We start from the raw sequence: 57,671 nt of genomic DNA, 5'->3' as shown, positions 1-57,671 counted from the left end.
CATGCCGTTGTCCCGCCCGGTCTCGACGCGCGCGGTCTCGACGCGCCGACCGCCCTGCGCGGTCGTTGAAGCTGTTCCGGTCCAGCGGTAGCACCCTGGACCCGGTGAAGACCAGCGACGCCGTGACCGGCGGGCCGCCGAGCGGCTTCCAAGACAGCGTGACCTGCCGTACGACGTGCACCACTCCCCCAAGGAAGTCCACGTCATCCACACCCCACGTCGTCCACAGCCAGGCCGAGGACCTCGATCTGACGCGGGCCGCATACGGCTGTCTCCCCGGAAGACCCCCAGGGTCCACACAACGACCCCGGGGAAACGCGACCCATGAGCCACTAAACTGCCGCGGTGTCGCCGCGCGGCACGGCAACTGGCCGCAGACGAACGGGGGATGAGACATGGCAAGCGGGGGATGGGGGCCGGGTCCGAGATCGGGGCAACCCGGCGGCAACGGACCGGGCGGCCAGGCCTGGGGTCCTCCCGGGCCGCCGGCCAACAACCCCTACGGGCCACCGCCTGCCGGCGATCCCTACGGTCCGCCCGCGCCGCACCCGTATCCACCTCAGAACCCGTACCCCTACGGCCGGCCGGCCCCGACGCCCGCTCGTCCGCAGCGACGCCGCAGCCGCCTGTGGTTCCTCTCTCTCCCGTTCCTCGTCAGCCTCCTCCTCCGCTCGGCGCACCGCGCCGCTACCCGCCTCTTCGTTCAGGAGGGCGACGGCCGGATCGAGGACCGCACCGTGGACCGCGTCCAGGTCGCCCGCACGGTGCTCGGCGTCGTCGCCGCCCTCGCGCTGGTCCTGGTCTACGGCGTGGATGCCGACCGCTGGGAGAACGCGGCGACCGAAGGCGTCGCCAACATGATCATCACCCCGGTTCTGCTGCTCTGCACCGGTCCGCTGGTCATCCTCGGCTTCATCCTCTACGCACCCTCGCACCTGCGCCCGCATCTGCGCTCCCGGCTCCATGCACCGCTCAAGGCGGTCGGCTGGTACCTGCTGACGGTGCTCGTCATCGCCGGTGTCCTGTACACGACCTCCCAGGTCGCCGTCGGGGACAGGAAGGACTGGTTCGTCTATGTGATGCTCCTCCTGTCGCTGGCCGTGATGGTGTGGGGTTTCCCCTTCTTCCTCCTGGCGTCGCTGTACTCCGCCCGCAGTGCCTTCAACACCGCCCACGTCCACCCGATGCTGCCGCCCGTGCTCACCGGAGTGCTGGTGTGGGTGCTCGTGGTCTTCAACCTGATCGACAGTGGCATGCCGGAGGGCCCGCCGGTCTTCCAGTTCTGCTCCCTGCTGGGCGGGCCGCTGTCGGTGACCGCCGTGTCTCTGTGGGAGCTGCGACGGATGCGGACCCGGTTCGGGGTCACCGTCCGCGGCGGAGCAGGTCCGGCCGCCTCCGGCATCCGATAGAGAGCTCGGGGATCCGGGAACTCCCGCTCGTTGTGACTGTGGTGGGCCCGGTGCTGTGCACACGAGGGACCACTTCGGACGGTACGCCCGGAGCCGGGCGCAGGGGTGGGAGGCGTGGTTGTGAAAGATCTTGTCGCTGGCGCACGGTCGAGATCCGGGGACGAGGACACCGACGACGGAATGACGGGCGAGGGCCGACGGAAGACGCGCTCCTTCTGGAAGGAGCTGCCGATCCTCCTAGGCATCGCGTTGCTGCTCGCGCTGGTCATCAAGACGTTCTTCGTGCAGGCATTCTCGATCCCGTCCGACTCCATGCAGAACACACTGCAGGCCGGCGACCGCGTGCTGGTCGACAAGCTGACGCCGTGGTTCGGGTCCGAGCCACAGCGCGGGGAGGTCGTGGTCTTCCACGACCCGGGCGGCTGGCTCCCTGGGAAGGCCGAGGAGCCGAACGCGGTGCAGAAGGTTCTCAGCTTCGTCGGCCTGATGCCGTCGGCGGACGAGAAGGACCTGATCAAGCGGGTGATCGCGATTGGCGGCGACACCGTGGAATGCTCGGGGAGCGGCCCTGTGAAGGTCAACGGGAAGGCGCTGGACGAACCGTACATCTACCCCGGCAACACCCCTTGCGGTGACAAGCCGTTCGGGCCGGTCAAGGTGCCCAGCGGGAAGATCTGGGTGATGGGTGACCATCGCCAGGACTCTTCGGACTCCCGGTACCACCAGAACCTGCCCGGCGGTGGCACCGTCGACGAGGACCAAGTCATCGGCCGGGCTTTCGTCGTCGCATGGCCGGTCGGCCGGTGGGCGACGCTGCCGGCGTCGCCGTAGCGAGCCACGTCGTCCATCGAGACGTCAGCCCCCGTGCCCCCTGCGTGCCCGACCGGGCGGCGCGCAGGGGAACCACGTCGACCGCCTGCGCGACCGCGTGCGGGAGACCCGGCCCGTCACTCCTCGCGGCCGGTATCCAGCCGGTGGGCGAGGTCGTGGGCGGTGGCGCTGGTGAGGTCGCCGACGAAGGCCCCGACGATTTCGAGACGGCCGCCGGTGATCGAGGAGGTCACGGAGGGGTTGCCCCAGAGCTTGCCGTCGATGACGACGGCGAATTCGTTGCGCGGGAACGGGGCCTCGGCGATGGAGCCGGTGAGGGCGGCGAACCGGGTCCGGTCGGCGGAGCCGAGGGTCACCTCGACGTTCCAGGTGCCGTCGCCTGCGCTTTTGCCGGCCTTCGCGGAGGCGACTCGGACGTCGGTCATGCCCCTGGCCCGGTCGGTGCGGATACAGAACGCCGGGTGGCTCGCGCTCGCGTGCACGGTGTAGCCGCCGCTGCCCGGGGCGCAGGCGTGCTCCGTGGAAGAGGTGACCGGCAGGATGGACATCAGGGCCGCCTCCTCGGTGTTCCCCGTGCCCCCCACGGCGGGCTGAACTTCGTGCGCGTGCCGGCTCGCACCGTCCGCGACGGCCACCCAGGCGGTGGCGACCACGGCGGCCGCGGCGATGCCGGCCCCGGCCCGGGCCAGCCGCTGCCGCCGCCGGGCGACGTGCAAGGCACCGTCGGCCAGGCCGACCAGATAGGGACCGGCGGCATCACCGCCGCTCTCCCGGACCTGGGCGTGCAGGGTGTCGTGCAACAACGTTTCGTGCAGCGGGTGTTCGGTCGAGTCGTTCATGCGATGACGCCCCTTCCGGAGGCAGTGGAAGAGGCGGCGGCCGACGGCCCCGCTGCGGCCAAGGTGGTGCGCAGGGAGAGGAGGGCCTTGTGGGTCTGGCTGCGGACCGTCCCCTGGGCGACGCCCAGAATCGCGGCGATCTCGGAGTCCGGCCGGTCCTCGAAATAGCGCAGCACGATCACCGCACGCTGGCGCTTGGGCAGCCGCCGCAGCGCGGCCATGATGTCCTGCCGCTGGACCACGGTGTCGGCCCAGTCGGCGGTCTGCGCGGACGGCTGCTCCGGCAGGGTGTCGGTGACCGTCTCCCGACCCCAGCTGAGCAGTCGGAAGCGGTCCACCTGGGCGTGGTAGAGCGCCCGGCGCACATAGATCTCCGGCTGCTGCCGGTCGCGCAGGTGCGACCAACGCCGAGCGGTGGAGGCAAGCGCGGTCTGGAGCAGGTCACGGCCCTGCTCCCAGTCCCCGGTCAGCAGGTAGGCCGTCTGCAGCAGCGATCTCGACCGCGCCGCCACAAACTCGCGGAACTGGCGTTCCTCGTCGGCGTTCATGGATGGTGCCCTCCCTCGTTCCCCCGTAAAGACGGGTACGGAAAGGGATTCGACTGCCCTACAGGTCAGGCTTTTTCGACCACGACGCTTTGGCCTGCCGTACCGGTGATGGCCCTGTGGCCAGGGCCGGCCGACCGCCGCGGCGCCGACGGGCCCCGCGTCCCGACGTCCTGATCCGTGTATCTGAGCCGCCGTCCGGCCGGCCGCGGTGCCCGCGCCCGGCCGGACCGGCGTTCCGGGTGGTCAGGTCATCCGGTCGGCAGATGCACGCTGCCGTACAAGGTCCAGTGATCCGAGTTCCCCGTGGTCGCGGAGACTGTGCAGTCGGAGATGGGTGCGTTCTTGGGCGAGAAGATGTAGTCCAGCTTCCTGGTGGGATGCCCGTCGACCCCGTTGGCCGTCGGCTTGCCGGTGCGCAACGCATCCGGGTCGCCCGACTGCCCGCACTCCTGATACCTGTCGTAGACCACGTTCAGTGCCGTGCTCGGGCCCCCGTGCTCCTTATCGGCTTCGGGATACGGCGGAACGAGGTTGAAGTCGCCCCCGAAGACGACCCGGTAGCCCCGGTCCTCGTACGTCCTGGTGATCTCGACGATCTTCTGTGCCTGCTTGATGCGGTTCGTTCCGTCGGGATCGTCGTCCTTGTAGCCCGAGCTGAGGTGCGCCGAGCAGGCGGCGAGGGCCTGGGCCGGCATGACGGCACAGACGGCCGTGCGCTTCTCGTACGACGGGGAGGGCAGGTCGTAGCGCTTGTACCAGGTGTTGGTGTCCGGGACGGCTATGGCCACACCGTAGGCGCCGCGGTCGGCGACGGGCTGGCCGTTCTTGTCGGTGACGGAACACTGCTTCTGGACCAGTGGCCCGCTGTCCCCCTGCTGGTGAATGGGCGCGAACCGGACATCCCAGCCGCGCCCGGTACCGCCCTCCAGGACGGGCTTCTCCAGCATCCACTCGACGCGCTTGGCGTGCTTCTCGCAGAACTCCTGGAAGAAGATCACGTCCGGCATCTCGTTGTTGCCCGGATTGCGCAGCCGGGCCTGGATCCCGTCGGTCAGCTCCTCGTAGCCGGCCAGTCCGCCGCTCCACGTGCACTGCTTGGCGTTCGCGCAGACATTCCAGGTCATCACGTCGACCTTGTCGGCAGGTGCCGCGACGACGGCCGGCGGCACCTCCCACTCGTCGGCCGATCCCTCCTCGTTCGCGACGGGCTCCAGGACGAACTTCTCCCAGGAGCCGATCTTCGATGCGCGGGAACGCAGCAGTCCGTCGCCCGACGCGCTGAGGTCGGCGGACACGTACTTCACCGTCGTGTCCGTCTCTGCTTCCTTCGCCCCGAGGGCCACCACGACGGAGCCCTGCGGGGATCCGGACGGCGGAGCGTCGCTCAGGTACTCCGGGTAGAACTGCTGCCACTGCCCCAGCCGGGCACCACGTGCACGGAGCATCCCCGTCCGCGGGTCGGCGTCCGAGAACTCCGAGGACGCGAAGAGGCCTGTGGCAATGAACCGCATGCCGATCGTGTTGGCGGCGTGATTGGTGTGAAGCGTGAAAAGTTCCCACTTCTTCGGAGCGCTGCCCTGCGCCCGCAGGCTCCACTCAAGCTTTTCGTCGGTCTCGTTCATGCCGACGGACACGTACTTACCGGTCACTACGGTCTTGAGCGCCCACTTCTGACCTGCCGACTTGCTGACGGCATCGGCGTCCTCGGAGATCTCCGACGCACTGGCCGGCATGACCGTCAGTGCGTTGACCCCTGCCAGCAGAGCGCACAGCGCTGCCAGCAGTCCGATGAAACGACGCATGATTCCCCCTCCTTGATCGTGCGCAACGATGTGCGACCGGGAGGGGGCGGCGCGCCGGAGAAGTCACGGATGCGGCTGCACGTACGGCAACCGGGCGTCAGGCGGATTTCTCGGCCTGAGGTCGTGTCCCGGCTCCTCGACATCGGTCACGGGGATCCCGCCCCAAGTCCATCTCCACGGCCGTCAGTTGATCATACCGATGCCGATCCGTCGGACGCGAAGAACCGACGGGCGCAGGTCCGAGGCTGCGTTCGCGCCCGTGCCCGAATCATGGTCGGAATGCGACGGACCGTTCGGCTCCATTGCCGCACTCCACGGCTGCGCCATCGCTCGATACGTGTTGGTATGGAGCGGTGGGCCCCGCCCCGAGCAGGCGCGGTCGTGCCCGGTAGTCAGGTCTTGATTCGGTCACTCATCCGCGGAGGATACGCACATGACCTCCGACCCCGACTCGGTCGTGGAATCTGGGCAGGAATCGGTGGTCATCGCCAGCTTCGACGGACACCGAGACGCCGAACGCATGCTGGCATCGCTCGGGCGGGCTTTTCGAAGGAAGGCCCGCAAGGGCGGAACGACCGCTGTCGTCATCAGAGGCAACACCGACGGATCACTGAAGGTGACACAGTCTCGCGTGATGACAGCCAACGATCTCACTTACGCCCTGATGTCTGTCTCGCTCGCATGGACGGTCGGACTCATGGGACTCCGGTCGATCTTGAAGGGGGCCAAGGGCGAGGCCCACGCCGCGCACGTGCGTCAAGGACACCTACGGGCGGATGCCCACCAAGCCCACCAGATCCTCGACGAAGCCGGCAGCGACGCGGCCATCACGCTGGTCCGTTGCAAGGACCGAGAGACGCGGCACCTGGTCGTCGCAGCCGCCGCCGACCGCGCAGGACGAAGCTGGGACGGCTCGCTCCAGGACTTTCTCGGCGCCCTCGATCCCGGAAGCACTCACGACTGGGTTCGCGCCGCCCTCGGCGAGCCCCCTGGCGGTACCGAGCGAGTGGATGAAGCCGGCGATCCGTGACTCGCGTGCGGGGCCAGTGGCCCCGCACGCGGGCCAGTGGCCCCGCACGACCTCTACGCGGCCACCTGGGCCACGGCCGCACGCCCCAGGGTGAAGACCCGGGCCGCCTCCGCGATCCGGCGGCCGAGGTGCTCGGCGGTCGCGATGTCGGCCTTGTGGACGGCCTCGGGACCCTCGTCGACGTTGGTCTGGGCGGCGGCGCCGGCGAAGACGCCGAGGCGGTTGAGGTCGTGCTCGGAGCCGTCGCTGTTGTTCCAGCCGGGGTGCAGACCGAGGTTGACCCAGTTCATGCCGTGCTGCGCGGCGAGGATCTGGAAGAACTGGAGGGTGTGCAGCTTGTCGCCGCTCTTGGAACCGGAGTTGGTGAAGCCGGCGGCGAGCTTGTCCTTCCAGTCCTGCCCGAACCATCGCTTCGAGGACGCCTCGGCGAAGACATGGAAGGCACCGGACGCGGTGCCCATGTAGGTCGGCGAACCGAAGACGACGGCGTCCGAGGCGTCGAGCTGCTCCCACTGCGCGTCGGTGATCTCGTCGACCTTGATCAGGTGCACCTGGGCACCGGCCTCGAGCGCACCGGAGCGCACGGCCTCCGCGAGCACCGCGGTGTGGCCGTAGCCGGAGTGGTAGGCGATGGAGACAACAGGGGTCGTCACGGTACGTACTCCTCAAGGGACGGAAACGGGGGTAGCGACGTATGCGCTGCTCACCGGAGATACCGAAAGGAAAGCACTAACCAGAAGTTAGCGCAACCTCCCAGGTAACGCTGTGCCTGAGTATGCTGTTCGCATGGAATCCCCCGCGCAGACCACGGAGCGCGCCGCCCGCGACGAGAACACCGCGTGCGTCGGCGGCAAGGACCTCGCGTACAACGTGTTCGCCCGCAGTTGCCCCTCCCGGGGCACGCTGGAGCACGTCACCGGTCGCTGGGGCTCGCTCACACTGGGAGCGCTGTACGACGGCACGTTCCGGTTCAACGAACTGCGCCGCCGGGTCGACGGCGTCAGCGAGAAGATGCTCTCCCAGACCCTGCACGCGCTGGAGCGCGACGGTCTGGTCCACCGCGACGCACAGCCCACGAACCCGCCGCGCGTCGACTACACCCTCACGCCGCTCGGCCGCGAGGTCGCCGAGCGGCTGCGGACCCTCATCTCGTTCGTCGAGGGCCACATGGACGACGTGCTGGAGGCCCGGGGGCGCTACGACGAGACGCGCGAGGTCTAAGGAAAACGGGACTCCCGCAGCGCCCGGGGTCAGGCTCCCGGGCGGGGTGCCCGCTGGCAGCGCGGGCAGAAGTAGCTGGAGCGGTTCATCCAGGCCCGTCGGCGCATCGGCGTCCCGCAGCGGCGGCAGGGCTCGCCCTCGCGCCCGTACGCGTCGAGCGAGCGGTCGAAGTAGCCCGACTCACCGTTGACGTTGACGTACAGGCTGTCGAAACTCGTGCCGCCCGCGGAGAGCGCGTCGTTCATGACGTCGCGGACGTGGCCGAGGAGCTCGGCGGTGCGCGGCCGGGTCATGGTCCCGGCCGGGCGTTCGTAGTGCAGCTTGGAGCGCCAGAGCGCCTCGTCCGCGTAGATGTTCCCGACACCGCTGATCAGCGACTGGTCGAGCAGCGCGCGTTTGATCGTCGTACGGCGGGCCCGCAGGGCCGTGTGGAACGCGGCGTCGTCGAAGAGGGGGTCGAGCGGGTCGCGGGCGATGTGCGCGATGACGTCGGGAAGACCGTCCGGGGTGTTCTCGTGCAGGGACAGCCCGCCGAAGGTGCGCTGGTCGACGAAGCGCAGCTCGGTGCCCAGGGCGTCCTCGAAACGGACCCGGATACGCAGGTGCTTCTCCTCCGTGGCGCCCTCCGGCTGCACGAGGAGCTGGCCGCTCATACCGAGGTGCGCGAGCACGGAGTACGGGGAGTCGTCGAGCGGCAGCCACAGGTACTTGCCGCGGCGCATCGCCGCACCGATCCGCTGCCCGGCCAGCGACTTCGCGAAGCCGTCCGGTCCCGCCAAGTGCCGCCGCACGGCCCGCGGATGGCGCACCTCGACGGTCTTCACGACCCGGCCGGTGACCCAGCGCTCCAAGCCCCGCCGCACGACTTCGACCTCGGGCAACTCGGGCACGGGACTCCTCCGGAGGGGCTGGCTGAGGGGCGATGCCGGAAGGGTACATCGCTCGAAGAGGGCTCTGCGGCCGAGGAGTTCGGCCCCTCCCCGCGTTCGGTCCGGTCCCGCCCGGCGGGCGGCAACGCGCGGACCCCGCCGCGGCGCGCGTGCGCTGCGGCGGGGTCCGGTACCGCGGTACTTCGGGTGAAGGATTCAGGCCGTGGCCGTGTCGGTGGTCGGCGTCGAGGGGGTGTCGGCGGTCCCCTCGACGTCCTGAGCCGCCTGCTGGGCGGCACGAGCCGCCTGTTCGGCGGCCTGGGCCGACTTCGCGCGTTCGTCCGCGGCCGAGCGGATGGCACGCCACGCGGACTCCGCGGCCTGCTGCTCAGCCTCCTTCTTGCTGCGGCCGGTGCCGGTGCCGTACGAGACGCCTCCGACGCGGGCGGCAGCAGTAAAGGTCTTCTCGTGGTCCGGTCCGGTCTCCGAGACCAGGTACTCGGGTACTCCGAGCCCCTCGGTCGCCGTGAGTTCCTGGAGACTGGTCTTCCAGTCCAGGCCGGCACCCAGATTCGAGGACTTCTCGATCAACGGGTCGAAGAGCCGGTGGACGAGTTCGCCCGCCGCTTCCAGACCCTGGTCGAGATAGACGGCGCCGATCACCGCTTCAAGGGTGTCGGCGAGGATGGACGCCTTGTCCCGGCCTCCCGTGCCTTCCTCGCCCCGGCCGAGCCGGATGAAGGAGCCGAGTTCGAGGCCGCGGCCCACTTCCGCCAACGCACGAGAATTGACCACCGCGGCCCGCAACTTGGCCAGCTGGCCCTCGGGCAGGTCGGGGTGGGTGCGGTACAGCGTGTCCGTGACCACGAGGCCCAGTACGGAGTCCCCGAGGAACTCCAGACGCTCGTTGGTCGGCAGACCGCCGTTCTCGTACGCGTAGGAACGATGGGTCAGCGCACGCACCAGAAGGGCGGACTCGAGCTTGTAGCCGAGCCGCCCTTCCAGAAGCGTGTGGGACGAGGCTGTGTTGTCCGCCTTTTTCTTGGCGTTTGTATCCGCCTTGGCGTCAGACATCAGACCTCTCACCAGCCGCTCAGACCTCGAGGACCTGGCGCTTGTTATAGGTGCCGCAAGCCGGGCACGCGATGTGCTGCAGCTTGGGCTCGTGGCAGCGCTCGCACGCAACCAGGGTGGGGACCGCAGCCTTCCACTGCGACCGGCGGTGGCGCGTGTTGCTGCGCGACATCTTCCGCTTCGGAACAGCCACGGCTACTTCTCCTGCTTCTCGTCGGCGTGCGCTGATGGAAGCGCGCCGCCGCTCATCTCGTCCTTCTCGCCATCTTCGAGTGAACCGGCGAGTCCCTGCAGTGCCGCCCAACGGATGTCGACGGCGTCATGGTGGTGGTCCGGGTCGTCCGCGAGCCGGGCTCCGCACTGGGAGCACAGGCCGGGGCAGTCGTCCTGGCACACCGGCTGCATCGGCAGTGAAAGCACCACCGCATCACGCAGCACGGGTTCGAGGTCGAACAAGCCGTCCTCGAGAAAGAGAGTGTCCTCGTCTTCCTCGGCGTCGTCGACCGGCTCCGCCTTGGGGCGGCCCCGGTCGTCGGCGTCAGGGTACGAGAACATCTCCTGGAAATCCGCTTCGAGCACCTGCTCAAGCGGCTCCAGACACCTTACGCACTCCCCCTTGGCCGATGCACGGGCGGTGCCTGTGACAAGCACCCCTTCCATGACCGACTCCAGACGGAGTTCAAGCTCCACCGGGGCGCCTTCCGGCACTCCGATGACACCCTGGATACCGAGATCCCTCGGGGCGTCGATCGTGCGGGTCAGGCGCTGGAGCGCGCCAGGACGCCGCCCCAGCTCGTGTGTGTCGAACACGAGAGGATTGCGGTGGTCGAGGCGGGCGTTCAGAGCCATTCCTGCTTTCGATCTTCGAACTCAAGGGACGCCACCCTCGGTCTCCCTCGGGCAGCGCTGATCGCGGACGTACACGCGACCGAAGAGCCAGGATACTGGACCTTTCGCTCACGGCCCAATCCGGTGCGCGCCCCCGGTCCCGCCCGCGGATGCGCGCCCCTCCTGACCCCGTGGTCAGTGGCCGCCGCGCCCCTGCTCGTACGCCCTCAGCTGCTCCGCGCTGATCATGCTGGTGTCGAAGAGGCTGGTCTCGTCGAGCGACTGCGCCTGCTGGTCCATGGCGTGGGCCTGCTGCTGGGCGTAGGCCTGCTGCTGGTTCTGGTCGTACGCCGGCTGCTGGTCGTAACCCTGCTGCTGATAGGCGGCGTACGGGTCGGCCTGCTGGTAGCCGTACGGGTCGGCCTGCTGCTGGGCGTACTGCTGCTGATAGCCGTACGGATCGGCCTGCTGCTGGTAGGCGTACGCCTCCTGCTGCTGCCCGTAGGACGGCTGAGGGGCCGCCTCCGGGGTCTGGGCGGGCTGCTCCGGGGTGTCTGAGAGCTCCGCGAGGCCGGCCAGGTAGTCGGAGTCGCTGGTGTGCATGCCGGGCGTTCCGTCGTCCCCGAACGCGCTCAGGTCGCCGAGGTCGTCGCTGGCGATCCGGCCGTGCAGCTTCTGCCGGCCGCGGCCGACGGCCTCCAGGGTCTTGGCGAGCACGGCCTCGAAGGCGCCGAGCTTGACGTCGACGTATTCGTCGGCGTTGCGGCGCAGGGTCTCCGGGTCGTGGCTGCGCTCGGGGGCGTCCTCGTCCTCGTACCCCTGCTCGTCGACGCCGGGGCCGGTGCCGAGGAGCTTCTCGCGGCCGCGGCCGACGGAGCCGAGGGTCTTGGTGAGGACGACCTCGAAGTTGGCGAGCTTGGAGTCGACGTAGTCGTCGGCCTCCGCACGGATCTCCTCGGCCTCCTGGCGGGACTCGGCGAGGATGCGGTCCGCCTCGTTCTGCGAGCGGCGGGCGACCTCGGTGTCGGAGATCAGGGAGCCGCGCTCGGCATGCGCGGTCTCGATGATCCGCTCGGCCTCCTGACGGGCCTGCTCGACCATCTGCTCGCGGCCGCCGATCAGCTCCTGCGCCTGGGCCAGGGATCCGGGCAGCGCCTGGCGCACCTCTTCCAGCATCGAGAGCAGCTCGGCGCGGTTGACCACGCACGAGGCCGACATGGGCATGGAACGGGCACCGCCGACCGTAGCGACGATCTCGTCGAGCTTCTTCTGCACGTCCACCGTGTGCTCGCCACTCTCTACAGCTGTGATGGAGACGGACGGGTCGACTGTACGACCACTCCTGCCCCGCCCGACACCGGGTGACGGGCTGTCAGGGGCTCAGTCCTGGCCCAGCCGCTCCTTGAGCGACTCCAGTACCACCGGCGGCACCAGGTGGGAGATGTCGCCGCCCCAGTTCGCGACTTCCTTCACCAGGGACGAGGAGAGGAAGCTGTAGGTGGGGCTGGTCGGGATGAACAGGGTCTCGACACCCGAGAGGCCGTTGTTCATCTGAGCCATCTGGAGTTCGTAGTCGAAGTCGCTGACCGCGCGCAGACCCTTGACGATGGCCGGGATGTCCCGCTGCTTGCAGTAGTCGACGAGGAGGCCGTGGTAGGCCTCGACCTGGACATTGCCGAACTCGGCCGTGACCTCGCGGATCAGCTCGATCCGCTCGTCGACCGTGAACAGGCCCTTCTTCGACTGATTGATCATCACCACGACGTGCACGACGTCGTACAGCCGGGAGGCGCGGGCGATGATGTCGAGATGTCCATTGGTGATGGGGTCGAATGACCCCGGACAGACGGCGCGGCGCAACAGTGGTCCCTCGCTCTCCGGTCCGGTCATCGTGCGTCTTCGCACGTTGAGGCGGCGCGACCGTACCAAAACGTGCCCTCGCCGTAACGACGGGCCCTGACGGCCTCGAAACCGTCCGGCCAGCCGAATTCACCGCCTCTGGTGCTGCGCTCCACGGTGACGAGCGCATCGTCCGCGAGCCAGCCCCCGGTCCGGAGTGTGAGCAGAATCTCGCGAAGATCGTCGTCCGAGACGGCGTACGGAGGGTCCAGGAAGGCCAGGTCGTACGGTGTCTGGGGCGCCGCCGTCCGGACGATCTGCTCCGCTTTGCCCGATCTGACCTCGGCGCCCGGCAGGCCGAGCGACTTCACGTTGTCGCGGATGACCTTGGCCGCGCGGGCGTCCGCCTCGACGAGCAGAGTGTGTCCGGCGCCGCGGCTGAGCGCCTCCAGACCGACGGCGCCCGAGCCGGCGTAGAGGTCGAGCACGCGCTCGCCCTCCAGCGGGCCGCCGAGCAGGGACTGCCAGGTGGAGAAAAGGCCCTCGCGCGCCCGGTCGGAGGTGGGGCGGGTGCCGGTGCCCGGCGGGACGGCCAGACGGCGTCCACCGGCGCGGCCGGCGATCACGCGGGTCATGAGGGTCCTTTGCGCTGGGGGTGTGTCGGTTCCTCCCAGTCTCTCAGCCGCCGGCCGGGCTCCGCCGCTCAGCCCTTGTCCAGGTACTGCTCGCGTTCCTCGTCCAGGAGGGCGTCCAGGGCGGTGCGCAGACCGGGGAAGCCCTCGAGGTCCGGGTCCGCGGCGACGACCGTGGTGGCCTCCTCGCGGGCCTCCGCGATGATCTCCTCGTCGTCGATGACGGCGAGCATGCGCAGGGAGGAGCGGACACCGGACTGGGCCTGGCCGAGGACATCGCCCTCGCGGCGCTGTTCGAGGTCGATGCGGGAGAGCTCGAAGCCGTCCAGGGTCGAGGCCACCGCGGTCAGCCGCTGGCGGGCCGGGCTCGCCTCGGGCATCTCGGAGACCAGGAGGCAGAGCCCGGCGGCGGAACCACGGCCGACGCGGCCGCGCAGCTGGTGGAGCTGGGAGACGCCGAACCGGTCGGCGTCCATGATCACCATGGCGGTGGCGTTCGGGACGTTCACCCCGACCTCGATCACGGTCGTCGCGACCAGGACCTGTGTCTCGCCCGCGGCGAAACGGCGCATGACGGCGTCCTTGTCGTCCGGATGCATGCGGCCGTGCAGGACTTCGATCTTGAGCCCCTGCAGAGGGCCCTTGGCGAGCTGGGCGGCGACGTCGAGGACGGCCAGCGGCGGGCGCTTCTCGGCCTCGTCCTCGGGGGACTTCTTCTTGCCGCCCTTCTTCGGGTCGTCGTCCTCGTCACCGATGCGGGGACAGACGACGTACGCCTGATGGCCGTTCTCCACTTCCTCACGCACGCGCTCCCACGCGCGCGTGAGGAAGTGCGGTTTGTCGGCGGCCGGGACGACATGGCTGGCGATCGGGGAGCGCCCGGCGGGGAGCTGGTCGAGTACGGAGGTCTCCAGGTCGCCGAAGACCGTCATCGCGACCGTGCGCGGGATGGGCGTGGCGGTCATCACCAGGAGGTGCGGAGGCTGCTTGCCCTTGCCCCGCAGGGCGTCGCGCTGCTCGACACCGAAGCGGTGCTGCTCGTCGACCACGACCAGGCCCAGGTCGTGGAACTGCACCTTGTCCTCGATCAGCGCGTGCGTGCCGATCACGATCCCTGCCTCGCCGGTGACCAGGTCGAGCAGCGCCTGGCGTCGGCCCGCCGCCCCCATGGAGCCGGTGAGCAGCACGACCTTCGTCGAGTGCTCGGCCCCGCCGAGCATGCCGCCCTCGGCCAGCTCGCCCATCATCTCGGTGACCGACCGGTGGTGCTGCTGGGCGAGCACTTCGGTGGGCGCGAGCATCGCGGCCTGCCCGCCCGCGTCGACCACGGCGAGCATGGCGCGCAGGGCGACCATCGTCTTGCCCGAACCCACTTCCCCCTGGAGCAGCCGGTGCATCGGGTGTTCGGTGGCGAGGCCGTCGAAGATCTCCTTGGAGACCTTCCGCTGGCCCTCGGTGAGGGTGAAGGGGAGCTTGGCGTCGAAGGCGGTGAGCAGGCCGTCCGGTGCGGGGACGCGGGCGACGGCGGGGAGCTGGGCGTCGGCGTGGCGGCGGCGGGCCAGGGCGACCTGGAGGACGAAGGCCTCGTCCCACTTGAGGCGGGCGCGGGCGTCGTGGATGTCCGCCTTGGTGTGCGGACGGTGGATCTTGAGGAGGGCCTCGGGGAGCGTGACCAGGCCGCGGCCGTCCCGCAGCGAGTCCGGGAGGGGGTCGACCGCCTCCTGGGCATTCGGCAGCACGGTCTGCACGGACTTGGCGATCTTCCAGGACTCCAGCTTGGCGGTGGCCGGGTAGATCGGGATGAGGGCGCCCGCCCAGCTGTCGACGCTCTCCACCGCCTCGTCGCCCTCGCCGCGCAGCAGTTCGTACGCCGGGTGCGCCAGCTGGAGGCGGCGGTTGAAGACGGAGACCTTGCCGGAGAACATCGCGCGGGTACCGGGCAGCAGGTCCTTGTGGGGCTTGTGCACGCCGTTCCCGAAGAAGACCAGCTGGAGGCGGCCGCTGCCGTCCGTGATCGTGACTTCGAGGCGCTGGCCCTTGCCGCGGGGCGCCTTGGACGAGGCGAACGTGTGCAGGCGCGCGTCGGCGACCTGGGCGACCACGGTCACGTGCTCGTCCATCGGCAGGTCGGCGAGGTGGGTGAGCTGCCCGCGCTCCTCGTATCTGCGGGGATAGTGGTGCAGCAGGTCGCCGACGGTGTGCAGGCCGAGGTGCTCGGCCATCACCTTCGCGGTGGCGGGACCGAGCGCCTTCTTCAGTGGTTCTTCGAGCACGGGCACGAGATCCATTGCACACCACAGCACTGACATTGCCGTATACGTCCTGGAAATCCGCTGGTCAGACGGCTCGTTCCGGGCCTAGGATGACGCGCTCCGGCCCTCATCGCGGTCACCGTCCCCCGGGACCGCCCGACCCCGCGCCGTCGCACGTCCCCCCACCCACCGGCGCAGCGACGATGGACTCCCAGACCTCACAGCCGTCCCAGGCATCCCCGTCACCTCATACGTTCCAGGTCGACCTGCGCGGTCTGGTGGACCTGCTCTCCCATCACCTCTACTCCAGTCCCAAGGTCTATCTGCGCGAACTGCTGCAGAACGCCGTCGACGCGATCACCGCGCGGCGCGCCGAGCAGCCGGACGCCCCTGCCACGGTGCGCCTGTACGCCGAGGGCGGCGCCCTGCGCGTGGAGGACTCCGGCGTCGGGCTCGCCGAGTCCGACGTGCACAGCCTGCTGGCCACGATCGGCCGCAGTTCCAAGCGGAACGACGGCCTGGAGTCGGTGCGTTCGGACTTCCTCGGCCAGTTCGGCATCGGGTTGCTGGCGTGTTTCGTCGTCGCCGAGCGCATCCGGGTCGTCAGCCGCAGCGCGCGGACGCCCGACGCGGCGCCCGTCGAGTGGACGGCCGCCGACGACGGCTCGTACACCGTGCGCACCCTGCCGCACGAGGCGCGCGCCGAACCCGGCACCACCGTGCACCTGGTGGCGCGCGCCGGAGCCGGCGAGTGGCTGAGCGAGGAGCGGGTCCGGTCGCTTGCGCGTGACTTCGGCGCGCTGCTGCCGTACGACGTACGGGTCGGCGACGAGCCGATCGCGGACCTTCCCGCGCCCTGGGACCGGCCCTATCCGAGCCCGATGACCCGAAGGGTCGCCCTGGCCCGGCACTGCCACGACCTGTTCGGCTTCACTCCGCTGGACTCGATCGACCTGGACGTGCCGCTCGCTGGCGTCCGGGGCGTGGCCTACGTCCTGCCGTCGGCGGTCAGTCCCGCCCAGCGCGCGAGCCACCGCGTGCACCTGAAGGGCATGCTGCTCACCGAGCGGGCCGAACAGCTGCTGCCCGACTGGGCGTTCTTCGTGCGGTGCGTCCTCGACACGGACAGCCTGCGGCCCACCGCGTCCCGCGAGTCGCTGTACGAGGACGAGACCCTCGCCGCCGTACGGGAGGCGCTGGGCGAGCGCATCCGGTCGTGGCTGACGGGGCTCGCGGCGGGCGATCCGGAGCGGCTGGCCGCGTTCCTGTCGGTGCACCACCTGGGCGTGAAGTCGCTGGCGCGGCACGACGCGGAGATGCTGCGCACGATGCTGCCGTGGCTGCCCTTCGAGACGACCGACGGACGGCTGTCCCTGGAGGAGTTCGCGCAGCGGCACCCGGTGGTGCACTTCACGCGGACCGTGGAGGAGTACCGGCAGGTCGCGCCGATCGCCTCCGCCCAGGGCGTCGGGGTCGTCAACGGCGGTTACACGTACGACAGCGAGCTGATCGAGGCGTTGCCTGCCGTGCGCCCGGGGACGGTCGTCTCGGAGCTGGACGCGGACACCGTGACGGCTCACCTGGACACCGTGGACCCGGCCGAGGAGCTGGCCCTGTCGGCCTTCCTGGGGGCCGCGCGGGCCCGGCTCGACCCGCTGAACTGCGATGTGGTCCTGCGCGCCTTCCACCCCTTGTCGGTGCCCGCCCTGCATCTGGACGACCGGGCGGCCCGCCACGAGCAGGCACGCGCGGAGGCCGAGGAGCAGGCGGACGACCTGTGGGCGGGCATTCTCGGCTCGCTGCGCGGCAGCACCCCTCGCGCGCGGCTGGTCCTCAACCATCTCAACCCGCTGATCCGCAGGATCAGTTCCCTCAGTGATCCGGACCTGATCGGCACCGCCACCGAGTCCCTCTACGGACAGGCCCTGCTGATGGCCCAGCGTCCGCTGCGGCCCGCGGACTCGGCGCTCCTCAACCGCGCCTTCATCGGCCTCCTGGAGTGGGCCACCCACCCCGACCCCGGAAAGGACGACCGCCGATGAACCCGGCCATGGACTTCGACACGCTGCGCCGGGCGATGGCGGACAACTACGAGCAGCCGGAGGGGCCGGGCCGCAACGCGCGCGCGGAGCAGCTGCTCGTGGAGGCGGAGAAGCTGAACATCCCGCTCGCCGTCATCGAGGCGCTCGGGCACCAGCTGAAGGTCTACAACTACAGCTCCGAGAAGGGGAAGATGTTCGTCCCCTTCGCTCGGCTGCTGCGCATGTGGGACGAGCGGCCCGAGGACTTCGACGAGTTCGAGATCCACTCCCTGCACTGGGTCTTCAAGTGGATGTCGGCGGGCATGCTCGACCAGCCGCACGTTCCGCTCGCCTCCATAGAGAAGTGGCTCGGCGAGATGGAGCACCGCTACCGTCTGGCCGGCCACTCCGAACGGGCCGTGCGCAGCGCCGAGTTCAGTGTCGCCGCCCACCTGGGCGATGTGGAGCGCGCCGAGCGCGCGTACGCCGCCTGGCTGGCCGCGGACCGCGACTCCATGGCCGACTGCCACGCGTGCGAGCTGCACGGGCAGGGGTGGTGGCGTGCGGTGCGCGGCGCGGACCCGGAGGCACTGGAGCTGTGGGCGCCGGTCCTGGAGGGCGAGTACACGTGCGCCCACGAGCCGCACACCGTCCTCGCGTCCTCCCTGCTGCCGCTGCTGCGCCTGGGGCGCGCCGACGAGGCGCGCGCCCACCATCTGCGGGGTTTCCGGCTGGTGCGCGCGATGGAGAGCATGCGCGGCGCGTACGCGGACCATGTGGAGTTCTGCGCCCTCACCGGCAACGAGGCACGCGCCCTGGAACTGCTAGCGGAGCGCCCGGCCTACTTCACGGACTCCGGGGACCCGCGCAGCAAGCTGGACTTCATGGCGGTCGTGGCGCTCACGATGGACCGCCTGACCGCCCTCGGGCTCGGCGAGCGGACGGTTCCCGGGCCCATCGGTCGCGGGTGGACCGCTGGAGAACTCGCCGTGCACGCGCGTGGGGAGGCGCTCGCGCTGGCCGAGCGGTTCGACGCCCGCAACGGCACGTCGTATGTCAGCGAGCGCGCCCGTGCGCGCATGGATCATCCGCCGCTCGTCGACCGGCTGCCCCTGGGTGTGCGCTCGTCGCGCCCCCAAGGCACCGCGCGTCACGCACCGTCGACGGCTGCGGCGCCCCTGTCGCAGGCGGGCGCCGAGGCGGCCGGGGCCGCCGGGCCGGGCCTGTCCGAGCTGCTCGTCGAGGCCCGCGGGCTCTCGGCGCGCCGGAGCCCGGACGCGGTGGAGGCGTGGGCGGCGGTCTCGCGCGCCTCCGAGGGCCACGAGCTGGACGTCCGCGACCGTGCGGAGATCGCCGATCACGCGGCGATGGGACGCGGGCCGGGGGGCGTCGACCTGTTCCACCGGGCAGCCGAGCTGTACGCCGAGGCGGGCGACCCCGGCGAGGCGCTGGCGGCCCGTACCCGCGCCGCGTACGTCCACGCGCTGTCCGGAGGGGCCGCGGGGGCCCTGGACACCGTCGCGGAGCTGCGCGAGCGGGTGCTGGTCCTCTTCGCGGAGGGCGCGACGGAGGTGTCGCAGACGGCGTCCGTCCTGGTGGGACGGGCGCGGACGCTGATGCACCGGGTGGACGAGCTGGAGGCCGGCGCCGAGGGCGAGCCCCTCTCGGGCAGCGGCACCGCCACCGACTCGGAGGGCGACGTCATGGTCGCCGCGGAGGAGGCCGCGCGGGAGCTGCTGGCGCTCGCGGAGCCGCATGCCGGGGACGATGTGGCACTGGCCTCGCGGGCCGCCGAGGCGTACGCGATGCTCGGGGAGCTCGCGGCGCGCGCCGACGACGCCGAGGCGGCCGCCGAACTGCTCTCGCGCGCCGTCGAGGGGTTCGTGGCGGCGGGGCTGCCGTGGTTCGCCGTCGAGTACGACTCCCGGCTCGCCGGGATCGCGATGCACCTCGGCGACCTGGAGGCGGCGGAGCGGTCGGCGCGCGCGGCGCTGGAGCACGGAGGTTCCTACCTGGAGCCGACCGGCCATGCCCAGTTGCATCTCCGGCTCGCCGAGATCCTCGCCGCGACCGGACGGTTCGGCCCCGCCTCGGAACACGCCCTGGAGTCCGCGCACTGGGCCGACGAAGCGGGCGAGGCCGCCACGCTCGGGGCCTGGGCCCGTCACCAGCTCGGTGGTTTCCTGCTCCGCCGGGGGCGATGGGCGGAGGCCGCCGAGATCCTGGAGTCGGCGCTGCCCGATCTGACCGGCGACATGCACGGCGACGGCGCGATCGTGCAGACGCGCTGGTGGCTCGGCGACTGCCTCACCGAGCTCGGCGAACACCGCGAGGCGGCCGAGCACTGGCTGCGCGCCGCGGACATCGCCCGGCACTGGCCCGAGCAGCGCGACCACGCGATGCTGGCGCACCTCGCGGCCGAGGCCCTCGGGCACGCCGGACTGACCGCCCAGGCGGATCAGGCGTACGCCCGTGCGGGCGACCTCTGGCGCGAGCTGGGCAACGTCCACGGCCTGGTCCGGGCGCTCCGGGCCCGCGCGTGGGCCGCGGCCCGGCTGGACGGGGGTCTCGACGGGGCGCGGGAGCTGATGGGAGCGGCGGTCCTGGAGTGCGAGTCGGCGGTGAAGGCCCGGGCGTCGGCCGCGGGCTCACCGGACGGCCCGCCCGAGGACGGGGACGAAGCCGGGAGCGGAACCGGGCCGGGGATCGGGGACGAGCACGGACACGGGCGCGAGGCCGGGGACGAGGACACGCGTCGCCGTATCGTCGCCGAACTCGGGCACACCTACCGCCAGTTCGGGGATCTGGTGGCCCGATCCGTGCCGGACGACGCGGAGGAGGCCGCCGCGCGGGACGCGTTCGAGGAGGCCCTCGGGCACGTCACCCGGGCGATCCCCGTGTTCGACTCCCTCGGGGACGCCCTGCTCGACGCCCGGACGGGTGCCGAGCTGGCGGCCGGCCGACTGGAGGCCGACCTGGGACGGCACGAGGCCGCGGCGACGCGTGCACGAGCTGTCCTCGCCGTGTGCGCACGGCTTGACGGGGAGACCGCCAAGGCGCGGCGGACCGAGGCCGAGCGGATGCTGGAGCTCATGGAGAGGGCCGACAAGGCCTGAGCGGTGCGGGGGCGCCGGGTCTGCGCGCCCCCGCCATCAGAGTGCGCGGCGCGGAGGTCCCGGCAGCGCCGGAATCCACATCGCCGCCCCGGCCGACCAGGTCCGCGGGTTTCCACCGTCACGGACCTCGCCCCAGGTCTCACGACCGACCGGCGACGGAGAGCCCGGCCGCGCCGAAATCCATCCGGAATCCACATCGCCGCCCCGGCCGACCAGGTCCGCGGGTTTCCACCGTCACGGACCTCGCCCCAGGTCTCACGACCGACCGGCGACGGAGAGCCCGGCCGCGCCCGAAATCCATGTCGTCGGCCCTGCCGCCCGTGTCCGCGCCGTTCCGGGATCGCGGACCTCGGGCCAGGACTACGGTGGACCGGCGGTGGAAGTTCCGGCGGCGTCGGTGTCCTCGTCGCCGCCGCGGATCGCCTCGGCGGCGCGGCGCAGTTCCTCGAGCACCGTCCGCACGGCCTTCCGTGCCACGCGTTCGGGGCGGTGGAGCACGTCGATGCGCCGTACGGCGTGGACCCCGCTGAGGGGTCTGAGGACCAGGGCGGGATGGGGGCGCGTGGTCCAGCGGGGCATCAGGGCGAGCCCGCCCCCCGCGGCGACCGTCTCCGCGACGACCGCGAATTCGTTGATGCGGTGGACGATGTCGAGCCGCCGGTTCGCGGCGGTCGCGATGGCGTCGATGGTGGCCATCAGCGGGAAGCCGTCGTGCACGGTGATCCAGGGCCGGCCCGCGACATCACGCGGGGTCAGGCGCTCGTGCCGGGCCAGCGGGTGGTCGGCGGGCAGGGCGACGTCGAGCGGTTCGCGCAGCAGCGTGGTGGCGGTGACGGTCCGCGGCCAGGGCGGTGCCTGCGCGAGGTGATGGGCGAGTACGAGGTCGTAGTCCCGCGTCAGCCGGGGGAAGTGGTCCTGCGCGACGTCCTCGTCGGCGAGCAGGAGCCGCGGGTCCCCAGGGCCCCGGCCGCGCAGCAGGACCGGGAAGAACGTGGAGGCCGCGCTGTGGAAGGCCGCCACCGACACGTCTCCGGCCGGCTCGTCGACGAACTCGTCGACCGTGTGCCGTGCCCGGGCGAGGGCGGTCTCCACCTCGATCGCCGCACCGGCCAGCGCCCGCCCGGCGTCGGTCAGCGCCAGCCGCCGTCCGTCGCGTTCGGTGAGCGGGACGGGGATCGACCGCTGCAGCAGCCGGAGTTGCTGCGAGATCGCCGAGGGTGTCATCAGCAGCGCCTCCGCCACGGCGGTGACACTTCCCAGCTCACCGAGTTCCCGCAAGATCCGCAGTTGCCGCTCGTTCACCCGGTCATTGTAGTGATGCTTAAAAGCTGTTGAAGAACTTCGCTCTGGGCTTCATGGTCGATGTGGGGAAGCGTGTGGGGCGTGTCCCGAGTCCGCAGCACTGACGCAGTGCTCCTCCTTGTCGCCGCCGTCTGGGGTTCCAGCTACCTGGCCGCGAAGACCGCCACTTCGGCGCTCCCCGTCCTGCTCGTCCTGTTCGCGCGGTACGGCATCTCGGCCGTCGCCTGCCTCGCCCTCGTCGCCGCCCGTCGCCGAACCCGGCGCTTCACCCGCGACGAGCTCGGTGTGGGGGCGGTGCTGGGCGTCACGCAGGCAGCCGTCCTGGTGCTGGAGACCTACGGTGTCGCGCACACCAGCGCGGCGAACGCGGGCCTGATCATCAGCCTCACCGTCGTCATCACCCCTCTGCTGGACCGCACGGCCGGCGGGAGGGGGCTGCCCCCGCGCTACTTCGCCGCCACCGGCCTGTGTCTCCTCGCCGTCGGGCTCCTGATGTCCGGCAGCGGCTTCCACTCGCCCCGGATCGGTGACCTGCTGATGCTCGCCGCCGCACTGGTCCGCGCGGCCCACGTCGCCCTCGTGGGACGGCTCACCGCCCGTCGCTCCGTACGGCCCTTGCACGTCACGACGGTGCAGACGGTCGTCGGCACCGTCCTGTTCGCGGTGCCCGTCGCCGGCACCCTGCCGGCACCGGGCGGGATCGACGCGGCGGGCTGGGCGCAACTCGTCTATCTCGCGCTGTTCTGCAGCGTGTTCGCCTTCCTCGCCCAGACCTGGGCGGTGCAGCGCGGTTCCGCCAGCCGGGCCAGTCTGCTGCTGGGCACCGAACCGGTCTGGGCCGTCGCGGTCGGCATCGGCCTGGGCGGCGAACACCTCACGTTCCTCACCGCTCTCGGTGCCGGGCTCATGGTCGCCGGAACGTACTGGGGGCAGGCCGTCGAACGCGCCCACCGGACCGCCGGGACCAAGGAGATCCCCCACCGGACCCCGGCTCCCGCGAGCGTCTGATCAGCCCGCTCGACGTGTCGTGGTCATCCGGCCGGAGACCTGCTCCGGTCACCGGCCGCCTGGCGGCGTCCCGCGGCCGCTACTCGACCCCGATCAGCAGCAGCGCGCCCTGGCGCCCGCCCCGGTACACCACGGTGTCCACCGCCAGGTACGACTCCCGTACGCGGGATTCGAGGTGCGCGGCGATGGTGTCGGGGGCCTCGTCGCCGAGGACGAGCGTGACCATCTCGCCACCGGCGGCGAGCATGCGGTCGAGGACGGTCTCGGCCGTGGTGGTCAGGTCGGCGCCGATGACGGCGACGTCGCCGTCGATGAGGCCGAGGACGTCCCCGGCCTGGCAGATGCCGGCCATGGTCCAGGACTGCCGCTCGGCGACGGCGACCTCGGCATAGCGCGTGGCGCCCGCCGCCGAGGTCATCGCGACGACATCCTCGTCGAAGCGGCGCTCCGGTTCGTGCACGGCCAGCGCCGCGATGCCCTGCACGGCGGAGCGGGTCGGGATCAGCGCGACCCGGACACCCTCGGCGCGGGCCTGTTCGGCGGCCGCCGCGGCGGTGTGCCGCAGGTCGGCGTCGTTGGGCAGCAGCACCACCTCACGCGCGTGGGCACGCCGTACGGCCTCCACGAGCTCCCCGCTGGCGGGCGGCTCCCCCGGCCGCGCCAGCACGGTGGTCGCCCCGGCCTCCGTGTACAGCCCCGCCAGGCCCTCGCCGGGCACGACGGCCACGACGGCGCGCTGCGCCCGCTCCCGGGGCAGACGCCCGTCCCCGGCTCCGGTGTGGACGTCACCGAGCCCGAAGTGGGTGATCCGGATGCGGTACGGCCGCCCCGCCTCGACCCCCGCCTCGACGGCGGCGCCCGCGTCGTCCACGTGCACATGGACGTTCCACAGTCCGTCGCCGCCGACCACGACGAGGGAGTCGCCGAGTCCGTCGAGCCGCTCCCGCAGCCGGTCCACGGCGGCGTCCTCGGCCTCCAGGAGATAGATCACCTCGAAGGCGGGATGGCCGTCCTCCGCCGCCCCGTCCGCACAGGCGTCCGCCCCGTCGTCGGTGGCCGCATCCCGCTCGTCGGCCCCGTGCACACGCGAACCGGGACTCCCACCCGTCGCCGCCTCGGGGGCTCCGAGGGCTCCGGAACGGGCGTCCCGGATGTCGGCGGTTCCGGCACCGGGGATGCCCGCCGTGCCGACCACTCCCTTGCCCCCGGCAACGGTCTCCTGCCCGCGGCCGTGGGTCCTCGGCGCCTCCCCCGTGAACGTCTCCACCAGCGCCGCGAGCACCGCCACGAGTCCCCGCCCGCCCGCGTCGACCACACCGGCGCGCTCCAGGACGGCGAGCTGCCCGGTGGTCGCGGTGAGCGCCGCGCACGCTCCCTCGTAGGCCACGAGCGCGACCGCGCCGCAGTCCCCCTCGGCGTCGGAAGCCGCGTCGGCGGCGGCCGAGGCGACGGTGAGGACCGTGCCCTCGACGGGGTGCGCGACGGCCGTTCGCGCGGAGTCGGCGGCGTTCCGCAGGGCGAGGCGCATGCCCCGGCCGTCGGTGTGAGCGGTCTCGCTGTCGGCGGCGAGGACCTGTGCCATGCCGCGCAGCAGCTGCGCGAGGATGGTTCCGGAGTTGCCCCGGGCCCCGATCAGCGCTCCGTGCGCCATCGCCCGCGCGGCATCGGCCAGAGAGGGCCGTCCGGCCGCCGCCACGGACGTCCCGTCCCGGCCCACCGCCTCGTACCCGGCGAAGACCGCCTCGACCGCCGCCGCCGCGGACTCCACCGTCAGATACAGATTCGTCCCGGTGTCCCCGTCGGCGACCGGATAGACATTGATCGCGTCGATCTCCTCGCGCGCGCGGCCCAGGGCCTCCAGCGCGAGCCCGCACCAGGTGCGCACCGCGAGAGCATCGAATGTCTGCGGTACCTGCGGCACCTGCGCCTCCTTGAGCTGCCGGACGTGGGACGCAGCGTAGACCCAGAAAGGGTTACTGCCGGTAGGGGTCCCTGAGGAGGGCGGAATGCGAGCCCGGCCGGACATGGTAGTTTCGTTCTCCGGACGCAGTCGTTGTATGCTGCTCCAGTTGCCCGATCCGATCGGGCCATCCCCCTGGCACCGCCACTCAGATCCTAGATCTTGATTCTCGGCATGCCGGGATCAACCGTAAGTGCATCTGAAGTCTTTGGAGTGACCCGTGGCTGCCAACTGCGACGTCTGCGGCAAGGGGCCGGGCTTCGGCAACAACATCTCGCACTCGCACCGCCGTACACCGCGTCGCTGGAACCCCAACATCCAGCGCGTCCGTACCGTGGTGGGCGGGACGCCGAAGCGCGTGAACGCTTGCACCTCGTGCATCAAGGCCGGCAAGGTCACGCGCTGACAACCGCTAGCGCGCGGCCACTGCTGGTTCGTTTGCACTGAGCCCGTCCACCTCACGGTGGGCGGGTTTTTTGCTGCCCTCACGCGCCGCCGTCATCCGCCGCGCCTCTCCCCCTGGCAGGGGCGTTCCGCCGGCTGCCAGAATCTGCCCAATGCGCTTCGGCATCCTGGGCCCCCTCGACATCCGTACCGAGGACGGCTGCCCGCTGGACCCCGGCGGTCCGCGGCCCCGTGCCCTGCTGAGCCTGCTCCTCCTCCACGCGGGGCGGACGGTCTCCACGGAGCGCCTGACCGACGGTCTGTACGGTTCCGAGCCGCCGGCCGGAGCCGCCAACGCCCTCCAGTCCCAGATCTCCCGGCTGCGCAAACGGCTCGGCACCCCTCCGGAGATCGAGGCCACCCCGACCGGTTACCGCATCGACGTCTCCCCCGACTCCGTGGACGCCCACCGCTTCGAGCGCCTGGCCCGCGACGGGCGCACCGCCCTCACAGCCGGCGATCACCCGGTCGCGGCGGACCTGCTCCGGGAGGCGCTCGCCCTCTGGCGGGGCCCGGCCCTCACCGATCTCCCCGACGCGCACGCCCAGGTCGCCCGGCTCGACGAACTGCGGCTCACCGCGTTCCTGGACCGCGTCGACGCCGACCTCGCGCTCGGCGGCGGCCCGGAGCTCGTACCCGAGCTGCGCGAGAGGATCACGTCACATCCACTGAGCGAGCGGCTCTACGGACAGCTGATGCGGGCCCTGCACGCCGGCGGGCGGCCCGCCGAGGCGCTCACGGTGTACGAGGAGGCCCGGCGCACCCTCGCCGACGAGCTCGGCACCGACCCCTCGCCCGAATTGTCCGCACTCCACCTGGAGTTGCTCCACGGCGCGGAGCCGGCCCGGCGGCGCGTGCCGGCCCAGCTCACCCGGTTCATCGGCCGCGACACGGAACTCCGGCGGGTCCGGACTCTCGTCGCGGAGTTCCGCCTGGTGACGCTCACCGGACCGGGCGGAGCCGGAAAGACCCGCCTCGCGATCGAGGCGGCGAGCACCGGCACGTACGCGGACGTCTGTGTCGTCGAGCTGGCCGACCTCACCGACGGCTCCCGGATCCCGTACGCCGTCCTCACCGCACTCGGCGTCCGCGAGGGATTCCGTACGCCGGCGAACGACACCACGCTGCGGCTCCTCGCGGCGCTGGAGGACCGTGAGCTGCTGCTGGTGCTGGACAACTGCGAGCACCTGGTCGAGGAGGCGGCCCGGGTGGCCTCCCTGCTGCTCGGCGCGTGCCCCGGCGTACGGATCCTCGCGACCGGCCGGGAGTCGCTGGGGATCACGGGAGAGGTGCTGTGCCCGGTGCCGCCGCTGCCCCCGGAGGCGGCGGAGCGGCTGTTCCTCGACCGGGCGGCGGCCGTGCGGCCCGGCTTCGAGGGGCACGCGCGCGTCGCCGGTATCTGTGCCGCGCTCGACGGGCTGCCGCTGGCCGTCGAACTGGCCGCGGCCCGGCTGCGCACCCTCACCCCCGACGAACTCGCCGACCGTCTCGGCGACCGCTTCCGCGTGCTCTCGCGGGGCGACCGGACCAAGGCGCCCCGGCATCGCACGCTGCGGGCGGTCGTGGAGTGGAGCTGGGACCTGCTGGACGACGAGGAACGGCAGCTGGCCCGGCGGCTGACGGTGTTCTCCGGGGGCGCCACCCTCGCGGCGGTGGAGGCCGTGTGCGCCGTGCCGTATCCCGAGGACCTGCTGGCCTCCCTGGTGGAGAAGTCACTGCTGGAGTCCGGAGACGGGCGCTACCGGATGCTGGAGACCATCCGCGCGTTCGCCGCCGAGCACCTGGTGAGCGCCGGGGAGGAGGACCGGCTGCGGGACGCGCACGCCGGGTACTTCCTCGGCCTGGCCGAAGAGGCGGAACCGCGTCTGCGGGACGGCGGACAGCTCCCCTGGCTGGACCGGCTGAGCGCGGAGCTCCGAAACCTGGACGCGGCCCTGCGCCATCTCGTCCGCACCGACCCGCGACGGGCGCTGCTCCTCATGGCCGCCCTGTCCTGGTTCTGGCGTCTGCGCGGGCTGCACGGCGCGCAGGTGCCGCTCGCTCACGCGCTGCTGGCGGCCCTCGGCGACTCTCCTCCGCGGGGGCTGACGGAGGAGTACGTCCTGTGCCTGATCAACACCGTCTCCGGCGACGGCGAGGATCCCGGCGCGCGGGAGCGCCTGGACCGAGCCGCCGTCCTGTCCGGCACCCTGGCCGGGCCTCTGCGCCTGCCCTTCGCCCTCGTGCTGTGGTCCGTCGCGGACGGGCCGCGCCGCGTCACCGGTGACCAGGTGCGCCGCCAGGTCGGCGACGCGCCCTGGGGGCTGGCCCTGCTGGAGCTCGGCGACGGCCTCCAGAAGATGTTCGCCGGACGGCCCGAGGCGGCCGAGGCGGCGTTCGCCCGGGGGGTGACCGGATTCCGGGCCACCGGGTGCCGCTGGGGCCTGGCCAACTGCCTCGACTGGCTGGCCCTGCTGGCCGACGTGCGCGGCGAGCACCGGCGTGCCCTGGGGCTGATCGACGAGGCCCTGACCTACGTACGGGCGCTGGCGGCTTCGGAGGAGACCGGCGACCTGTTGCAGCGCCGGGCGACCGTCCTGCTGCGTCTCGGGGACCTCGAAGGGGCGGCCGCGCACTACACACACGCCGCCTCCCTGGCCCGTACGGCAGGCGCGGCGGACAAGGTCGCGGCCGCCCGTCGCGGCCTCGGCGACACGGCCAGGCTCCGCGGGGAGACGGCACACGCGCGCGTGCACTACGAAAGCGCCCTGGAGGCGTGCGCGGGGAACTGGTTCAGCGTCGGCGAGTCCGTGCGGATCCTCATCGGGCTGGGCCGCACCGCCCTCGCCGAGGGGCGTGCGGGCGAGGCCCGTGACCGGTTCGCCCAGGCAGGCACCCTCGCCCACGAGGTGCACGGGGGGCTCGAACTCGCGGACGTCGCCGAGGCGTCGGCCGCCGTCGCCGGGTCTCCCGCGCGGGCGGCCGTCCTGCTCGGCGCGGCCGTCGCCCTGCGGGGCTGCGCGGCCGACGGCGACCCCGAGATCGTCCGTACGAGGGAGGGCGTACGAGAGCAGCTCTCCCCGGAGGCGTACGACAAGGCCTTCCGGGAGGGACGGAGGCTCGGGGCGGCGGCGGTCAGCGAACGGTAGGGGCACGGTCAGCGCCGGGGGCGAAGGTCCGGCCATGACGAAGAACCCGAAGGACACCCCCACCGGCAGGCTCGCCCACCTTCACGTCCTGATCTCCGGCGCCAGCATCGCCGGACCCGCCCTCGCCCTCGGTCTCGCCCGGTACGGCGCCCGTGTCACCGTCGTGGAGAAGGCACCCGATCTGCGTGAGGGCGGGTTCGCGGTCGACTTCCGTGGCCATGTGCACCGGACCGTGCTGACCTCGATGGGCATCTGGGACGAGATCCACGCCCGGCAGACCCGCATGGGCGGGCAGACCGTCGTCGACGCGGACGGCACCCCGCGGGTCGCCCTGCCGGCGGAGATGATGAGCGGTGACGTGGAGATCCTGCGCGGCGATCTGGCCCGGATCATGTACGAGCGCACCGCGGACCGCGTCGAGTACGTCTTCGGTGACTCGATCGCCACGCTCGAGGAGTCCCCCGAGGGCGTCGACGTGACCTTCGAGCACGGCGCGCCCCGCCGCTTCGACCTCGTCGTGGGCGCCGACGGACTGCACTCCCTCACCCGGCGTCTGGTGTTCGGCGACGAGTCCCGCCACCTGCGCTTCCTGGACCACTACGTGGCGGGGTTCGGCGTCCCGAACGACCTGGGCCTGGACCGTGCCGGCCGTCTGTACAGCGAGCCGGGCCGGGCGGTCGCCATCGGCAACTACGACGGCGATCCGGACCGTGCGGGCGCGCTGCTCGTCTTCCGGTCCGAGAAGCTGGAGTTCGACCGGCGTGACGTGGTCGCGCAGAAGCGGATCCTGGCCGAGCGGTTCGCCGGGATGGGCTGGGAGGCCCCGCGTGTCCTCAAGGCCCTGGAGGAGACCGACGCCCTGTACTTCGACGCCATCGCCCAGATCCACGTCGACCGGCTCGTCCGGGGGCGGGTGGCGCTGCTCGGGGACGCCGGGTACGGCGCCACCATGGGCGGCATGGGGACCGGCGTCGCGATCGTCGCGGCCCACGTCCTGGCCGGTGAACTGGCGCTGGCGGACGGCGACCACCGCACCGCGTTCGCCGAGTACGAGACACGGATCCGGGACTTCGCCAAGGGCTGCCAGAAGATCTCCGGGAACGCGGGCCCCTTCTTCGCACCGGCGACCGAGCGCAGGATCCGCAGCCGCGACCTCGTGTACCGGCTGCTGAGCTCACGGCTGCTCGCGGGCTTCTTCAAGAAGCTCACCGAGAAGGCCGCGACCGGCATCGAGCTGCGGGACTATCCGCGTCCGTGAGCCACGGACCCGGGCGTGGTCCTTCGCGGGCCGGGCCCCACCCGTGTGGGCCCGGCGGCAGCGGACAACTCGGCCACTGTCCGGTGGAGTTCCGCCGCGAACGGTCCACCGGGCCGAATGATGCCGCCCTTTCGCCCCCCGAGCCCCTAAGTGCGTCCGCCGGACGGCACGTCGGCCACCGGCGGCCCACCCGGCGCGACGGCCTCAGGACTCGATGTCCCCGAAGTGGTCCCAGCCGCCCTTGCTCGTCCAGGGGGCGCCGTCCACGGTGACCTGGGGCAGCGCCGAGGGGTTGAGGACCTCGCCGATCACCTTCCAGCGCGCGGGGAGCTTCACGTCCGGCGGGAACGTCGCGACGATCGCGTGGTCCTCGCCGCCGGTGAGCACCCACTGGATGGGGTCGACGCCGACGGCCTGACCGATGTCGTTCATCTGGGAGGGGATGTCGATGTCCCCGGAGCGGACGTCGATGCGCACCTTGCTCGCCTCGGCGATGTGGCCGAGGTCGGCGATCAGCCCGTCGCTGACGTCCGTCATCGAGGTCGCGCCGAGCCCGGCGGCGGCCGGACCCGCGTGGTACGGCGGTTCGGGACGGCGGTGGGCCTCCACGAAGGCCCGCGGCGAGCGGAAGCCCCGGGAGAGCACCGCGAACCCGGCCGCGGACCAGCCCAGCCAGCCGGTCACGGCGACGACGTCACCGGGCTGTGCTCCGGCCCGGGTGACCGGCTCGTGGTTGCGCAGATCGCCGAGCGCGGTGATCGCGATCGTGATGGTCTCGCCCCGTACGACATCCCCGCCGACCACGGCCGCGCCGGCGACCTGGCACTCGTCGCGCAGCCCGTCCATCAGCTCGGAGGGCCAGGTGGCCGGGAGCTCGGCGGGTACGACCAGGCCGAGCAGCAGCGCGGTCGGCACGGCGCCCATCGCGGCGATGTCCGCGAGGTTCTGCGCGGCCGCCTTGCGTCCGACGTCGTACGCGGTGGACCAGTCGCGGCGGAAGTGCCGTCCCTCGAGGAGGATGTCGGTGCTCGCCACGACCCTGCGGTCCGGCGCGGCCACCACCGCGGCGTCGTCGCCGGGGCCGACCCGGACCGCCGGGGTGGTGGTGAGACGCGAGGTGAGCTCTCGGATGAGCCCGAACTCCCCCAACTCGCCCACGGTGCCCTTCATGATCGTCGTGCTCCCTCTGTCGCTGCTCGTGCCCGGTCGCGAGCCGTCTCCGTAGTCGGTACGGTCGAGTTGACCGTCAACTTGTGCAGTCCGTGCACCCCGGCGCGCAAGCCCCAGTCACCGCGGGTCTCCCCGCGGCGAGCGGCAACGCGATACCGTGGCGTTCCTTTTCCCCACATGATCCTCGTGGCCGCCCTGGAGGTTCCGTGGTACAGGCGTACATCCTGATCCAGACGGAGGTCGGCAAAGCGTCGACCGTCGCCGAGACGATCAGCAAGATCCCGGGGGTGATCCAGGCCGAGGACGTGACAGGACCGTACGACGTCATCGTGCGCGCCCAGGCCGACACCGTCGACGACCTCGGTCGCATGGTGGTCGCCAAGGTCCAGCAAGTGGACGGCATCACCCGAACCCTGACCTGCCCGGTCGTGCACCTGTAGCCCCCGTCTACCCTTGGCCGGTGAACTTCTTCCGTCACCGGCGCACCGCTCTCCTCGGGCTGCCCGCTCTCGCGACGCTGATCGCGATCGCGGGCTGCTCCTCAGCAGACGACAGCGCGTCCGTCGCGGTTCCGAGTCCGGACACGAAGGTCACCGAGCTGTGCCAGAACCTGGACAAGGCGCTGCCGCGGACGTTGGACGGCCACAGCCGCGAGGACCCGGAGCCCCGGTCCGCGCTGACCGCGGGCTGGGGAAGCCCGGCGATCATACTGCGCTGCGGTGTCGAGCGGCCGCCGAAGATGGTCGACCCGAAGGTGGCGAACGGCGACGACCCGAAGGCGGTCGGCGGCGGTGTGAACGGCGTCGACTGGCTGATGGAGAAGCAGGCCGACGGAACGACCCGCCTCACCACCGCTTCGCGTCTGGCCTACGTCCAGGTCACGGTGCCCGGGAGCACCGATGTCTCCGGGGTGCTCGTCGATCTGGCCGCCTCCGTCAAGAAGGCGATCCCCAAGGGGATCGCCTCCTGACAGCGGTGTCCTGCGGGATGCTCAGCGCAGCCCCGTGGAGCGTCGCAGCGCCGCCTGCACCAGGCGGTCGACAAGCTCCGAGTAGCCGACGCCCGTCTCCTGCCACATCCGCGGGTACATGGAGATCGGCGTGAAGCCCGGCATCGTGTTGATCTCGTTGATCACGAACTCGCCGTCCTCGGTGAGGAAGAAGTCCGCGCGGACCAGGCCCTCGCAGGACGCGGCCTCGAAGGCCTCGACGGCCAGGCGGCGGACCTCGGCGGTCTGCTCCTCGGTGAGCGGCGCGGGCACGATCCCGTCGGCCGAGTCGATGTACTTGGCCTCGAAGTCGTAGAAGGCGTGCGCCTGCACGGGCGGGATCTCCGCGGGCACCGAGGCACGTGGCCCGTCCTCGAACTCCAGGACACCGCACTCGATCTCGCGGCCGCGCAGCAGCGCCTCCACGATGATCTTCGGGTCGTGCCGCTGGGCCTCCGCGATCGCCTCGTCGAGACCCGAGAGGTCGTCGACCTTGGTGATGCCGAAGGAGGAGCCCGCGCGCGCGGGCTTCACGAACAGCGGCCAGCCGTGCTCGCCCGCGAAGTCGACGATCTTCTTGCGGGCCGCGGACTCGTCCTGCTGCCACTCGCGCGGCCGGATCACCACGTACGGGCCCACCTTCAGGCCGAACGAGGTGAACACCCGCTTCATGTAGTCCTTGTCCTGGCCGACGGCCGAGGCGAGCACGCCCGAGCCGACGTAGGGGACCCCGGACAGTTCCAGCAGGCCCTGGAGGGTGCCGTCCTCGCCGTACGGGCCGTGCAGCATCGGGAAGACGACGTCGACCTCGCCGAGCGCCTTGGGAACCGAACCGGGTTCGCTGTAGACGACTTCGCGGTTGGCCGGGTCGACGGGGAGCACCACGCCGCCCTCGCGGGACTCGGCGAGCTGGTCGACGCTGGGCTGCTTGCGGTCGACGATCGCCATGCGTTCCGGCTCGTCCGCGGTGAGCGCCCAACGGCCGTCCTGGGTGATGCCGATCGGCAGGACGTCGTACTTCGTACGGTCGATCGCGCTGAGGACGGCGCCGGCCGTGACCACGGAGATCCCGTGTTCGGAGCTGCGGCCGCCGAAGACGACGGCCACGCGCGGCTTGCGAGGCGGCTGCTCAGGGTTCTGGGAGAGGTTCTCGGTGCTCATATCGGGTTGAGAGTACCCGGTGGTACGGCGGTGAGTCAGCGCCCCACGGCGGCCGTTGCTCAGCGTCGTACGCACCGTTGCGGAGCGTCGCCCACGCGGCCCTCCGGCGGGGCCGGATCAGCGGCGTTCGGGCTTCGCGCTGCGCGACATCAGCTCCTTGAGGGCGACCACCGGCGGCTTGCCCTCGTGGACGATGCTGACGACGGTCTCCGTGATCGGCATGTCGACGCCGTGCCTGCGGGCCAGATCCAGCACGGACTCGCAGGACTTGACGCCCTCTGCGGTCTGCCGGGTGACCGCGATGGTCTCCTGGAGGGTCATGCCCCTGCCGAGGTTGATGCCGAAGGTGTGGTTGCGGGAGAGCGGCGAGGAGCAGGTCGCGGCGAGGTCGCCGAGGCCCGCGAGGCCGGAGAACGTCATCGGGTCCGCGCCCATGACGAGTCCGAGCCGGGTGGTCTCGGCGAGGCCGCGGGTGATGAGCGAGCCCTTGGCGTTGTCGCCCAGGCCCATGCCGTCGGCGATGCCCACGGCGAGACCGATCACGTTCTTGACGGCGCCGCCGAGTTCGCAGCCCACCACGTCGGTGTTCGTGTACGGGCGGAAGTACGGCGTGTGGCAGGCGGCCTGGATGCGCCGGCCCACGGCCTCGTCCCGGCAGGCGACGACCGCGGCGGCGGGCATCCGCTGGGCGATCTCCTTGGCGAGGTTGGGGCCGGTGACGACGGCGACGCGGTCCGCGGAGACCTTGGCGACCTCCTCGATGACCTCGCTCATCCGCTTCACGGTGCCGAGTTCGACGCCCTTCATGAGCGAGACGAGCACGGTGTCCGGGGCGAGCAGCGGCACCCACTCCGCGAGGTTCCCGCGCAGGGTCTGGGAGGGCACGGCGAGCACGGTGAAGTCGGCGCCGCGCGCGGCCTCGGCCGGGTCGGCGGTGGCCCGCAGGTTCTCGGGCAGTTCGATGCCCGGGAGGTAGTCCGGGTTCATCCGCGTGGAGTTGACCGCGTCGGCGAGTTCGGGGCGGCGCGCCCACAGGGTGACGTCGCACCCCGCGTCGGCCAGCACCATGCCGAAGGCCGTACCCCACGATCCGGTCCCGAAGACGGCCGCCCTGACCGGCTTGCTCACGTGCCCTGCCCCTCTTCCTGCTGTGCTTTTGACTTGGCCGCGGCCTTGCGGCGCTGCGCGATGCGCACCTCGCGCGGGTCGTACACGTTCTCGGGCGCCTTCTCACCGCGGATCAGCTCCAGCTGCACGGTGACGGCGGCCATGATGACCTCGGTGGCCTCCTTCAGGAGGTCCGGGTTCATCTCCCGGTCGTAGAAGCGCGAGAGGTCCACCGGCGGGCCCGCGAGCACCCGGTGGGTCTTGCGCGGAAGGATGTCGGGCTTCTTGGCGTACGGGGGCAGCAGTTCGTTGGCGCCCCACTGGGCGACCGGAATCACCGGGCACTTGGTCTGCAGGGCGACCCTCGCCGCACCGGTCTTGCCGGTCATCGGCCAGCCGTCGGGGTCCCGGGTGAGCGTGCCCTCGGGGTAGAACGCGACGCACTCACCGCGTTCCACGGCGTCGATCGCGGCCCGGAACGCGCTCAGCGCGTCGGTGCTCTCGCGGTAGACGGGAATCTGTCCGGTGCCGCGCATCGCGGCGCCGACGAATCCCTTCTTGAAAAGACCGGCCTTCGCCAGGAAGCGCGGAACACGCCCGGTGTTGTACTGGTAGTGCGCATACGCGAACGGGTCCACATGGGAATTGTGGTTCACCGCGGTGATAAATCCGCCCTCGGCCGGAATGTTCTCCATTCCGCGCCAGTCCCGCTTGATCAGAAGCACCAGCGGCGGTTTGCAGAGAACCGCTGCGAAGCGGTACCAGAAGCCGATTCTGCGGCGGGGCACGCGGACACCTTCCTCTAGAGCCTGGGGGGCCGCACAAGTGTCGCTCCAGGCCGCCTGTCTGTCGAGAACACCGTACGCCCCGGCGTCCGGACCGCCAGGGCGACCGGGTCACAATAAGGCGTGACTGGAGAGGGCGGAGCGCTCGTGCGGTGGACTGTGGTCGTACCCCTCAAACCTTTGGCCCGGGCCAAGAGCAGGCTGGCGGACACGGCTTCCGACGTTCTGCGCCCCGGCCTCGCCCTCGCGTTCGCGCAGGACACCGTGGCAGCGGCGCTGGCCTGCGCCGCGGTCCGGGATGTGGCGGTCGTCACGGGCGACGCCCTGGCCGGGCGGGAGCTGTCCGCGCTGGGCGCGCGCATCGTCGCGGACGAACCGGGAGGCGGTCTCAACGCGGCGCTGGCGCACGGAGCGGGGGTCGTACGGTCCCGGGATCCCGAAAGTGCCGTTGCGGCCCTGAACGCCGATCTGCCCGCTCTGCGGCCTTTGGAATTGGCCCGGGTACTGGCCGCCGCCGCCGAATTCCCGCGCGCTTTTCTGGCCGATGCGGCTGCAATCGGCACCACTCTCCTGGCCGCTTCCCCGGGCCTGGAATTGCTGCCCGCTTTCGGCGGCGATTCCCGCGCCCGCCATCGCGCGTCGGGAGCCGCGGAACTCCGCCTCGACGCGGTGCAATCGGTACGCCAGGACGTGGACACCCGGGACGATCTGCGGGCAGCGCTGACCCTCGGCGTGGGGCCGCGCACGGCCGCGGCGGCGGCACGGCTGCTGATTCCCGGGCAGTAGGTTCCCGGGCAGGACCCCGGTCACCGGGAGCGGGCCGGTTCGCGTGAGGGGGCGCGGGTTCCCTGGAGGGGCGGGTACGCAGGAGGGGGCGGGTTCTCAGGAAAGGGCGGGTACGCCGGAGGGGGCGGTTCCCTGGCCGCGGACCGATGTTCTGTCCGTGTGCTGATGTCCCACCACTGGGCCGTCCGTGGCCGGCCCGGACTTCCCGGCACTTCCGGCGCGTCCCGACCCGTTCCGTGAGGCCCGGCGTCACCCGCGTCCCTCGCCCGGCGCTCGGCGCGGCGGGGTCAGTAGGCTGCCCCCATGCAGGCGACCTCGTACACGTACGACCCCGAGACCCGCAGCGGACAGGTGCTGCTCGACGACGGTACTCCGGTGCCCTTCGACGGGGCGGCGTTCGAAGCCGGCGGACTGCGGCTGCTGCGGCCCGGGCAGCGCGTGCGGATCGAGACCGAAGGGGAGGGTGAGGGGCGCCGGATCACCCTGATCACCCTGCAGACGTTCTGAACACGCCGCGGGCCGGGCTCCCGGTGGGAGCCCGGCCCGACGCGTGAGGTGCCCCTGCGCCCGGCTTCTAGCGGGCGGTGGCCTTCTTGGCGGTGGTCTTGCGAGCCGTCGACTTCTTGGCGGGGGCCTTCTTGGCGGTGGCCTTCTTCGCCGGGGCCTTCTTGGCCGTCGTCTTCTTGGCCGCGGTCGTCTTCGCCGCGGTCTTCTTGGCGGCCGCGGTGGTCTTCTTCGCGGTCGTCTTCTTCGCCGTGGTCTTCTTCGCTGCGGCGGTGGTCTTCTTCGCGACCGTCTTCTTCGCCGCCGCGGTCTTCCTGGTGGTCGCCTTCTTGGCGGTGGTGGCCTTCTTGGCCGCGGCCTTCTTCACCGTGGCCGAAGCTCCGCCGGAGAGGCTGCCCTTCGGGGCCTTCTTGACCGCGACATCGTTCTTCGGGAGCTTCTTCGAGCCGCTCACCAGGTCCTTGAAGCCCTGGCCCGCGCGGAAGCGGGGCACGGAGGTCTTCTTGACCCGGACACGCTCACCCGTCTGCGGGTTGCGGGCGTAACGAGCGGGACGGTCAACCTTCTCGAAGGAACCGAAGCCGGTGACCGAGACCCGGTCTCCGCCGACAACCGCACGGACGATGGCGTCCAGTACCGCGTCGACCGCGTCGGCGGCCTGCTGACGCCCGCCGACCTTGTCGGCAATCGCTTCTACGAGCTGCGCCTTGTTCACGTCTTCCCCTTCGGAGACATTGCCCGAACGAATGCGTTCAAGCTTTTTCGCACGTTAGGCAGATATATACCGCAAATCAAACACGAAACGGGCTAATCACCCTTGTGCCGCAACGAACTCGGGCCGCAGAGGAGTTCCTCAGCGTTCCCCTTCGAGGAATCGACCCTCGTCGAGGTCGGTGGTGAACCGCTCCAGCCGCCTTGTCGCATCGGCGAGATCGTGCTTGGCCACGGCCGTAATGACCAGCAGCTTCCGGGTCAGCGCCATCCGTACGCCCTCCGGGACTTGCAGTGCGCGCACTCTTGTGTGCGCTTCCTTGAGTTGGGCCGCGACTGCCACGTAGAGCTCGAGTTGGCCGTCGTGTTCCATGCACAGATTGTGCCATCTGGGGCGAGTTGTCGCCTGCGCAGGGGGTAACTGCCGTCCTCCCAAGGCCTGCTGAGCACCCCGGCCGGAAGCGACGCCCATGTGCGTGTACCCAGGCAACATCCCCTGTAACTAGGGGAGTTGACCGCCATCTCCGGGGTGCCCCGGAGCCTTCCGGGGGCAGACACAGCTGTACCCCCAACCGTCCACGATTGGGGGTACAGAGGGGTGTTGCGGTGGCTGAAATCAGTCTTGCCACGGCCGCGACGCGGCCCGCGCGTCAGACTTGCAGCGTCTTGGGCTTGTGCGACGGCCGCTTGCTCTCGTACGCCGCGATGTCGCCCTCGTTCTGGAGGGTGATGGAGATGTCGTCCAGGCCGTTCAGCAGCCGCCAGCGGGCGTTCTCGTCGAGCTCGAAGGGGGCGGTGATGCCCTCGGCGCGCACCTCGCGGGCCTCGAGGTCGACCGTGATCTCGGCCTGCGGGTCCTTCTCCGACAGCTCCTGGAGCGCGTCCACGATCTTCTGCTCCAGAACCACCGTGAGCAGGCCGTTCTTGAGCGAGTTGCCGCGGAAGATGTCGGCGAACCGGGACGAGACGACGGCCTTGAAGCCGTAGTTCTGGAGCGCCCAGACGGCGTGCTCGCGGGAGGAGCCCGTACCGAAGTCGGGGCCCGCGACCAGAACCGTGGCGCCCTTGCGCTCGGGCTGGTTGAGGATGAAGGACGCGTCCTTGCGCCAGGCCTCGAAGAGACCGTCCTCGAAGCCGTCCCTGGTCACCTTCTTGAGCCAGTGGGCGGGGATGATCTGGTCGGTGTCCACGTTGCTGCGGCGCAGCGGGACGGCCCGGCCGGTGTGCGTGGTGAATGCTTCCATGACTCTCAGACTCCAGCGGGCACAGGGGCGTCGGACAGGTCGGCCGGGGAGGCCAGGTGGCCGAGGACCGCCGACGCGGCGGCGACCTGCGGCGAGACCAGGTGCGTACGGCCGCCCTTGCCCTGCCTGCCCTCGAAGTTGCGGTTGGAGGTGGACGCGGAGCGCTCACCTGGCGCCAGCTGGTCGGGGTTCATGCCCAGACACATCGAGCAGCCCGCGTGCCGCCATTCGGCGCCGGCCTCCTTGAAGACCACGTCCAGGCCCTCGGAGACGGCCTGCAGACCGACCCGCGCGGAGCCGGGGACGACCAGCATCCGTACGCCGTCGGCGACTTTGCGGCCCTCGACGATCGAGGCGGCCGCCCGCAGGTCCTCGATGCGGCCGTTGGTGCACGAACCTACGAAGACGGTGTCGACCTTGATGTCGCGCAGCGGCTGTCCGGCGGTCAACCCCATGTATTCCAGGGCCTTTTCGGCGGCGTGGCGCTCCGAAGCGTCTTCGTACGAAGCCGGGTCGGGGACGTTCGCCGAAAGCGGCGCGCCCTGGCCGGGGTTGGTGCCCCAGGTGACGAACGGCGACAGGGAGGCGGCGTCGATGACGACCTCAGCGTCGAATACGGCGTCGTCGTCGGACTTCAGGGTCTTCCAGTATGCGACCGCGGCCTCCCAGTCCTCGCCCTCGGGGGCGTGGGCACGGCCCTTGAGATACGCGAAGGTGGTCTCGTCGGGGGCGATCATGCCCGCGCGGGCGCCGGCCTCGATCGACATGTTGCAGATGGTCATCCGGGCCTCCATCGAGAGCTTCTCGATGGCGGAGCCGCGGTATTCCAGGATGTAGCCCTGGCCGCCGCCGGTGCCGATCTTGGCGATGATCGCCAGGATCAGGTCCTTCGCGGTGACGCCGTCGGGCAGTTCGCCGTCGATCGTGATGGCCATGGTCTTCGGGCGGGCCAGCGGCAGCGTCTGGGTGGCCAGCACATGCTCGACCTGCGAGGTGCCGATGCCGAACGCCAGGGCGCCGAAGGCACCGTGTGTGGAGGTGTGCGAGTCGCCGCAGACCACGGTGGTGCCCGGCTGGGTCAGACCCAGCTGCGGTCCCACCACGTGCACGACGCCCTGCTCGACGTCGCCCAGCGAGTGCAGCCGTACGCCGAACTCGGCGGCGTTCTTGCGCAGTGTCTCCAGCTGGACGCGGGAGACCGGGTCCGCGATGGGCTTGTCGATGTCGAGGGTCGGGGTGTTGTGATCCTCGGTGGCGATGGTGAGGTCGAGGCGGCGCACCGGGCGCCCCGCCTGACGCAGACCGTCGAAGGCCTGCGGGCTGGTCACCTCGTGCAGCAGGTGCAGATCGATGAAGAGGAGGTCGGGCTCGCCCTCGGCGCGCCGGACGACATGGTCGTCCCAGACCTTCTCCGCGAGTGTCCTACCCATCGCTTTCCCTCCGGCCGGCTTGTGTGGCGCCGGCCCAACTAGAGATTTCCGGGGCGGTGGACGTTCGTACCCCTCGTACCGGACGTCGTCCGCCGGACCCGTTGGTTCGCGGGCCGCTGTGTCTACAAGGGTGGCGCGTTCCACCGGAAATTGAACTTGCGTTTCACAGAGTGAGACGCGAGTATCGTTTCATGGACAACAGTAGCGGCGTCGGCGTTCTGGACAAGGCAGCCCTTGTCCTGAGCGCTCTGGAGTCCGGTCCGGCCACCCTCGCGGGCCTGGTCGCGGCGACCGGACTGGCACGACCCACGGCACATCGCCTCGCCGTGGCACTTGAACACCACCGTATGGTGGCGCGCGACATGCAGGGCCGTTTCATTCTCGGGCCCCGCCTCGCCGAGCTGGCCGCGGCCGCCGGTGAGGACCGTCTCCTCGCGACGGCGGGCCCGGTGCTCACGCATCTGCGGGACATCACGGGCGAGAGCGCGCAGCTCTACCGCCGCCAGGGCGACATGCGCATCTGCGTCGCCGCGGCGGAGCGCCTGTCCGGCCTGCGGGACACCGTCCCGGTCGGATCCACCCTCACCATGAAGGCCGGCTCCTCCGCCCAGATCCTGATGGCCTGGGAAGAGCCGGAGCGGCTGCACCGCGGTCTGCAGGGCGCCCGCTTCACCGCCACCGCCCTGTCGGGAGTACGGCGCCGGGGCTGGGCCCAGTCGATCGGGGAGCGCGAGCCGGGCGTGGCGTCCGTCTCCGCGCCGGTCCGCGGGCCCTCGAACCGTGTCGTGGCCGCCGTCTCGGTCTCCGGACCGATCGAGCGCCTGACCCGTCACCCGGGCCGGATGCACGCCCAGGCGGTCATCGACGCCGCCGGCCGTCTCTCCGAGGCCCTGCGCCGCACCGGCTGACCTTCTCTCCTCTCCCGCGCGACGGGACGGGCCGGCCTCAACGCCGCGGCAGGCCCTCCCCGATGCGCGCCGTCCCGTACGCGGGGTGTGCCGGCCCAGAGGCCCGCGCACCCCGCGCCCTTTTCCCGCGTGACCGAACTCATGGCTCGGTACGCCGAGTTGATCCCGGAACGCCGAAAGGGCCCCCACCGAAGTGGAGACCCTTTCGAACTACGTACCCCCGACCGGATTCGAACCGGCGCTACCGCCTTGAGAGGGCGGCGTGCTAGGCCGCTACACAACGGGGGCCTTGGATCATGCGTTTCCGCAGAACCGAGCTGGGCTACCAGGACTCGAACCTAGAATGACGGTACCAGAAACCGTAGTGTTGCCAATTACACCATAGCCCATGGTGGTTTAGACCAGTACCCCCGACCGGATTCGAACCGGCGCTACCGCCTTGAGAGGGCGGCGTGCTAGGCCGCTACACAACGGGGGCCCTAGCGATCCTGCATGAGAGTCAGCGGGTGCGACCCGGACTGTCCCCCTGGGAAGGATCTGTACCCCCGACCGGATTCGAACCGGCGCTACTGCCTTGAGAGGGCAGCGTGCTAGGCCGCTACACAACGGGGGCTTTGCGGAGCTGGTCTCCGCGGTTGCAGATGAGCTCTGCGAGCTGGCCTACCAGGACTCGAACCTAGACTAACGGAACCAGAAACCGTCGTGCTGCCAATTACACCATAGGCCACTGAAACGCAACCCCGTAGGGGGATCTTGTTTTAGCTAGCGCCTCCGAGTCCCGGCCTTTCGGCCCGCTCCCGGCGGCGCAGAAAGAACATTACCCGAAGGTGGACGGCGCTCCAAAACGGGTATCGGCGCCGAGCAGGGCGGGGAGTTCGGCCAGCGACGAGATGCGGTGCGGACCCGTCGGCGGACCGCCGGACGCGGGGTGCGCGCCGCCCCGGTCGATCCAGACGGAGAGCAGGCCCGCCTCGGCGGCGCCGCGTCCGTCGATCTCCGGGTGGTCGCCGACGTAGGCGACCCGGTGCGGCGGCAGGTCCAGGGCCTCGCAGGCCGCGTGGAAGGCGGCCGCGGCGGGCTTGGAGACGCCGAGTTCGGCGGCGCACAGGATCGCCTCGAAGCGGTCGCGCACACCGAGGACGCGTAGCTTGCGGTCCTGCACGAGGAGGCTGGAGTTGGACAGGACCGCGTGCCGGTGGCTGGCGACGAGGCTGTCCAGGACGGGCAGGACGTCGGGGAAGAGGGCCCAGGCGCCTTCGTAGTGTGTGACGTACCGCTCGAACCACGCGTCGGCCTCGCTGTCGCTCAGCGGCTCCCCCAGGAACACCCTGACGCGCTCCCGGCGCTGGCCCTGCCAGTCCGTCTCACCGGCCGAGAACCTCACCCACTGCGCGTCGGTGATCTCCCGCCAGCGCGCGAGGGCCTGCTCGACGGAGGGGTGTCCGTCGAGCAGGCCCTCGGCCACGAGGTGGTCGCGCATGCCCGCCCGGTCGGCGGCTGTGTAGTCGAAGATCGTGTCGTCGATGTCCCAGACCACGGCGTCGATGCTCATGGACCGACCGTATCCCCGGGCCCGGGCAGCTGTCCCTCGGCCGGTCGTGGTCGTACCGGTCGGCCCGAGGAAGGGACCCTCGCCCTCACGCGGGTCCGCGGTGACCTGCCAGGTGCCGGGCCGGGGGCGCCGTCGTCCGGGGGTGCGCAGGTACTCCGGGTGACCGGTCGGTGCGCGCCGAGGGGGCGGTGCCCGAAACGGACACCGCCCCCTCGGCGCGTACACCTTCTGGCTACGCGGCGAGCCGCTCCAGCGCGGCGTCGACGCGGGCCAGCGTCTCTTCCTTGCCCAGGATCTCCAGGGACTCGAAGAGCGGGAGGCCGACCGTGCGGCCGGTGACGGCGACGCGCACCGGGGCCTGGGCCTTGCCGAGCTTGAGTCCGTGCTGCTCACCGGCGGCCAGGACGGCCTCCTTGAGGGACTCCGGGGAGGACCAGTCGGCCGCGTCCAGCTTCTCGCGGGCCGTGCGGAGCAGGGCGTCGCTGCCCTCCTTCATGGCCTTCGTCCAGGAGGCCTCGTCGACGGCCGGCTCCGGCAGGAACAGGAAGTCGACGTTGTCCGTGATCTCGGAGAGGACCTTCATCCGCGACTGGGCGTGCGGGGCGATCGCCTGCCACTTCGCCTCGTCGAAGTCCTCCGGCGCCCAGGGGGCGAAGGGGGCGCGCAGCCAGGGGGCGCAGCGCTCGGTGAAGTCCTTCACGTCGAGCATGCGGATGTGGTCGGCGTTGATCGCCTCGCACTTCTTCAGGTCGAACCGGGCCGGGTTCGGGTTGACGTCCGTGACGTCGAAGGCGGCGACCATCTCGTCGATGGAGAAGATGTCGCGGTCCGCCGCGAGCGACCAGCCGAGCAGGGACAGGTAGTTCAGCAGGCCCTCGGGGAGGAACCCGCGCTCCCTGTAGAGGTTGAGCGAGGACTCCGGGTCGCGCTTGGAGAGCTTCTTGTTGCCCTCGCCCATCACGTACGGGAGGTGGCCGAAGGCCGGGGTCTCCTTGGCGATGCCCAGCTCGGTCAGCGCCTTGTAGAGGGCGATCTGCCGCGGGGTGGAGGAGAGCAGGTCCTCGCCGCGCAGGACGTGGGTGATCTCCATCAGGGCGTCGTCGACCGGGTTGACCAGGGTGTAGAGCGGCGCGCCGTTGGCACGGACGATGCCGTAGTCCGGGACGTTCTCCGGGAGGTACGTGATCTCGCCGCGGACCAGGTCGTCGAAGGTGATCGCCTCGTCGGGCATCCGGAAGCGGACGATCGGCTTGCGGCCCTCGGCCTCGTACGCGGCCTTCTGCTCGGCGGAGAGGTCGCGGCAGTGGCCGTCGTAGCCGGAGGGCTTGCCGGCGGCGCGGGCGGCGTCACGGCGGGCGTCCAGTTCCTCGGTCGAGCAGTAGCAGGGGTACGCGCGGCCCGCGTCCAGCAGCTTGCGGGCGACATCCTGATAGATGTCCATGCGCTGCGACTGGCGGTACGGCGCGTGCGGGCCGCCGATCTCGGGGCCCTCGTCCCAGTCGAAGCCGAGCCAGCGCATCGAGTCGAGCAGCTGGTCGTACGACTCCTCGGAGTCGCGGGCCGCGTCGGTGTCCTCGATGCGGAAGACCAGGGTGCCTTCGTTGTGCCGGGCGAACGCCCAGTTGAACAGGGCGGTGCGGACCAGGCCCACGTGGGGGTTGCCGGTCGGGGACGGACAGAAACGTACGCGGACGGTCGCGTTAGCCACGCTTGATCACCTTGTTGGTGAGAGTGCCGATGCCTTCGATGGTGACGGCGACCTCGTCGCCGACGTTCAGGGGGCCGACCCCAGCCGGGGTGCCGGTGAGGATCACGTCGCCGGGGAGCAGCGTCATGGCCTCGGTGATGTTGACGATCAGGTCCTCGATGGAGTGGATCATCTCGCTGGTGCGGCCGAGCTGCCGCTGCTGCCCGTTGACCGTGCACTGGATCGTGAGGTCGGCGGGGTCGAGATCCGTCTCCACCCAGGGGCCGAGCGGGCAGGAGCTGTCGAAGCCCTTGGCCCGGGCCCACTGCTTCTCGCGCTTCTGGACGTCGCGGGCGGTGACGTCGTTGGCGCAGGTGTAGCCCAGGATGACGTCCTTGACGCGCTCGCGCGGGACCTCGCGGCACATGCGGCCGATGACGACCGCGAGCTCGGCCTCGTGGTGCAGCTCGCTGGAGAAGGAGGGGTACTGGATCGGGTCGCCGGGGCCGACCACGGAGGTCGACGGCTTGAAGAAGGCGAACGGGGCGTCGGGCACCTCGTTGCCGAGTTCCTTGGCGTGCTCCGCGTAGTTGCGGCCGAAGGCCACGACCTTGTTGGGGAGCACCGGCGGCAGCAGCCGGACCTTGCTCAGCGGGACCTTCGTACCGGAGAGCTCGAAGTCCGCGAACGGGATGCCCTTGATGATGTCGAGGACGAGTTCGTCCGGCTTGTCGCCCTCGACCGCGCCGAAAGCGACGTTGCCGTCGATGGAGAATCTGGCGATGCGCACGGGATCCTTGCGCCCCTCACTGAGCTGGCTGGAGTCTGACGCTCCAGGCTAACGCGGCAAGGGGCGCGAGCTTCGCGCATATCGGCCGGGACGGTGAGCGGCGGGGCGCCGGCCCGGTGCGGTGGACTCCGGCCCGGTGCGGCGGACGCCGCGCTCTTGTCAGGGCCGTGAACGACCGGCGGGGCCGCGCGCCCGGCGCGGCCCCGCTCCGGTCGGCGCGCTCACTCCCCGGCGGCGACCGCGACCGGGATGTCCATCAGGACGGTACGGCGGGGGTTGGCGGTCTGGAGGGGAAGGTCGACCGAGTGTTCCGGCCGCTCCGGCGTCTGCAGGGCGTCGGCGTCCTCGAGGTGCGCCAGCGTCGTGCGTCGCGGGTTGGCTATGTTGCGGAACATCATCGTCGTCTTCACCGTTGTACTCGACCTTGTCGTCCTGGGCGTCCGGTGGAGCCTGAAGAGCCCCGGATGGGCGCGGGTTGTCGGATTCGCCATCCCTGTAAAGCGTCAGGCTAAACATGCAATTCCCGGGCGATGCCGTGAAGACGCCATGATCGATGTGTGAGTTTCCTCACTCACCGAGGGACAAACCGGTCAACTACGACCCCCAACCCCGGCCGACCAAACGGACATTGCTCCACTGAAGCAACCATTCCGCTCCTGATCATGGCGACTGGGACACGGTATATGCACCATCGGCTCGTTGGCATACGTCCGATATGTACGAGATCCCCTTACACGCCTCGTGACGCCCCCCTCACATGGTGTCACGGAGGTCACAGCCTGGTACTCGGCCCTTGTTGGAGATCCTGCACTGTGCTGGAATTCCACGGACCGCCGCGGAATCACGAATCCGGCGCGCAGGGGCGCAACGCAGCGCCGAGTGGCGGCGGGAAGGGGGAACCTGCGCCGGTCACTCAGACCACATCAAAGAGGCGCAACTGCGCCTTTGTACAACGCCGACACCGCCCCGCCGTTCCAGCGGAGGGGCGCCTGGTCCAGAGGTTGCGACGCTAGTGCAGGGACGTTTCAAGAGGGATGGCAGCGCTTCGGCGGAGCCGGAGCCGCGCGGCGGGACCGACCGCGGTTCCTCGCCCCAGCACGCCCAGAACCCGGGACCGGCAGAGGTCGGCGGCAGCGGTGAACACTCCGCTCGCGCCGGCGCGAAGCCCAAGGCTCCCGCCACCACACCGGCCGCCAAGCCGACGAGCACCCCGAGCCACGGCTCGCGCGTAGCTCTGCGGAACTGGCGCATCTCGACGCGACTGGTCTCGCTGCTGGCTCTCCCCGTGGTCGCCGCGACCTCGCTGGGTGCGCTCCGCATCAACCAGTCGATGGACAGCATTCAGCAGCTCGACAACATGAAGCTGCTGACCGAGATGACCAAGCAGGCGACCGAGCTCGCGGTCGCGCTCCAGGAGGAGCGTGACCAGTCGGCCGGCCCGCTGGCGCACGGCGCCCCGGCCAACGACTACACGGTCAAGGGCGTGCGCGAGGACACCGACCTCGCCAAGAAGCACTTCCTCCAGGGCACGCAGGACATCGACGACGCCACGGCCGACGGCCAGCTGTCCGGTGTCCGCGACAGCCTCGTCGGTATCGCGAGCGAGCTGAACAAGCTCGTTCAGATCCGCAGCGACGCCTACAACGACCCCGAGAACTCGACGCAGACGGTCGAGGCGTACCACCGCCTGATCACCGGGCTCCTCGCGCTGTCCCAGGACATGGCCGAGGCGACCAGCAACCCGGAGATGATCCAGCGCACCCGCGCACTGTCGGCCTTCTCCTCCGCCAAGGAGTACGCGTCCGTCCAGCGTGCCGTCATCGCCGCCGCGCTGCCCGAGCGCCCGACGGTCTTCGGAACGCTCTCCAAGAACGACCAGCTGTACGCGCAGTCGGCGCTGGCGAGCCAGGCGTCCGAGATCGGCGGCTTCAAGAACATCTACGGCGACGGCAGCGCTGACCTGCTCAAGCCCATCGAGGTCGACAACCCGACCATCCAGGCCGCCGACAAGTACGCCACGCGCGTGCTGAGCGGCCGGGACGGTCTGAAGACGCAGGACAAGCAGTCGTACAAGGACTGGGTCGACGACGACTCGGCCAAGATCGACAAGATGTCGACGATCGAGACCACGCTGCTCGGCGAGATGGAGCAGAAGGCCCGTCAGCTGCGCAACGAGTCCCAGAGTGAAGCCATCATCTCCGGTGTGCTGATCCTGCTCGTCCTCGGCGTCTCGCTCGTCGGCGCCTTCGTCGTGGCCCGGTCCATGATCCGCTCGCTGCGCCGCCTGCAGGACACCGCGACCAAGGTCGCCCAGGAACGCCTGCCCGAGCTGGTCAAGCAGCTCTCGGAGTCGGACCCGCAGGACGTCGACACCTCCGTCGAGTCGGTCGGTGTGCACTCCCGGGACGAGATCGGCCAGGTGGCCGCGGCCTTCGACGACGTGCACCGCGAGGCCGTCCGCCTCGCCGCCGAGCAGGCCCTTCTGCGAGGCAACGTCAACGCGATGTTCACCAACCTCTCGCGCCGTTCCCAGGGTCTTATCCAGCGTCAGCTCTCGCTCATATCCGAGCTGGAGTCCCGCGAGGCCGACCCCGACCAGCTCTCCTCGCTGTTCAAGCTCGACCACCTCGCGACCCGCATGCGCCGTAACGGTGAGAACCTCCTGGTCCTCGCCGGTGAAGAGCCCGGCCGCCGCTGGACCCGTCCGGTCCCGCTGGTCGACGTCCTCCGCGCCGCCGCCTCCGAGGTGGAGCAGTACGAGCGCATCGAGCTCTCCTCGGTCCCGACGACCGAAGTCGCCGGCCGCGTGGTCAACGACCTCGTGCACCTGCTCGCAGAGCTGCTCGAGAACGCCACCTCGTTCTCCTCGCCGCAGACCAAGGTCAAGGTCACCGGTCACGCCCTGCCCGACGGCCGGGTGCTGATCGAGATCCACGACACCGGTATCGGTCTGTCCCCCGAGGACCTCGCCGCGATCAACGAGCGGCTCGCCGCACCGCCCACCGTGGACGTCTCGGTCTCCCGCCGCATGGGTCTGTTCGTGGTCGGTCGTCTGTCGCAGCGTCACGGCATCCGCATCCAGCTGCGCCCGTCCGACTCCGGTGGTACGACCGCGCTGGTCATGCTGCCCGTGGACGTCGCCCAGGGCGGCAAGAAGCCCATGCCGAACAAGCCGGGCCAGGGTGCTCCGGGCGTCGGCGGCCCCACCGCCGCGCAGGCTTCGGCCGGTGTGGCCGCGGCTCGCCGGGGCAACGGCTCGCAGGGCGGTCCCTCGCTCGGCGCCGGTGCCCCCGGTGGACCGCTCGGTGCCCCGCCGCAGCGCGGGCAGGTCGGCGCGGGCCAGGGTCCGCGGGCCGCACTGCCCACGAGCAACCAGGGCGGTCGCCCGGGTGCTCCCGGCGGTGCGCGTGGTCCGCAGGGTGGTCAGGGTGCCGGTCAGCAGGGCAGGCCCGCTCCGGCCGGTGCCGGTACGGGTGCCTTCGGCCAGAGCCCGCAGGGCTACCAGGGCCAGAACGGCTCGCCGCAGCAGGGCTTCGGCAACGGATCCGGCTCCCAGAACGCCTTCGGTGACACGTCCGGCGGCCGTCAGAACGCCTTCGGCGACAGCGGCCCCGCGGCCGCCACGCCGCCGCAGGCACCGACGAGCGGCAAGGGCAGCCGTCGCCGGCCGCAGCTTCCGGGACGCGGTGGTGCGCGTGCCGAGCTGCCCGGTGGCAACAACGGTTCCCGCACGCCGAGCTGGAGCGACGACAACGCTCAGCCGCCGGTGCCGCGTTCGGCCCTCGACACCCCGCGCGGTCACGAGGACCCCGACGCCACCTCGCGGATGCCGCGGATCGACGACCGCCAGGGCCCCGCCTCCACTTCGGAGTTCGCCCGTCCCGACTTCGACGCCCCGCGCCCCGGCGCGAGTGCGCCGCAGAACAACGGCCAGCACACCGGCCAGTACCAGCGCCCGGACAGCTACGGTCCCGGCAACCCGTCCTCCGTCGGCCACAACCCGGCCGGCACGGGGCAGTTCTCCACCCAGGGCTACGGCGCCTCCCAGGACCCGTCGTCCACCGGCCAGTTCGCCCAGCCTGGCTACGGAACGTCCCAGGACCCCACGTCCACCGGACAGTTCCCGATGCCCGGCTACGGCAACGGCCAGAACTCTTCGTCCACCGGGCAGTACGAGCGGCCGGGCACCCCGCAGCCGCCCGTACGCTCGCAGGAGCCCGAGGCGCTTCCGCCGGCCTCGGGCCCCGGTGACGGCCGTACCCCGCTGTTCGACACGCTGGAGACCAACTGGTTCCACGGTCAGGCGGACGGTGGTGCTCCCGTCAACGGCGCTCCCCAGAACAACGGTTCCCAGGGATCGGCGCAGGTTGTCCCCCAGCAGCCGCAGACTCCCCCGGCTCCGCAGCAGCGGCCGGCCGCCGCACCGGCCACTGCCTCGTGGCGCAGCTCTCCCAACGACGATCTCGTCAAGCAGGCGGAGCGCGCCCGTAAACCGTCGGCGGGCGGGGTCACCACCTCCGGCCTGCCGCGCCGCGTCCCGCGAGCCAACCTCGTCGCGGGTACGGCACAGCAGCAACAGCACCAAAGCGGTCCGCAGGTCTCTCGTGCGCCTGATGACGTACGAGGCCGGCTGACCAACCTCCGTAGGGGCATTCAGCAAGGTCGACAGGCCGCTCCCAACGGCCAGACCGGCAGCTTCCCCAGCCCCACTCACCAGCAGGAGCGTTAGTTGAGCCCGATGAGCCAGGCGGCACAGAACCTAAACTGGTTGATCACCAACTTTGTGGACAACACCCCCGGGGTGTCCCACACCGTCGTCGTGTCCGCCGACGGACTCCTTCTGGCAATGTCCGAAGGCTTCCCCCGCGACCGCGCCGACCAACTGGCGGCCGTGGCCTCCGGACTCACCTCGCTGACGGCCGGGGCCTCCCGGATCTTCGAGGGCGGGGCGGTGGCCCAGACGGTCGTGGAGATGGAGCGCGGCTTCCTCTTCCTGATGTCCGTCTCGGACGGATCATCCCTCGCGGTCCTCTCCCACCCGGAGTGCGACATCGGTCTCGTCGGCTACGAGATGGCACTGCTCGTCGACCGTGCGGGCGCCGTCCTCACTCCGGACCTGCGCGCCGAACTACAAGGCAGTCTGCTTCACTGACCGCCGCCGGATCCAGACACGCCACGAAATCACCGTCCGGCCGCCACAATCCCCCCACCGGCCCCAACAGACGGCACGACTGACCGACTTGCTGTCCCGCCCGGAGGATTCATGACCCCGCCCACCGCCTCTCATGATCCGTACGCTGAGCCGTACGGGGACGAGGGCGACCAGCCGCTGGTACGTCCGTACGCGATGACCGGCGGCCGGACCCGGCCGCGGTACCAACTCGCCATAGAGGCACTGATCAGCACCACGGCCGATCCGGCCCAGCTGATGGGGCTGCTCCCCGAACACCAGCGCATCTGCCACCTGTGCCGGGAAGTGAAGTCGGTGGCCGAGGTTTCGGCCCTCCTGTCCATGCCTCTCGGTGTGGCCAGGATCCTCGTCGCGGACCTCGCGGAGGCCGGACTCGTCGCCATTCACCAGCCTGGCGGCGATGAGAACAACGGCGGCGCGCCGGACGTGACTTTGCTCGAAAGGGTGCTCAGTGGACTTCGCAAGCTCTGACGGAGGCCGGGCGACCACCTCCGCGAAGATCGTCGTAGCGGGTGGCTTCGGTGTCGGCAAGACCACGTTCGTGGGTGCCGTCTCGGAGATCAACCCGCTGCGTACCGAGGCCGTCATGACCTCCGCCTCGGCGGGGATCGACGACCTCACCCACACCGGGGACAAGACCACCACCACGGTGGCCATGGACTTCGGCCGTATCACCCTCGACCAGGACCTGATCCTGTACCTCTTCGGTACGCCGGGTCAGGACCGCTTCTGGTTCATGTGGGACGACCTGGTCCGCGGCGCCATCGGCGCGGTGGTCCTGGTGGACACCCGGCGTCTCGCCGACTGCTTCCCCGCGGTCGACTACTTCGAGAACAGCGGCCTGCCGTTCGTCATCGCCCTCAACGGCTTCGACGGTCACCAGCCGTACAACCCCGAGGAAGTCCGCGAGGCTCTTCAGATCGGTCCGGACGCTCCGATCATCACGACGGACGCCCGACACCGTGCAGATGCGAAGAGCGCTCTGATCACGCTGGTCGAGCACGCCCTGATGGCCCGGCTGCGTTAGCGGCCAAGTCGACGGCTCCCTATGGAAGTTGTCGTAGACGCATTGGAGCCGGCTGTGTCGTTTGACACGGTCGGCCACAGTGTTCATAACGTTTCGACAGAGAATTTCACCGACCCCGCCACGCATCGCGGTCACCCGATGCCGCTGCGCTCATGAAAGCCCCGCCTTTTGGCGGGGCTCGCTCTTTATGACCGTTTTATCTGTGGTCGGTGCCACTCGGAATCCTCGATTCCGAGTGTTTGGAAGGGCGCCGCCTGACGTGCTGGAATGCGCTGAACTGCCCAGTAGTCAAGGGCGCTGGTAGATACCGCGGCACAACGTAGGTGCCGACGCCGAGAGGTTGTTGGTCGAGTGAGGCGAAGCATGAACGGTCCCGAGCCGTCGGCACGGGGCAACTTCACCCCGCCGCCGCGCGGAGCGGCGCCCGCACAAGTGCCCGGCCCGGAGCCCATGCCGGCGCCCGCGCCGAGCGGCGGCCGTCTCTCCCCGCGCAACTGGCGCGTGCCGACGAGGCTGAACGCGATCCTGCTCATACCCGTGATCGTCGGCCTGGTCATGGGCGGCTTCCAGGTGAAGAGCTCGATCGACACCTGGCAGGAGGCCCAGGACGCCGAGAAGACGGCGCGTCTGGTCCAGGCGGCCCTGACCTACGGCGACAAGCTGTTCGTCGAGCGGGACGTCAGCGCGGCCCCGATGCTGGCCGGCAAGGGCGAGAAGGACGCCGACGTCATCAAGGCGCGCAGGCAGACGGACGAAGCGGCCGACGCCTTCGACGAGGCCGCTCAGAACATGCCGAAGACGGCCGGCCTGGAACGACGCCTCGACGTCTTCCGCAAGGTCGAGCCCGGCCTGGTGACCCTGCGCAAGCTCGCGTACTCCAGCAAGCTCGACGGTGTGAAGACCGAGGAGGGCTACCTCCAGATCCAGCACCCGCTGATGGAGTTCGCCAACGAGCTCGGTCTGGGCACCGGAAACATCACCAGCTACGGCCGTACGGTCTACGCGATCTCGCTGTCCAAGGCCGCGCTGTCGCTGGAGCGGTCCATCGGCATGCACATGCTGATCAAGCCGGGCCCCGGTCTGAGCAGCCTCGCCAGCCAGCGGGTCGCCCTCTCCTCGTACGCCTACCTCGAAGGCATCGCGATCGAGGAGTACCTCGGTGGTGGCACCGAGGACGACGCCACGAAGCTCGGCGCGGCCCAGGCGAAGATCAAGGCCGACCTGACGGACCAGGCCAAGCAGGCGGCGTCCGCGGACCCGAACTACGTGCCGCCGCCGCCGGGCAACACCGGCATGGTCACCGAGCTCGCGAAGCTCAAGTCCCCGCTGGAGACCGACCGCGCCGCGCTCACCGCGAAGGGCGTCACCCCGCAGAACTGGTGGGCGGTCAACACCGCCAAGTACGACGCCTACCGTCAGATCGAGTCGGACCTCTCCGACAAGGCGGTGTCCGAGGCCTCGGACATCTCCGACGCCGCCCAGACCGACGCCTTCATCACCGGCGCCATCGTCGTGGTCGCCCTGCTCGCCGCGTTCATCCTGGCCGGCATGGTGGCCCGCCAGATGAGCCGCGCGATGCGCCAGCTGCGCAACGCGGCCTTCAACGTCGCCGAGCAGCGCCTGCCGATGCTGGTCGACCAGCTCTCGCGCACCGACCCCGGCCGGGTCGACACCCGCGTGCAGCCCATCCCGATCACCACCACGGACGAGATCGGCGAAGTCGCCCGCGCCTTCGACCAGGTCCACCGCGAGGCCGTACGACTGGCCGCCGAGCAGGCTCTCCTGCGAGGCAACATCAACGCGATCTTCACCAACCTGTCGCGCCGCAACCAGTCTCTGATCGAGGGCCAGCTGACCCTGATCACCGACCTGGAGAACAACGAGGCCGACCCGGACCAGCTGGAGAACCTCTTCCGCCTGGACCACCTCGCGACCCGTATGCGCCGCAACGGCGAGAACCTCCTGGTCCTCGCCGGCGAGGAGCCCGGCCGCCGCTGGGACCAGCCGGTCCCGCTGGTCGACGTGCTGCGCGCCGCCTCCTCCGAGGTGGAGCAGTACGAGCGCATCGAGCTCTCGGGCGTCCCGGAGGCCGAGATCCACGGCCGCGCCGTGACCGACCTCGTGCACCTGCTCGCCGAGCTCCTGGAGAACGCGACCACGTTCTCCTCCCCGCAGACCAAGGTCCGCGTCACCGCGACCCGTCTCCCCGACGGCCGCATCATGGTCGAGATCCACGACAAGGGCATCGGCCTCACCGCCGAGGACTTCGCGGACATCAACCACAAGCTGGCCAACCCGCCGACCGTGGACGCCGCGATCTCGCAGCGCATGGGCCTCTTCGTGGTCGGCCGGCTGTCCGACCGGCACGGCGTCCGTGTCCAGCTGCGCCCCTCCGGCGAGCAGGCCGGTACCACCTCGCTGGTCATGCTTCCCGACGCGATCACCCACGGTGGCGGCGGCGAGCACCAGCCGATGCGCGACGAGTTCACCGTGTCCCAGATCATTCCCGAGCAGCACTCGTTCCAGGGCGAGGACTTCGGGGTCCCGCAGCAGCAGCAGCCTGTGCTGACCGCCGCGGACCTCGGCTTCGACGACAGCCGTTACGAGGTTCCGGACGACATCCGCGACCTCGACCCGGTCGGCCGCTCGCTGATGCGCGAGGAGCGCCGTGCGGCCCTGGAGGCCCAGGCGCAGGGCATGGAGGCCATCGAGGGCCCCCAGGGCTACGTGGACGGCTTCGACGCCCAGCAGCCCGCCTACGACAACGGACAGCCGTCCTTCAACGGCGGCCCGACGGCGTACGACGGCGGACAGGGCGTGCACGAGGAGCAGCAGACCACGTACGACCAGCAGACGTCGTACGAGGAGCCGCAGCAGGCTGCGTATGACGAGGCGTACTTCCCGTCCACCGGTGGCTACCCCGAACCCTCCTATGCGGAGCCGGTCCAGCAGGATCGCGCGGGCATGGGCGGCGGCGCCCCGGAGACGCGGTCGAACTTCGAAGAGCCGTCCTACCAGGACGACTGGCCGCAGCAGGACGCGTACCAGGGCGCGTATCGATCCGAGTACGCTCCGGAACCGGAATCGTCGCAGGCCGCTGACGTGAGTGAGCAGGACCGCGTAGGCTTCAACCGTCCGGGACCGGCCCCCTCGGCCCCCCACACGCTGACCGACGCCGGACTGCCCCGCCGCGGATCCACCGCGGGCGGCAACGGCAACGGCGGGCGCCCCGTGGATCAGTCGAGGGAGCAGGCGGCGCCGGCTCCCTCCGGGAACACGGGCGGCGACTGGCGCTCGTCCAATGACGACCGCTGGCAGCGCGCCGAGTCGCTCAAGAAGCCCAAGGCGGGCGGGGTCACCCCGTCCGGTCTGCCGCGGCGGGTGCCCAAGGCCAACCTGGTCGAGGGAACCGCGGAATCGACCCCCCAGGGCGGCCCCCAGGTCTCCCGCGCTCCTGAGGACGTCCGGGGCAGGCTGAGCAACCTGCGCCGCGGCGTGGAGCGGGGACGCAATGCAGGTACTGAGACGAACGGTCAGGGCTTCGGTTCTGACAGCACCTACAACCAGGAGCGTTAGTGTGAGCCCGATGAGCCAGGCGGCACAGAACCTGAACTGGTTGATCACCAATTTCGTGGACAACACCCCCGGGGTGTCGCACACGGTGGTGGTCTCCGCCGACGGACTCCTTCTGGCTATGTCCGAAGGCTTTCCCCGCGACCGCGCCGACCAGCTGGCGGCCGTCGCGTCCGGTCTCACCTCGTTGACCGCGGGTGCTTCCCGCATCTTCGAGGGCGGCCACGTGAACCAGACGGTTGTGGAGATGGAGCGAGGATTCCTCTTCATCATGTCCGTTTCCGATGGTTCGTCACTCGCGGTACTTGCACACCCCGAGGCGGACATCGGTCTCATTGGGTACGAGATGGCGCTTCTGGTGGACCGTGCGGGCACGGTCCTGACTCCGGACCTTCGGGCGGAGCTCCAGGGCAGCCTTCTCAACTAGCAGACAGACGGTGCGAATTCGCGTCCCGTGGCCGTAAGGTTTCGGGACGCGGTCCCACAGTGATGGGTGCCCGGCACAGTCGGAGGAGGAGAAAGTGGTAACACCCCCAGGCGGTTCGTCTTCGGGCAACTGGTCGTACGGCCCCGGCCAGGGGCAGGGCGGCCAGGGCGACGGTCCGCAGGACCCGAACCGGTACAACTTTCCCTCCGCGCCCAGCCAGCGACGGCAGCCGTACCCGCCCCAGGGTCCGCAGGGTCCCGGGCCGTCGCCGTACGACCAGCCGTCGGCACCGCGTATCCAGCCCGTACAACCGCAGCGGCGCTCACCCGAGCCGTCGCCCGCGGGCTCGTCGAACAACCCCTTGGTGCGTCCGTACGCCATGACGGGTGGCCGCACCAGGCCCCGCTACCAGCTCGCCATCGAGGCACTGGTGCACACCACCGCGCAGCCGCACCAGATGCAGGGCCAGTTGCCCGAACATCAGCGCATCTGCAACCTCTGCCGGGAGATCAAGTCGGTGGCCGAAATCTCGGCCCTGCTGACCATCCCTCTCGGCGTCGCCAGGATCCTCGTCGCCGACTTGGCGGAAGCGGGCCTGGTCGCCATTCATCAGCCCGGCGGCGACGAGAGCGCCGGCGGCCAGCCAGCCGTGACATTGCTCGAAAGGGTGCTCAGTGGACTTCGCAAGCTCTAGCGGAGGGCCTTCCCGCTCCACCACGTCCGCGAAGATCGTGGTGGCGGGCGGCTTCGGCGTGGGCAAGACCACGTTCGTCGGCGCCGTCTCGGAGATCAACCCGCTGCGTACCGAGGCCGTCATGACGTCCGCCTCGGCGGGCATCGACGACCTCACGCACACCGGAGACAAGACGACGACGACCGTCGCCATGGACTTCGGCCGTATCACCCTCGACCAGGACCTGATCCTGTACCTCTTCGGTACGCCGGGCCAGGACCGCTTCTGGTTCATGTGGGACGACCTGGTCCGCGGCGCCATCGGCGCCATCGTGCTGGTGGACACCCGGCGTCTCGCCGACTGCTTCCCCGCGGTCGACTACTTCGAGAACAGCGGCCTGCCGTTCGTCATCGCCCTCAACGGCTTCGACGGCAACCAGCCGTACAACCCCGAGGAAGTCCGCGAGGCCCTCCAGATCGGTCCGGACGCCCCGATCATCACGACGGACGCCCGCCACCGCGCGGACGCGAAGTCGGCGCTGATCACGCTGGTCGAGCACGCGCTGATGGCGCGCCTGCGCTAGCGCATTCCGCCTCCGAGGCAACGGCCCCCGCTTCTCCTCCCGGATAAGCGGGGGCCGTTGTCCGTCTCCCCACCGTTCCCGCCCGGTACGCCGCGACGGCTCCCGAGCGAACTCCTGCCCCGTACAGCCGCGTTGAGCGGCGGGGTGACCCCGTGTCCCCGAACGCCCGCCGGAACGCCCCCTGTTCGCGCCGGAGGGCCGCGGTGCCCTCCGGACACACCTCAGCCCCGCCCTCCAGCAGGAGGACGGGGCTGTCGGCGTCAGAACACTCAGTGCCAGCTGTGCGGGGCCCGGAAGCCGGGCTCGCGCTCCAGGCGGCGCCAGCCTGCCTTGCGGTGGGCGCGGTGGGCAGGAGCGGCATCAGTGGGAGCAGCGGCGGCGCGGGCCAGGAGGATGGCCGTGATGGCGGCGACCTCCTCGGGCTCGGCGTGGCCCTTCTCGACGCGGATGTCAGGGGTGCTCATAGGTTTCAGTCTCCATGAGAGAGGTTTCCGCGGGGGTACCGCGGAGGATCCGCAGGGTTACTGCGGGGGGTTGCCGTGCTTGCGGGAGGGCAGGTCCGCGTGCTTCGTGTGCAGCATCGCGAGCGACTTGATCAGGACCTCGCGGGTGTCCGCGGGGTCGATGACGTCGTCGACCAGACCGCGCTCCGCGGCGTAGTAGGGGTGCATCAGCTCGGCCTTGTACTCCTTGACCATGCGGACGCGCATCGCCTCGGGATCGACGGCATCGGCGATCTGACGGCGGAAGATGACGTTGGCGGCACCTTCGGCGCCCATCACGGCGATCTCGTTCGTGGGCCAGGCGTAGGTGAGGTCGGCCCCGATGGACTGGCTGTCCATGACGATGTAGGCACCTCCGTACGCCTTGCGCAGGATGAGAGAGATCCGCGGCACCGTCGCGTTGCAGTACGCGTACAGCAGCTTCGCGCCGTGCCGGATGATCCCGCCGTGCTCCTGGTCGACGCCCGGGAGGAACCCAGGCACGTCCAGCAACGTGATGATCGGGATATTGAAAGCGTCACACATCTGGACAAAGCGTGCAGCTTTTTCGGATGCCTCGATGTCGAGCACACCGGCGAGGCTCTGCGGCTGGTTGGCCACGATGCCGACGACCATGCCGTCGAGACGGGCCAGCGCGCAGATGATGTTGCGGGCCCAGCGCTCGTGGACCTCCAGGTAGTCGCCGTCGTCGACGAGCTCCTCGATGACCTTGGTCATGTCGTACGGGCGGTTGCCGTCGGCCGGGACCAGGTCCAGCAGCACCTCGCTGCGGCGGTCGGCCGGGTCCGCGGACTCGGCGCGCGGCGGGTTCTCGCGGTTGTTCTGCGGGAGCATCGACAGGAGGTAGCGCACCTCGGCGATGCAGGTCTCCTCGTCGTCGTACGCGAAGTGGCAGACGCCGGAGGTCTCCGCGTGGACGTCGGCGCCGCCCAGGCCGTTCTGGGTGATCTCCTCGCCCGTCACCGCCTTGACCACGTCGGGTCCGGTGATGAACATCTGCGAGGTCTCGCGGACCATGAAGACGAAGTCGGTCAGCGCCGGGCTGTAGGCCGCGCCGCCCGCGCACGGGCCGAGCATCACCGAGATCTGCGGGATGACACCGGAAGCCTTGGTGTTGCGCTGGAAGATGCCGCCGTAGCCGGCGAGGGCGGAGACGCCCTCCTGGATCCGGGCGCCCGCGCCGTCGTTCAGGGACACCAGGGGCGCGCCGGCCGCGATGGCCATGTCCATGATCTTGTGGATCTTCGTGGCGTGGGCCTCGCCCAGCGCGCCGCCGAAGATGCGGAAGTCATGGGCGTACACGAAGACCGTGCGGCCCTCGACCGTGCCCCAGCCGGTGATGACACCGTCGGTGTACGGCTTCTTGGCCTCCAGGCCGAACCCGGTCGCCCGGTGCCGGCGCAGCTGCTCGACCTCCTGGAACGAGCCCGCGTCCAGCAGCAGCTCGATGCGCTCCCGGG

At 70.7% G+C, this 57,671-nt stretch carries 51 protein-coding genes and 5 tRNA genes (1 of these 56 only partly in view); 23 read left to right on the top strand and 33 right to left on the bottom strand.

Annotation, left to right across the window (positions count from 1 at the left end; translation table 11 throughout):
* Positions 1-737 precede the first annotated feature (737 nt).
* Entirely contained in the window at positions 738-1,409 is a 672-nt protein-coding gene (locus OG788_RS31630) for a hypothetical protein (RefSeq protein WP_406374653.1), read from the top strand.
* 180 nt (positions 1,410-1,589) lie between these two features.
* On the top strand, positions 1,590-2,240 hold the full coding sequence (gene lepB / locus OG788_RS31625) for a signal peptidase I (protein ID WP_406376897.1): 651 nt from the start codon (positions 1,590-1,592) through the stop codon (positions 2,238-2,240).
* Positions 2,241-2,356: 116 nt separating this feature from the next.
* Here lepB and OG788_RS31620 read toward each other — a convergent pair whose 3' ends face one another.
* The 3 genes from OG788_RS31620 to OG788_RS31610 form a co-directional block, all read right to left on the bottom strand.
* On the bottom strand, positions 2,357-3,079 hold the full coding sequence (locus OG788_RS31620) for a SecDF P1 head subdomain-containing protein (RefSeq protein WP_406374652.1): 723 nt from the start codon (positions 3,077-3,079) through the stop codon (positions 2,357-2,359).
* Positions 3,076-3,627: a SigE family RNA polymerase sigma factor gene (locus OG788_RS31615; RefSeq protein ID WP_406374651.1), complete on the bottom strand. Its 552-nt coding sequence runs from the start codon at positions 3,625-3,627 to the stop codon at positions 3,076-3,078. Before OG788_RS31615 ends, OG788_RS31620 begins: the two co-directional genes overlap by 4 nt.
* Positions 3,628-3,875: 248 nt before the next feature.
* Positions 3,876-5,429, bottom strand: coding sequence for an endonuclease/exonuclease/phosphatase family protein (locus OG788_RS31610; RefSeq protein ID WP_406374650.1), 1,554 nt, complete (start codon positions 5,427-5,429; stop codon positions 3,876-3,878).
* 433 nt (positions 5,430-5,862) lie between these two features.
* On the opposite strand from OG788_RS31610, the gene OG788_RS31605 reads away from it, so the two are divergent.
* Complete coding sequence (locus tag OG788_RS31605; RefSeq protein ID WP_406374649.1) at positions 5,863-6,459, top strand: hypothetical protein; 597 nt, start codon at positions 5,863-5,865, stop codon at positions 6,457-6,459.
* Positions 6,460-6,512: 53 nt separating this feature from the next.
* Here OG788_RS31605 and OG788_RS31600 read toward each other — a convergent pair whose 3' ends face one another.
* Positions 6,513-7,112 (bottom strand): flavodoxin family protein, encoded by a 600-nt coding sequence (locus OG788_RS31600; protein WP_351545004.1) that lies wholly within the window; start codon positions 7,110-7,112, stop codon positions 6,513-6,515.
* Between the two features lie 133 nt (positions 7,113-7,245).
* Between OG788_RS31600 and OG788_RS31595 the strand changes: the two genes are divergently transcribed.
* Positions 7,246-7,680 (top strand): helix-turn-helix domain-containing protein, encoded by a 435-nt coding sequence (locus OG788_RS31595; protein WP_351545007.1) that lies wholly within the window; start codon positions 7,246-7,248, stop codon positions 7,678-7,680.
* Between the two features lie 29 nt (positions 7,681-7,709).
* Here the strand turns inward: OG788_RS31595 and mutM are convergent, their stop codons facing one another.
* From mutM to recG, 8 genes are all read right to left on the bottom strand, one after another.
* Positions 7,710-8,570 carry a bifunctional DNA-formamidopyrimidine glycosylase/DNA-(apurinic or apyrimidinic site) lyase gene (gene mutM, locus OG788_RS31590; RefSeq protein ID WP_356751572.1) on the bottom strand — a complete coding sequence of 287 codons (861 nt, stop codon included), beginning with the start codon at positions 8,568-8,570 and terminating at the stop codon, positions 7,710-7,712.
* A 195-nt stretch (positions 8,571-8,765) separates the two neighbouring features.
* Positions 8,766-9,623: a ribonuclease III gene (gene rnc, locus OG788_RS31585; protein ID WP_266763163.1), complete on the bottom strand. Its 858-nt coding sequence runs from the start codon at positions 9,621-9,623 to the stop codon at positions 8,766-8,768.
* Between the two features lie 19 nt (positions 9,624-9,642).
* A complete protein-coding gene (rpmF, locus tag OG788_RS31580; RefSeq protein ID WP_006139588.1) occupies positions 9,643-9,816 on the bottom strand; it encodes a 50S ribosomal protein L32 in 174 nt (57 codons plus the stop codon).
* A 2-nt stretch (positions 9,817-9,818) separates the two neighbouring features.
* Positions 9,819-10,472 (bottom strand): DUF177 domain-containing protein, encoded by a 654-nt coding sequence (locus OG788_RS31575; RefSeq protein WP_356751576.1) that lies wholly within the window; start codon positions 10,470-10,472, stop codon positions 9,819-9,821.
* A gap of 174 nt (positions 10,473-10,646) precedes the next feature.
* Positions 10,647-11,732 carry an ATP synthase F0 subunit B gene (locus tag OG788_RS31570; protein ID WP_406374648.1) on the bottom strand — a complete coding sequence of 362 codons (1,086 nt, stop codon included), beginning with the start codon at positions 11,730-11,732 and terminating at the stop codon, positions 10,647-10,649.
* 99 nt (positions 11,733-11,831) lie between these two features.
* Positions 11,832-12,311, bottom strand: coding sequence for a pantetheine-phosphate adenylyltransferase (gene coaD / locus OG788_RS31565; RefSeq protein ID WP_351545121.1), 480 nt, complete (start codon positions 12,309-12,311; stop codon positions 11,832-11,834).
* Between the two features lie 26 nt (positions 12,312-12,337).
* Positions 12,338-12,964: a 16S rRNA (guanine(966)-N(2))-methyltransferase RsmD gene (rsmD, locus tag OG788_RS31560; protein WP_356751724.1), complete on the bottom strand. Its 627-nt coding sequence runs from the start codon at positions 12,962-12,964 to the stop codon at positions 12,338-12,340.
* 29 nt (positions 12,965-12,993) lie between these two features.
* Positions 12,994-15,210 (bottom strand): ATP-dependent DNA helicase RecG, encoded by a 2,217-nt coding sequence (gene recG, locus OG788_RS31555; protein WP_406374647.1) that lies wholly within the window; start codon positions 15,208-15,210, stop codon positions 12,994-12,996.
* Positions 15,211-15,377: 167 nt separating this feature from the next.
* Between recG and OG788_RS31550 the strand changes: the two genes are divergently transcribed.
* Positions 15,378-17,216, top strand: coding sequence for an HSP90 family protein (locus OG788_RS31550; RefSeq protein WP_406374646.1), 1,839 nt, complete (start codon positions 15,378-15,380; stop codon positions 17,214-17,216).
* Complete coding sequence (locus tag OG788_RS31545; protein WP_406374645.1) at positions 17,213-20,311, top strand: tetratricopeptide repeat protein; 3,099 nt, start codon at positions 17,213-17,215, stop codon at positions 20,309-20,311. The genes OG788_RS31550 and OG788_RS31545 overlap by 4 nt, the downstream gene beginning before the upstream one ends.
* 360 nt (positions 20,312-20,671) lie before the next feature.
* Here the strand turns inward: OG788_RS31545 and OG788_RS31540 are convergent, their stop codons facing one another.
* Positions 20,672-21,613: a LysR family transcriptional regulator gene (locus OG788_RS31540; RefSeq protein WP_351545030.1), complete on the bottom strand. Its 942-nt coding sequence runs from the start codon at positions 21,611-21,613 to the stop codon at positions 20,672-20,674.
* 81 nt (positions 21,614-21,694) lie between these two features.
* Here OG788_RS31540 and OG788_RS31535 point away from each other — a divergent pair, with 81 nt between their 5' ends.
* The gene (locus OG788_RS31535) at positions 21,695-22,621 is read left to right on the top strand and encodes a DMT family transporter (RefSeq protein WP_406374644.1); all 927 of its coding nucleotides are present in this window, start codon (positions 21,695-21,697) and stop codon (positions 22,619-22,621) included.
* A 79-nt stretch (positions 22,622-22,700) separates the two neighbouring features.
* On the opposite strand, the gene OG788_RS31530 is transcribed toward OG788_RS31535, so the two are convergent.
* Positions 22,701-24,542 (bottom strand): DAK2 domain-containing protein, encoded by a 1,842-nt coding sequence (locus OG788_RS31530; protein WP_406374643.1) that lies wholly within the window; start codon positions 24,540-24,542, stop codon positions 22,701-22,703.
* A gap of 259 nt (positions 24,543-24,801) precedes the next feature.
* Between OG788_RS31530 and rpmB the strand changes: the two genes are divergently transcribed.
* The 3 genes from rpmB to OG788_RS31515 all read left to right on the top strand — a co-directional run bounded on the left by rpmB (position 24,802) and on the right by OG788_RS31515 (position 29,411).
* A complete protein-coding gene (rpmB, locus tag OG788_RS31525; protein ID WP_037625034.1) occupies positions 24,802-24,987 on the top strand; it encodes a 50S ribosomal protein L28 in 186 nt (61 codons plus the stop codon).
* Positions 24,988-25,138: 151 nt separating this feature from the next.
* On the top strand, positions 25,139-28,153 hold the full coding sequence (locus OG788_RS31520) for a BTAD domain-containing putative transcriptional regulator (protein WP_406374642.1): 3,015 nt from the start codon (positions 25,139-25,141) through the stop codon (positions 28,151-28,153).
* Positions 28,154-28,187: 34 nt separating this feature from the next.
* Positions 28,188-29,411: an FAD-dependent monooxygenase gene (locus OG788_RS31515; RefSeq protein WP_406374641.1), complete on the top strand. Its 1,224-nt coding sequence runs from the start codon at positions 28,188-28,190 to the stop codon at positions 29,409-29,411.
* Between the two features lie 204 nt (positions 29,412-29,615).
* On the opposite strand, the gene OG788_RS31510 is transcribed toward OG788_RS31515, so the two are convergent.
* Positions 29,616-30,581 (bottom strand): thiamine-phosphate kinase, encoded by a 966-nt coding sequence (locus tag OG788_RS31510; RefSeq protein WP_266763152.1) that lies wholly within the window; start codon positions 30,579-30,581, stop codon positions 29,616-29,618.
* A gap of 206 nt (positions 30,582-30,787) precedes the next feature.
* Here OG788_RS31510 and OG788_RS31505 point away from each other — a divergent pair, with 206 nt between their 5' ends.
* Together OG788_RS31505 and OG788_RS31500 are read left to right on the top strand one after the other, a co-directional pair.
* Positions 30,788-31,021, top strand: coding sequence for an Lrp/AsnC family transcriptional regulator (locus tag OG788_RS31505; protein ID WP_003997603.1), 234 nt, complete (start codon positions 30,788-30,790; stop codon positions 31,019-31,021).
* Positions 31,022-31,041: 20 nt separating this feature from the next.
* Entirely contained in the window at positions 31,042-31,551 is a 510-nt protein-coding gene (locus OG788_RS31500) for a DUF3515 domain-containing protein (protein ID WP_406374640.1), read from the top strand.
* A gap of 21 nt (positions 31,552-31,572) precedes the next feature.
* On the opposite strand, the gene OG788_RS31495 is transcribed toward OG788_RS31500, so the two are convergent.
* The 3 genes from OG788_RS31495 to OG788_RS31485 form a co-directional block, all read right to left on the bottom strand.
* A complete protein-coding gene (locus OG788_RS31495; RefSeq protein WP_406374639.1) occupies positions 31,573-32,730 on the bottom strand; it encodes a D-alanine--D-alanine ligase family protein in 1,158 nt (385 codons plus the stop codon).
* 117 nt (positions 32,731-32,847) lie between these two features.
* The gene (locus OG788_RS31490) at positions 32,848-33,858 is read right to left on the bottom strand and encodes an NAD(P)H-dependent glycerol-3-phosphate dehydrogenase (RefSeq protein WP_385701222.1); all 1,011 of its coding nucleotides are present in this window, start codon (positions 33,856-33,858) and stop codon (positions 32,848-32,850) included.
* Entirely contained in the window at positions 33,855-34,625 is a 771-nt protein-coding gene (locus tag OG788_RS31485) for a lysophospholipid acyltransferase family protein (protein ID WP_406374638.1), read from the bottom strand. Before OG788_RS31485 ends, OG788_RS31490 begins: the two co-directional genes overlap by 4 nt.
* Before the next feature lie 144 nt (positions 34,626-34,769).
* On the opposite strand from OG788_RS31485, the gene cofC reads away from it, so the two are divergent.
* Complete coding sequence (gene cofC / locus OG788_RS31480; RefSeq protein WP_356751598.1) at positions 34,770-35,408, top strand: 2-phospho-L-lactate guanylyltransferase; 639 nt, start codon at positions 34,770-34,772, stop codon at positions 35,406-35,408.
* Between the two features lie 303 nt (positions 35,409-35,711).
* Complete coding sequence (locus OG788_RS31475) at positions 35,712-35,915, top strand: hypothetical protein (protein WP_266763146.1); 204 nt, start codon at positions 35,712-35,714, stop codon at positions 35,913-35,915.
* A gap of 67 nt (positions 35,916-35,982) precedes the next feature.
* Here OG788_RS31475 and OG788_RS31470 read toward each other — a convergent pair whose 3' ends face one another.
* The 4 genes from OG788_RS31470 to leuC all read right to left on the bottom strand — a co-directional run bounded on the left by OG788_RS31470 (position 35,983) and on the right by leuC (position 39,297).
* Entirely contained in the window at positions 35,983-36,627 is a 645-nt protein-coding gene (locus OG788_RS31470; protein ID WP_351545063.1) for an HU family DNA-binding protein, read from the bottom strand.
* 138 nt (positions 36,628-36,765) lie between these two features.
* Positions 36,766-36,996 carry a hypothetical protein gene (locus OG788_RS31465; protein ID WP_266763144.1) on the bottom strand — a complete coding sequence of 77 codons (231 nt, stop codon included), beginning with the start codon at positions 36,994-36,996 and terminating at the stop codon, positions 36,766-36,768.
* A gap of 277 nt (positions 36,997-37,273) precedes the next feature.
* Positions 37,274-37,867 carry a 3-isopropylmalate dehydratase small subunit gene (gene leuD / locus OG788_RS31460; protein ID WP_351545067.1) on the bottom strand — a complete coding sequence of 198 codons (594 nt, stop codon included), beginning with the start codon at positions 37,865-37,867 and terminating at the stop codon, positions 37,274-37,276.
* A 5-nt stretch (positions 37,868-37,872) separates the two neighbouring features.
* Positions 37,873-39,297 carry a 3-isopropylmalate dehydratase large subunit gene (gene leuC / locus OG788_RS31455; protein WP_406374637.1) on the bottom strand — a complete coding sequence of 475 codons (1,425 nt, stop codon included), beginning with the start codon at positions 39,295-39,297 and terminating at the stop codon, positions 37,873-37,875.
* Between the two features lie 191 nt (positions 39,298-39,488).
* Between leuC and ndgR the strand changes: the two genes are divergently transcribed.
* Positions 39,489-40,205, top strand: a complete 717-nt coding sequence (gene ndgR / locus OG788_RS31450) for an IclR family transcriptional regulator NdgR (RefSeq protein ID WP_028806673.1) — start codon at positions 39,489-39,491, stop codon at positions 40,203-40,205.
* 215 nt (positions 40,206-40,420) lie between these two features.
* Here the strand turns inward: ndgR and OG788_RS31445 are convergent.
* The 9 genes from OG788_RS31445 to OG788_RS31405 form a co-directional block, all read right to left on the bottom strand.
* Positions 40,421-40,493: transfer RNA gene (locus OG788_RS31445), tRNA-Glu, on the bottom strand.
* Positions 40,494-40,522: 29 nt separating this feature from the next.
* Positions 40,523-40,594 (bottom strand) — tRNA-Gln (locus OG788_RS31440).
* Between the two features lie 16 nt (positions 40,595-40,610).
* Positions 40,611-40,683, bottom strand: a tRNA-Glu gene (locus OG788_RS31435).
* Between the two features lie 62 nt (positions 40,684-40,745).
* Positions 40,746-40,818: transfer RNA gene (locus OG788_RS31430), tRNA-Glu, on the bottom strand.
* Positions 40,819-40,860: 42 nt separating this feature from the next.
* Positions 40,861-40,932, bottom strand: a tRNA-Gln gene (locus tag OG788_RS31425).
* A 90-nt stretch (positions 40,933-41,022) separates the two neighbouring features.
* Positions 41,023-41,757 (bottom strand): HAD family hydrolase, encoded by a 735-nt coding sequence (locus OG788_RS31420; protein WP_406374636.1) that lies wholly within the window; start codon positions 41,755-41,757, stop codon positions 41,023-41,025.
* A 232-nt stretch (positions 41,758-41,989) separates the two neighbouring features.
* The gene (gltX, locus tag OG788_RS31415; RefSeq protein WP_406374635.1) at positions 41,990-43,465 is read right to left on the bottom strand and encodes a glutamate--tRNA ligase; all 1,476 of its coding nucleotides are present in this window, start codon (positions 43,463-43,465) and stop codon (positions 41,990-41,992) included.
* A complete protein-coding gene (locus OG788_RS31410) occupies positions 43,458-44,234 on the bottom strand; it encodes a fumarylacetoacetate hydrolase family protein (RefSeq protein WP_266763138.1) in 777 nt (258 codons plus the stop codon). The genes gltX and OG788_RS31410 overlap by 8 nt, the downstream gene beginning before the upstream one ends.
* Before the next feature lie 221 nt (positions 44,235-44,455).
* Entirely contained in the window at positions 44,456-44,644 is a 189-nt protein-coding gene (locus OG788_RS31405) for a hypothetical protein (protein WP_351545082.1), read from the bottom strand.
* Positions 44,645-45,246: 602 nt separating this feature from the next.
* Here OG788_RS31405 and OG788_RS31400 point away from each other — a divergent pair.
* The 8 genes from OG788_RS31400 to OG788_RS31365 all read left to right on the top strand — a co-directional run bounded on the left by OG788_RS31400 (position 45,247) and on the right by OG788_RS31365 (position 55,708).
* A complete protein-coding gene (locus OG788_RS31400) occupies positions 45,247-48,963 on the top strand; it encodes a nitrate- and nitrite sensing domain-containing protein (protein WP_406374634.1) in 3,717 nt (1,238 codons plus the stop codon).
* Between the two features lie 9 nt (positions 48,964-48,972).
* Positions 48,973-49,386, top strand: a complete 414-nt coding sequence (locus OG788_RS31395; RefSeq protein ID WP_266765867.1) for a roadblock/LC7 domain-containing protein — start codon at positions 48,973-48,975, stop codon at positions 49,384-49,386.
* A gap of 111 nt (positions 49,387-49,497) precedes the next feature.
* A complete protein-coding gene (locus OG788_RS31390; RefSeq protein WP_059131717.1) occupies positions 49,498-49,896 on the top strand; it encodes a DUF742 domain-containing protein in 399 nt (132 codons plus the stop codon).
* Positions 49,877-50,452 carry an ATP/GTP-binding protein gene (locus OG788_RS31385; RefSeq protein WP_028802395.1) on the top strand — a complete coding sequence of 192 codons (576 nt, stop codon included), beginning with the start codon at positions 49,877-49,879 and terminating at the stop codon, positions 50,450-50,452. Before OG788_RS31390 ends, OG788_RS31385 begins: the two co-directional genes overlap by 20 nt.
* A 351-nt stretch (positions 50,453-50,803) precedes the next feature.
* Positions 50,804-54,028, top strand: a complete 3,225-nt coding sequence (locus tag OG788_RS31380; protein ID WP_406374633.1) for a nitrate- and nitrite sensing domain-containing protein — start codon at positions 50,804-50,806, stop codon at positions 54,026-54,028.
* A gap of 10 nt (positions 54,029-54,038) precedes the next feature.
* Positions 54,039-54,452 carry a roadblock/LC7 domain-containing protein gene (locus tag OG788_RS31375; protein ID WP_054219305.1) on the top strand — a complete coding sequence of 138 codons (414 nt, stop codon included), beginning with the start codon at positions 54,039-54,041 and terminating at the stop codon, positions 54,450-54,452.
* 94 nt (positions 54,453-54,546) lie between these two features.
* Positions 54,547-55,146 carry a DUF742 domain-containing protein gene (locus OG788_RS31370; protein WP_406374632.1) on the top strand — a complete coding sequence of 200 codons (600 nt, stop codon included), beginning with the start codon at positions 54,547-54,549 and terminating at the stop codon, positions 55,144-55,146.
* Positions 55,127-55,708 carry an ATP/GTP-binding protein gene (locus OG788_RS31365; protein ID WP_103554950.1) on the top strand — a complete coding sequence of 194 codons (582 nt, stop codon included), beginning with the start codon at positions 55,127-55,129 and terminating at the stop codon, positions 55,706-55,708. The genes OG788_RS31370 and OG788_RS31365 overlap by 20 nt, the downstream gene beginning before the upstream one ends.
* A gap of 269 nt (positions 55,709-55,977) precedes the next feature.
* On the opposite strand, the gene OG788_RS31360 is transcribed toward OG788_RS31365, so the two are convergent.
* Positions 55,978-56,172 (bottom strand): acyl-CoA carboxylase subunit epsilon, encoded by a 195-nt coding sequence (locus OG788_RS31360; protein WP_266763125.1) that lies wholly within the window; start codon positions 56,170-56,172, stop codon positions 55,978-55,980.
* Positions 56,173-56,229: 57 nt separating this feature from the next.
* Positions 56,230-57,671, bottom strand: the 3' portion of a protein-coding gene (locus OG788_RS31355; protein WP_351545095.1) for an acyl-CoA carboxylase subunit beta. 166 nt of this gene lie beyond the right edge of the window; 1,442 of the gene's 1,608 nt are visible here — the last part of the coding sequence; its start codon lies off the right edge, out of view — the gene reads right to left on this strand; the stop codon is at positions 56,230-56,232.

The sequence above is a fragment of the Streptomyces sp. NBC_00647 genome (assembly GCF_045207245.1).
In the GTDB taxonomy this organism is placed as follows: domain Bacteria; phylum Actinomycetota; class Actinomycetes; order Streptomycetales; family Streptomycetaceae; genus Streptomyces.
The sequence above is the reverse complement of the archived record's forward strand: the minus strand, read 5'-3'. Positions and strand labels throughout refer to the sequence as shown.

Coding starts and splice junctions, on each gene's coding strand:
- lepB (WP_406376897.1), top strand. CDS start 1,590: ATGACGGGCGAGGGCCGACGGAAGACGCGCTCCTTCTGGAAGGAGCTG.
- OG788_RS31620 (WP_406374652.1), bottom strand. CDS start 3,079: ATGAACGACTCGACCGAACACCCGCTGCACGAAACGTTGTTGCACGAC.
- OG788_RS31615 (WP_406374651.1), bottom strand. CDS start 3,627: ATGAACGCCGACGAGGAACGCCAGTTCCGCGAGTTTGTGGCGGCGCGG.
- OG788_RS31610 (WP_406374650.1), bottom strand. CDS start 5,429: ATGCGTCGTTTCATCGGACTGCTGGCAGCGCTGTGCGCTCTGCTGGCA.
- OG788_RS31605 (WP_406374649.1), top strand. CDS start 5,863: ATGACCTCCGACCCCGACTCGGTCGTGGAATCTGGGCAGGAATCGGTG.
- OG788_RS31595 (WP_351545007.1), top strand. CDS start 7,246: ATGGAATCCCCCGCGCAGACCACGGAGCGCGCCGCCCGCGACGAGAAC.
- rnc (WP_266763163.1), bottom strand. CDS start 9,623: ATGTCTGACGCCAAGGCGGATACAAACGCCAAGAAAAAGGCGGACAAC.
- OG788_RS31575 (WP_356751576.1), bottom strand. CDS start 10,472: ATGGCTCTGAACGCCCGCCTCGACCACCGCAATCCTCTCGTGTTCGAC.
- recG (WP_406374647.1), bottom strand. CDS start 15,210: ATGGATCTCGTGCCCGTGCTCGAAGAACCACTGAAGAAGGCGCTCGGT.
- OG788_RS31550 (WP_406374646.1), top strand. CDS start 15,378: ATGGACTCCCAGACCTCACAGCCGTCCCAGGCATCCCCGTCACCTCAT.
- OG788_RS31545 (WP_406374645.1), top strand. CDS start 17,213: ATGAACCCGGCCATGGACTTCGACACGCTGCGCCGGGCGATGGCGGAC.
- OG788_RS31520 (WP_406374642.1), top strand. CDS start 25,139: ATGCGCTTCGGCATCCTGGGCCCCCTCGACATCCGTACCGAGGACGGC.
- OG788_RS31515 (WP_406374641.1), top strand. CDS start 28,188: ATGACGAAGAACCCGAAGGACACCCCCACCGGCAGGCTCGCCCACCTT.
- OG788_RS31510 (WP_266763152.1), bottom strand. CDS start 30,581: ATGAAGGGCACCGTGGGCGAGTTGGGGGAGTTCGGGCTCATCCGAGAG.
- OG788_RS31495 (WP_406374639.1), bottom strand. CDS start 32,730: ATGAGCACCGAGAACCTCTCCCAGAACCCTGAGCAGCCGCCTCGCAAG.
- OG788_RS31475 (WP_266763146.1), top strand. CDS start 35,712: ATGCAGGCGACCTCGTACACGTACGACCCCGAGACCCGCAGCGGACAG.
- OG788_RS31465 (WP_266763144.1), bottom strand. CDS start 36,996: ATGGAACACGACGGCCAACTCGAGCTCTACGTGGCAGTCGCGGCCCAA.
- leuD (WP_351545067.1), bottom strand. CDS start 37,867: ATGGAAGCATTCACCACGCACACCGGCCGGGCCGTCCCGCTGCGCCGC.
- leuC (WP_406374637.1), bottom strand. CDS start 39,297: ATGGGTAGGACACTCGCGGAGAAGGTCTGGGACGACCATGTCGTCCGG.
- ndgR (WP_028806673.1), top strand. CDS start 39,489: ATGGACAACAGTAGCGGCGTCGGCGTTCTGGACAAGGCAGCCCTTGTC.
- OG788_RS31420 (WP_406374636.1), bottom strand. CDS start 41,757: ATGAGCATCGACGCCGTGGTCTGGGACATCGACGACACGATCTTCGAC.
- OG788_RS31395 (WP_266765867.1), top strand. CDS start 48,973: ATGAGCCAGGCGGCACAGAACCTAAACTGGTTGATCACCAACTTTGTG.
- OG788_RS31390 (WP_059131717.1), top strand. CDS start 49,498: ATGACCCCGCCCACCGCCTCTCATGATCCGTACGCTGAGCCGTACGGG.
- OG788_RS31375 (WP_054219305.1), top strand. CDS start 54,039: ATGAGCCAGGCGGCACAGAACCTGAACTGGTTGATCACCAATTTCGTG.
- OG788_RS31360 (WP_266763125.1), bottom strand. CDS start 56,172: ATGAGCACCCCTGACATCCGCGTCGAGAAGGGCCACGCCGAGCCCGAG.